This window comes from Mycobacterium sp. NGS11 (assembly GCF_059813315.1).
In genome coordinates this window covers 230,686-285,690 of the sequence record NZ_JCALEJ010000005.1, presented here as the reverse complement: position 1 = coordinate 285,690, position 55,005 = coordinate 230,686, and the positions used below count along the sequence as shown (strand labels likewise).

At 66.6% G+C, this 55,005-nt stretch carries 59 protein-coding genes and 3 pseudogenes (2 of these 62 cut by a window edge); 25 read left to right on the top strand and 37 right to left on the bottom strand.

Going from position 1 to position 55,005, the window contains the following annotated elements; all coding sequences use genetic code 11:
- A protein-coding gene (locus tag AC5Y4T_RS09835) for a MinD/ParA family ATP-binding protein (protein ID WP_499952843.1) crosses the window boundary here: on the top strand, positions 1–77 show its final stretch. 1,201 nt of this gene lie to the left of the window's left edge; only the last 77 of its 1,278 coding nucleotides appear in the window; its start codon lies beyond the left edge, outside the window; it ends in the stop codon at positions 75–77.
- Here the strand turns inward: AC5Y4T_RS09835 and sigI are convergent.
- Positions 74–931 (bottom strand): RNA polymerase sigma factor SigI, encoded by an 858-nt coding sequence (sigI, locus tag AC5Y4T_RS09830; protein ID WP_499952842.1) that lies wholly within the window; start codon positions 929–931, stop codon positions 74–76. The two genes, AC5Y4T_RS09835 and sigI, sit on opposite strands and share 4 nt — an antisense overlap.
- Before the next feature lie 112 nt (positions 932–1,043).
- Between sigI and AC5Y4T_RS09825 the strand changes: the two genes are divergently transcribed.
- Entirely contained in the window at positions 1,044–1,895 is an 852-nt protein-coding gene (locus AC5Y4T_RS09825; RefSeq protein ID WP_499952841.1) for an NAD(P)H-binding protein, read from the top strand.
- Between the two features lie 2 nt (positions 1,896–1,897).
- Entirely contained in the window at positions 1,898–2,338 is a 441-nt protein-coding gene (locus AC5Y4T_RS09820) for a nitroreductase family deazaflavin-dependent oxidoreductase (RefSeq protein ID WP_499952840.1), read from the top strand.
- 3 nt (positions 2,339–2,341) lie between these two features.
- Here AC5Y4T_RS09820 and eccA read toward each other — a convergent pair whose 3' ends face one another.
- The 11 genes from eccA to AC5Y4T_RS09765 all read right to left on the bottom strand — a co-directional run bounded on the left by eccA (position 2,342) and on the right by AC5Y4T_RS09765 (position 15,268).
- Positions 2,342–4,180: a type VII secretion AAA-ATPase EccA gene (gene eccA, locus AC5Y4T_RS09815; RefSeq protein WP_499952894.1), complete on the bottom strand. Its 1,839-nt coding sequence runs from the start codon at positions 4,178–4,180 to the stop codon at positions 2,342–2,344.
- Positions 4,181–4,313: 133 nt separating this feature from the next.
- Complete coding sequence (eccE, locus tag AC5Y4T_RS09810; protein ID WP_499952839.1) at positions 4,314–5,924, bottom strand: type VII secretion protein EccE; 1,611 nt, start codon at positions 5,922–5,924, stop codon at positions 4,314–4,316.
- A complete protein-coding gene (mycP, locus tag AC5Y4T_RS09805) occupies positions 5,921–7,528 on the bottom strand; it encodes a type VII secretion-associated serine protease mycosin (RefSeq protein WP_499952893.1) in 1,608 nt (535 codons plus the stop codon). The genes eccE and mycP overlap by 4 nt, the downstream gene beginning before the upstream one ends.
- A 41-nt stretch (positions 7,529–7,569) precedes the next feature.
- Complete coding sequence (gene eccD / locus AC5Y4T_RS09800; RefSeq protein ID WP_499952838.1) at positions 7,570–9,099, bottom strand: type VII secretion integral membrane protein EccD; 1,530 nt, start codon at positions 9,097–9,099, stop codon at positions 7,570–7,572.
- Positions 9,096–10,121 (bottom strand): MinD/ParA family ATP-binding protein, encoded by a 1,026-nt coding sequence (locus tag AC5Y4T_RS09795; protein ID WP_156624000.1) that lies wholly within the window; start codon positions 10,119–10,121, stop codon positions 9,096–9,098. The genes eccD and AC5Y4T_RS09795 overlap by 4 nt, the downstream gene beginning before the upstream one ends.
- 162 nt (positions 10,122–10,283) lie before the next feature.
- Complete coding sequence (locus tag AC5Y4T_RS09790) at positions 10,284–11,114, bottom strand: ESX secretion-associated protein EspG (protein ID WP_499952837.1); 831 nt, start codon at positions 11,112–11,114, stop codon at positions 10,284–10,286.
- Positions 11,115–11,220: 106 nt separating this feature from the next.
- Positions 11,221–11,508: a WXG100 family type VII secretion target gene (locus AC5Y4T_RS09785; RefSeq protein WP_007771836.1), complete on the bottom strand. Its 288-nt coding sequence runs from the start codon at positions 11,506–11,508 to the stop codon at positions 11,221–11,223.
- Positions 11,509–11,558: 50 nt separating this feature from the next.
- Positions 11,559–11,873 carry a WXG100 family type VII secretion target gene (locus AC5Y4T_RS09780; protein ID WP_040630553.1) on the bottom strand — a complete coding sequence of 105 codons (315 nt, stop codon included), beginning with the start codon at positions 11,871–11,873 and terminating at the stop codon, positions 11,559–11,561.
- A 96-nt stretch (positions 11,874–11,969) separates the two neighbouring features.
- Positions 11,970–13,151: a PPE domain-containing protein gene (locus AC5Y4T_RS09775; protein ID WP_499952836.1), complete on the bottom strand. Its 1,182-nt coding sequence runs from the start codon at positions 13,149–13,151 to the stop codon at positions 11,970–11,972.
- A 40-nt stretch (positions 13,152–13,191) separates the two neighbouring features.
- A complete protein-coding gene (locus AC5Y4T_RS09770; RefSeq protein WP_499917318.1) occupies positions 13,192–13,503 on the bottom strand; it encodes a PE domain-containing protein in 312 nt (103 codons plus the stop codon).
- A gap of 436 nt (positions 13,504–13,939) precedes the next feature.
- On the bottom strand, positions 13,940–15,268 hold the full coding sequence (locus AC5Y4T_RS09765; protein WP_499952892.1) for an ATP-binding protein: 1,329 nt from the start codon (positions 15,266–15,268) through the stop codon (positions 13,940–13,942).
- A gap of 225 nt (positions 15,269–15,493) precedes the next feature.
- On the opposite strand from AC5Y4T_RS09765, the gene AC5Y4T_RS09760 reads away from it, so the two are divergent.
- Genes AC5Y4T_RS09760 through AC5Y4T_RS09750 form a run of 3 tightly spaced genes read left to right on the top strand, consistent with a single transcriptional unit; the run spans position 15,494 to position 18,604 of the window.
- Positions 15,494–16,096 (top strand): TetR/AcrR family transcriptional regulator, encoded by a 603-nt coding sequence (locus AC5Y4T_RS09760; protein WP_499952891.1) that lies wholly within the window; start codon positions 15,494–15,496, stop codon positions 16,094–16,096.
- A gap of 27 nt (positions 16,097–16,123) precedes the next feature.
- On the top strand, positions 16,124–17,335 hold the full coding sequence (locus AC5Y4T_RS09755) for an acyl-CoA dehydrogenase family protein (protein ID WP_499952835.1): 1,212 nt from the start codon (positions 16,124–16,126) through the stop codon (positions 17,333–17,335).
- Between the two features lie 51 nt (positions 17,336–17,386).
- The gene (locus AC5Y4T_RS09750) at positions 17,387–18,604 is read left to right on the top strand and encodes a GNAT family N-acetyltransferase (RefSeq protein WP_499952834.1); all 1,218 of its coding nucleotides are present in this window, start codon (positions 17,387–17,389) and stop codon (positions 18,602–18,604) included.
- A gap of 23 nt (positions 18,605–18,627) precedes the next feature.
- Here AC5Y4T_RS09750 and AC5Y4T_RS09745 read toward each other — a convergent pair whose 3' ends face one another.
- Positions 18,628–19,608: an alpha/beta fold hydrolase gene (locus AC5Y4T_RS09745; protein WP_499952833.1), complete on the bottom strand. Its 981-nt coding sequence runs from the start codon at positions 19,606–19,608 to the stop codon at positions 18,628–18,630.
- Between the two features lie 99 nt (positions 19,609–19,707).
- Between AC5Y4T_RS09745 and AC5Y4T_RS09740 the strand changes: the two are divergent.
- Positions 19,708–20,292 (top strand): annotated as a pseudogene (locus AC5Y4T_RS09740) (DUF998 domain-containing protein); the annotation flags it as partial.
- Between the two features lie 28 nt (positions 20,293–20,320).
- Here the strand turns inward: AC5Y4T_RS09740 and AC5Y4T_RS09735 are convergent.
- Together AC5Y4T_RS09735 and AC5Y4T_RS09730 are read right to left on the bottom strand one after the other, a co-directional pair.
- A pseudogene (locus tag AC5Y4T_RS09735) lies at positions 20,321–20,419 on the bottom strand (ABC transporter permease); the annotation flags it as partial.
- Positions 20,420–20,436: 17 nt separating this feature from the next.
- The gene (locus AC5Y4T_RS09730) at positions 20,437–20,718 is read right to left on the bottom strand and encodes a hypothetical protein (RefSeq protein WP_067357681.1); all 282 of its coding nucleotides are present in this window, start codon (positions 20,716–20,718) and stop codon (positions 20,437–20,439) included.
- A 234-nt stretch (positions 20,719–20,952) separates the two neighbouring features.
- Here AC5Y4T_RS09730 and AC5Y4T_RS09725 point away from each other — a divergent pair, with 234 nt between their 5' ends.
- The gene (locus AC5Y4T_RS09725; protein WP_499952832.1) at positions 20,953–22,179 is read left to right on the top strand and encodes an MFS transporter; all 1,227 of its coding nucleotides are present in this window, start codon (positions 20,953–20,955) and stop codon (positions 22,177–22,179) included.
- A 17-nt stretch (positions 22,180–22,196) separates the two neighbouring features.
- Here the strand turns inward: AC5Y4T_RS09725 and AC5Y4T_RS09720 are convergent, their stop codons facing one another.
- Both AC5Y4T_RS09720 and AC5Y4T_RS09715 read right to left on the bottom strand, forming a co-directional pair.
- On the bottom strand, positions 22,197–23,234 hold the full coding sequence (locus tag AC5Y4T_RS09720; RefSeq protein WP_499952831.1) for an LLM class F420-dependent oxidoreductase: 1,038 nt from the start codon (positions 23,232–23,234) through the stop codon (positions 22,197–22,199).
- A gap of 11 nt (positions 23,235–23,245) precedes the next feature.
- Positions 23,246–23,668, bottom strand: a complete 423-nt coding sequence (locus tag AC5Y4T_RS09715; protein WP_499952830.1) for a nuclear transport factor 2 family protein — start codon at positions 23,666–23,668, stop codon at positions 23,246–23,248.
- Positions 23,669–23,787: 119 nt separating this feature from the next.
- Here AC5Y4T_RS09715 and AC5Y4T_RS09710 point away from each other — a divergent pair, with 119 nt between their 5' ends.
- Together AC5Y4T_RS09710 and AC5Y4T_RS09705 are read left to right on the top strand one after the other, a co-directional pair.
- A complete protein-coding gene (locus AC5Y4T_RS09710; protein ID WP_499917326.1) occupies positions 23,788–24,393 on the top strand; it encodes a PadR family transcriptional regulator in 606 nt (201 codons plus the stop codon).
- Between the two features lie 51 nt (positions 24,394–24,444).
- Complete coding sequence (locus tag AC5Y4T_RS09705; RefSeq protein ID WP_499952829.1) at positions 24,445–25,200, top strand: haloacid dehalogenase type II; 756 nt, start codon at positions 24,445–24,447, stop codon at positions 25,198–25,200.
- On the opposite strand, the gene AC5Y4T_RS09700 is transcribed toward AC5Y4T_RS09705, so the two are convergent.
- A complete protein-coding gene (locus AC5Y4T_RS09700) occupies positions 25,201–25,920 on the bottom strand; it encodes an NUDIX hydrolase (protein WP_499952828.1) in 720 nt (239 codons plus the stop codon).
- Positions 25,921–26,000: 80 nt separating this feature from the next.
- Here AC5Y4T_RS09700 and AC5Y4T_RS09695 point away from each other — a divergent pair, with 80 nt between their 5' ends.
- Together AC5Y4T_RS09695 and AC5Y4T_RS09690 are read left to right on the top strand one after the other, a co-directional pair.
- Positions 26,001–26,897, top strand: a complete 897-nt coding sequence (locus AC5Y4T_RS09695; RefSeq protein ID WP_499952827.1) for an SCO6745 family protein — start codon at positions 26,001–26,003, stop codon at positions 26,895–26,897.
- On the top strand, positions 26,894–27,160 hold the full coding sequence (locus AC5Y4T_RS09690; RefSeq protein WP_499917330.1) for a YdeI/OmpD-associated family protein: 267 nt from the start codon (positions 26,894–26,896) through the stop codon (positions 27,158–27,160). Before AC5Y4T_RS09695 ends, AC5Y4T_RS09690 begins: the two co-directional genes overlap by 4 nt.
- Positions 27,161–27,182: 22 nt before the next feature.
- On the opposite strand, the gene AC5Y4T_RS09685 is transcribed toward AC5Y4T_RS09690, so the two are convergent.
- Positions 27,183–27,698: a hypothetical protein gene (locus AC5Y4T_RS09685; protein WP_499952826.1), complete on the bottom strand. Its 516-nt coding sequence runs from the start codon at positions 27,696–27,698 to the stop codon at positions 27,183–27,185.
- A gap of 145 nt (positions 27,699–27,843) precedes the next feature.
- Positions 27,844–28,728 (bottom strand): cyclopropane mycolic acid synthase family methyltransferase, encoded by an 885-nt coding sequence (locus AC5Y4T_RS09680; protein ID WP_499952825.1) that lies wholly within the window; start codon positions 28,726–28,728, stop codon positions 27,844–27,846.
- A gap of 275 nt (positions 28,729–29,003) precedes the next feature.
- Between AC5Y4T_RS09680 and AC5Y4T_RS09675 the strand changes: the two genes are divergently transcribed.
- From AC5Y4T_RS09675 to phoU, 3 genes are all read left to right on the top strand, one after another.
- Complete coding sequence (locus AC5Y4T_RS09675) at positions 29,004–29,579, top strand: hemerythrin domain-containing protein (RefSeq protein WP_499917333.1); 576 nt, start codon at positions 29,004–29,006, stop codon at positions 29,577–29,579.
- Between the two features lie 299 nt (positions 29,580–29,878).
- On the top strand, positions 29,879–31,210 hold the full coding sequence (locus tag AC5Y4T_RS09670; RefSeq protein WP_499917666.1) for an MFS transporter: 1,332 nt from the start codon (positions 29,879–29,881) through the stop codon (positions 31,208–31,210).
- Between the two features lie 70 nt (positions 31,211–31,280).
- The gene (gene phoU, locus AC5Y4T_RS09665) at positions 31,281–31,916 is read left to right on the top strand and encodes a phosphate signaling complex protein PhoU (RefSeq protein WP_499952824.1); all 636 of its coding nucleotides are present in this window, start codon (positions 31,281–31,283) and stop codon (positions 31,914–31,916) included.
- Here phoU and AC5Y4T_RS09660 read toward each other — a convergent pair.
- The gene (locus AC5Y4T_RS09660) at positions 31,913–32,683 is read right to left on the bottom strand and encodes a class I SAM-dependent methyltransferase (RefSeq protein ID WP_499952823.1); all 771 of its coding nucleotides are present in this window, start codon (positions 32,681–32,683) and stop codon (positions 31,913–31,915) included. The two genes, phoU and AC5Y4T_RS09660, sit on opposite strands and share 4 nt — an antisense overlap.
- Before the next feature lie 46 nt (positions 32,684–32,729).
- Entirely contained in the window at positions 32,730–33,707 is a 978-nt protein-coding gene (locus AC5Y4T_RS09655) for a methylenetetrahydrofolate reductase (RefSeq protein WP_499952890.1), read from the bottom strand.
- A gap of 159 nt (positions 33,708–33,866) precedes the next feature.
- On the opposite strand from AC5Y4T_RS09655, the gene AC5Y4T_RS09650 reads away from it, so the two are divergent.
- Positions 33,867–35,225, top strand: coding sequence for a WS/DGAT/MGAT family O-acyltransferase (locus AC5Y4T_RS09650; RefSeq protein ID WP_499952822.1), 1,359 nt, complete (start codon positions 33,867–33,869; stop codon positions 35,223–35,225).
- A gap of 146 nt (positions 35,226–35,371) precedes the next feature.
- Positions 35,372–36,589: a cytochrome P450 gene (locus tag AC5Y4T_RS09645; protein WP_499952821.1), complete on the top strand. Its 1,218-nt coding sequence runs from the start codon at positions 35,372–35,374 to the stop codon at positions 36,587–36,589.
- Between the two features lie 19 nt (positions 36,590–36,608).
- On the opposite strand, the gene AC5Y4T_RS09640 is transcribed toward AC5Y4T_RS09645, so the two are convergent.
- Both AC5Y4T_RS09640 and AC5Y4T_RS09635 read right to left on the bottom strand, forming a co-directional pair.
- Positions 36,609–37,034, bottom strand: coding sequence for an ATP-binding protein (locus tag AC5Y4T_RS09640; protein WP_499917668.1), 426 nt, complete (start codon positions 37,032–37,034; stop codon positions 36,609–36,611).
- A gap of 142 nt (positions 37,035–37,176) precedes the next feature.
- The gene (locus AC5Y4T_RS09635; RefSeq protein ID WP_499952889.1) at positions 37,177–38,112 is read right to left on the bottom strand and encodes a 2-hydroxyacid dehydrogenase; all 936 of its coding nucleotides are present in this window, start codon (positions 38,110–38,112) and stop codon (positions 37,177–37,179) included.
- A 186-nt stretch (positions 38,113–38,298) separates the two neighbouring features.
- Between AC5Y4T_RS09635 and AC5Y4T_RS09630 the strand changes: the two genes are divergently transcribed.
- A complete protein-coding gene (locus tag AC5Y4T_RS09630; RefSeq protein WP_499952820.1) occupies positions 38,299–39,156 on the top strand; it encodes an LLM class F420-dependent oxidoreductase in 858 nt (285 codons plus the stop codon).
- Between the two features lie 23 nt (positions 39,157–39,179).
- Here AC5Y4T_RS09630 and AC5Y4T_RS09625 read toward each other — a convergent pair whose 3' ends face one another.
- Entirely contained in the window at positions 39,180–40,757 is a 1,578-nt protein-coding gene (locus AC5Y4T_RS09625; RefSeq protein ID WP_499952819.1) for a SulP family inorganic anion transporter, read from the bottom strand.
- A gap of 258 nt (positions 40,758–41,015) precedes the next feature.
- Complete coding sequence (locus AC5Y4T_RS09620; RefSeq protein WP_499952818.1) at positions 41,016–41,438, bottom strand: nitroreductase family deazaflavin-dependent oxidoreductase; 423 nt, start codon at positions 41,436–41,438, stop codon at positions 41,016–41,018.
- Positions 41,439–41,594: 156 nt separating this feature from the next.
- Here AC5Y4T_RS09620 and AC5Y4T_RS09615 point away from each other — a divergent pair, with 156 nt between their 5' ends.
- The 3 genes from AC5Y4T_RS09615 to AC5Y4T_RS09605 all read left to right on the top strand — a co-directional run bounded on the left by AC5Y4T_RS09615 (position 41,595) and on the right by AC5Y4T_RS09605 (position 43,554).
- The gene (locus AC5Y4T_RS09615; RefSeq protein WP_499952817.1) at positions 41,595–42,494 is read left to right on the top strand and encodes a class I SAM-dependent methyltransferase; all 900 of its coding nucleotides are present in this window, start codon (positions 41,595–41,597) and stop codon (positions 42,492–42,494) included.
- A 51-nt stretch (positions 42,495–42,545) separates the two neighbouring features.
- Positions 42,546–43,235, top strand: coding sequence for a class I SAM-dependent methyltransferase (locus AC5Y4T_RS09610; protein ID WP_499917342.1), 690 nt, complete (start codon positions 42,546–42,548; stop codon positions 43,233–43,235).
- A 151-nt stretch (positions 43,236–43,386) separates the two neighbouring features.
- The gene (locus AC5Y4T_RS09605) at positions 43,387–43,554 is read left to right on the top strand and encodes a hypothetical protein (RefSeq protein ID WP_499952816.1); all 168 of its coding nucleotides are present in this window, start codon (positions 43,387–43,389) and stop codon (positions 43,552–43,554) included.
- 37 nt (positions 43,555–43,591) lie between these two features.
- Here AC5Y4T_RS09605 and AC5Y4T_RS09600 read toward each other — a convergent pair whose 3' ends face one another.
- From AC5Y4T_RS09600 to AC5Y4T_RS09590, 3 genes are all read right to left on the bottom strand, one after another.
- Positions 43,592–43,966, bottom strand: a complete 375-nt coding sequence (locus tag AC5Y4T_RS09600; RefSeq protein ID WP_499947554.1) for a hypothetical protein — start codon at positions 43,964–43,966, stop codon at positions 43,592–43,594.
- An 11-nt stretch (positions 43,967–43,977) separates the two neighbouring features.
- On the bottom strand, positions 43,978–44,202 hold the full coding sequence (locus AC5Y4T_RS09595; RefSeq protein ID WP_499917344.1) for a hypothetical protein: 225 nt from the start codon (positions 44,200–44,202) through the stop codon (positions 43,978–43,980).
- 284 nt (positions 44,203–44,486) lie between these two features.
- The gene (locus AC5Y4T_RS09590) at positions 44,487–45,746 is read right to left on the bottom strand and encodes a TetR/AcrR family transcriptional regulator (RefSeq protein ID WP_499952815.1); all 1,260 of its coding nucleotides are present in this window, start codon (positions 45,744–45,746) and stop codon (positions 44,487–44,489) included.
- A gap of 136 nt (positions 45,747–45,882) precedes the next feature.
- On the opposite strand from AC5Y4T_RS09590, the gene AC5Y4T_RS09585 reads away from it, so the two are divergent.
- The gene (locus tag AC5Y4T_RS09585; protein ID WP_499952814.1) at positions 45,883–46,491 is read left to right on the top strand and encodes a hypothetical protein; all 609 of its coding nucleotides are present in this window, start codon (positions 45,883–45,885) and stop codon (positions 46,489–46,491) included.
- A 103-nt stretch (positions 46,492–46,594) separates the two neighbouring features.
- Here the strand turns inward: AC5Y4T_RS09585 and AC5Y4T_RS09580 are convergent, their stop codons facing one another.
- From AC5Y4T_RS09580 to AC5Y4T_RS09560, 5 genes and pseudogenes are all read right to left on the bottom strand, one after another.
- Positions 46,595–47,551 (bottom strand): dipeptidase, encoded by a 957-nt coding sequence (locus AC5Y4T_RS09580; protein ID WP_499952813.1) that lies wholly within the window; start codon positions 47,549–47,551, stop codon positions 46,595–46,597.
- Between the two features lie 17 nt (positions 47,552–47,568).
- Positions 47,569–48,132: an arsinothricin resistance N-acetyltransferase ArsN1 family B gene (locus AC5Y4T_RS09575; protein ID WP_499917348.1), complete on the bottom strand. Its 564-nt coding sequence runs from the start codon at positions 48,130–48,132 to the stop codon at positions 47,569–47,571.
- A gap of 42 nt (positions 48,133–48,174) precedes the next feature.
- A pseudogene (locus AC5Y4T_RS09570) lies at positions 48,175–48,460 on the bottom strand (SgcJ/EcaC family oxidoreductase).
- 35 nt (positions 48,461–48,495) lie between these two features.
- Complete coding sequence (locus AC5Y4T_RS09565) at positions 48,496–49,170, bottom strand: esterase (RefSeq protein WP_499952812.1); 675 nt, start codon at positions 49,168–49,170, stop codon at positions 48,496–48,498.
- A 162-nt stretch (positions 49,171–49,332) separates the two neighbouring features.
- The gene (locus AC5Y4T_RS09560; protein WP_499952888.1) at positions 49,333–50,253 is read right to left on the bottom strand and encodes a DMT family transporter; all 921 of its coding nucleotides are present in this window, start codon (positions 50,251–50,253) and stop codon (positions 49,333–49,335) included.
- Between the two features lie 168 nt (positions 50,254–50,421).
- On the opposite strand from AC5Y4T_RS09560, the gene AC5Y4T_RS09555 reads away from it, so the two are divergent.
- The 3 genes from AC5Y4T_RS09555 (at position 50,422) to AC5Y4T_RS09545 (ending at position 52,818) form a co-directional block, all read left to right on the top strand.
- A complete protein-coding gene (locus AC5Y4T_RS09555) occupies positions 50,422–51,273 on the top strand; it encodes a LysR family transcriptional regulator (protein ID WP_499917352.1) in 852 nt (283 codons plus the stop codon).
- A 210-nt stretch (positions 51,274–51,483) separates the two neighbouring features.
- Complete coding sequence (locus AC5Y4T_RS09550) at positions 51,484–51,822, top strand: nitroreductase/quinone reductase family protein (RefSeq protein ID WP_499947548.1); 339 nt, start codon at positions 51,484–51,486, stop codon at positions 51,820–51,822.
- A gap of 120 nt (positions 51,823–51,942) precedes the next feature.
- Positions 51,943–52,818: an alpha/beta fold hydrolase gene (locus AC5Y4T_RS09545; protein WP_499952887.1), complete on the top strand. Its 876-nt coding sequence runs from the start codon at positions 51,943–51,945 to the stop codon at positions 52,816–52,818.
- Positions 52,819–52,838: 20 nt separating this feature from the next.
- Here the strand turns inward: AC5Y4T_RS09545 and AC5Y4T_RS09540 are convergent, their stop codons facing one another.
- From AC5Y4T_RS09540 to AC5Y4T_RS09530, 3 genes are all read right to left on the bottom strand, one after another.
- Positions 52,839–53,516: a Crp/Fnr family transcriptional regulator gene (locus tag AC5Y4T_RS09540; RefSeq protein ID WP_499952811.1), complete on the bottom strand. Its 678-nt coding sequence runs from the start codon at positions 53,514–53,516 to the stop codon at positions 52,839–52,841.
- A gap of 163 nt (positions 53,517–53,679) precedes the next feature.
- The gene (locus AC5Y4T_RS09535; protein WP_499952896.1) at positions 53,680–53,850 is read right to left on the bottom strand and encodes a hypothetical protein; all 171 of its coding nucleotides are present in this window, start codon (positions 53,848–53,850) and stop codon (positions 53,680–53,682) included.
- Positions 53,851–53,961: 111 nt separating this feature from the next.
- Positions 53,962–55,005: the 3' portion of an FAD-dependent oxidoreductase gene (locus AC5Y4T_RS09530; protein WP_499952810.1), read on the bottom strand. It continues 390 nt past the right edge of the window; only the last 1,044 of its 1,434 coding nucleotides appear in the window; its start codon lies off the right edge, out of view — the gene reads right to left on this strand; it ends in the stop codon at positions 53,962–53,964.

Sequence of the window (55,005 nt, the reverse complement as noted above, 5' to 3'; positions counted from 1 at the left end):
CCGCGACCATCGCCGGCTACTTCGCGGCCCGTCCCGACGGCGCGAAAGACCCGGGCCCGACGAACAAGCGGGACTAGGCCCGCGCCGAAGGGTCGGCGATCGCCTCGATCTTGCGCACCCGGGATCCGTCGATCGTCAGCACGATGACGGCGAACAGGCGGCGCTCGCTGAAGGCCAGCAACACCGGTCCCCCGGCGGGACCGCTGACCAGGGTCACGTCCGGCCACAGGTAGCGCAACAGGTTGGTGGCCACGGCATCCGGTCCGTGGTTGATCTGTGGTGGCGGTGCCGGGTCCGCGAGGATCGTGCCCACGCCCCATACCGTCGGGTCCAGGACCGCGGCCAACCCATCCAGGTCACCGTTGGCGCATGCGGTGATGAACTTTTCGGTGACCAGCTGGTGCTCTGCCGGCACGACCTCGGTCAACTTCGGTTGTGCCGCATGGAATTTGGACCGTGCGCGCCGTGCCAGCTGGCGGCAGGTGCCGACCGGGCGGCCCACGGTCTCCGATATCGAGTCGAAGGGCACACCGAACACGTCGTGCAGCACGAAGGCGACCCGTTCAGCGGGACTGAGCCTGCGCAGCACTTCGAGCAGCGCGGTGCGGATCTCGTCATCGAGGGTGACCCGGTCGGCCGGGTCGAAGCGGCGCGGTGCCGGTTGTTCCTCGACGTCGCCGGGACGCTCGTAGCGGGCACGAGCCGAGCGCACCTGGTCGAGACAGAGTCGGCTCGCCACCACGGTCAGCCAGCCGCGGGCGTCCTCGATCTCGTCGGCGTCGGCGCGCGAGAACCGCAGAAAGGCCTCTTGCGCAATGTCTTCCGCCTCACCGATATCGCCCAGCATCTGATAGGCGAGGTTGACCAGGTACGGGCGGTGGCGGCGCCAGGCCTCGCTGACCTGGGCGCTGGCGGACGGCGACTGGTTCATGACTCTTCGACGATCTGCAGGGGCAAAAAGTTACCGGGTTCGCGATGTAACTTTCCCACCTTTTCCCCCGTCGTTTCTCCCAGTGCAAGAAGTTCACGGAAGGGACCCACTCATGACCATCGTCGTCACCGGGGCAACCGGCAACGTCGGACGCCCGCTCGTCAACGAACTGATCGCCGCCGGCGCAGGCGTTCGCGCGGTCACCCGGCAACCGGCGCCGGCCGGTTTTCCACGGGGCGTCAAGCTGTTCGGTTCGGCCACCGACGCGCTGTCGGGTGCCTCCGCGGTGTTCCTGAACTCGCGGGCGCTGGGCGGGCAGTTGGCAGACGTCGTGGCCCAATGCCGGCTAGAAGGAGTCACCAAGCTGGTCGCGCTGTCGGCGATCAACGCCGACGACGACGCCACCCGGCAGCCGTCCCGGTTTCGCGGCGACCGCAACAGGGAGGTCGAACGCCTGGCGATCGACTCCGGCCTCGCCTGGGTGAGCCTGCGGCCCACGGTGTTCGCGACGAATTTCGCGGGCATGTGGTCGGCGCAGATCCGTGCCGGCGACGTGGTTGCCGGGCCATACGCCGCCGCGTCGACCGCGCCGATCGTCGAGTCGGACATCGCGGGCGTCGCGGCGCACGCGTTGCTCACCGATGAGCTTGTCGGACAGCGGATCCCGCTGACCGGTCCACAGGCGTTCACCAACGCAGAGCTGGTCGAGGTCATCGGCGGTGTCCTGGGCCGGGCGCTGCAGTATCGCGAGATCCCCGCCGAGGCCGTGCGGCAACGATTCATCGGGCTGGGGTTCGGCGCCGGATTCGCCGACGCCTACATCGCCATGCTCGCCGAGACCCTCGACAAGCCCGCCCTGGTCACAGGCGATGTGGCGAAAATCCTCGGCCGCCCGCCAGTTCCGTTCGCGCACTGGGTTTCCGAGCACCGCGGCGTGTTCGACAACGAGAAAGTAGGAATCTGAAGATGACCGATCCGCGTCCCCCGCGCTACCTCAAGCCGATGAACAAGTTCATGATGGCGGTGCAACGGCTCGGGATTCCGACCGGGCCCGCGATGGTGCTCACCGTGCCGGGCCGCAAGTCGGGTCACCCGCGCAGCACCCCGATGACGCCCTTCCACTTCGAAGGCGGCCTCTACGTGGTGGCCGGCTATCCCGGCGCCGACTGGGCGGCCAACGCCCGGGCCGCGGGCGCGGGCACGCTCACCCGTGGCCGACGGTCGCGTCCCGTCCGGATCGTCGAGCTGTCCGCCAACGAGGCCCGGCCGGTGCTGCGGGCGTTCCCCACCGAAGTTCCGGTCGGCGTGGCGTTTGCGAAACGGTCGGGGATGGTGCGCGACGGCACGGCCGACGAATTCGAAGCGCTGGCGGGCCGGCTGGCCGTGTTCCGCTTCGAGCCCGCGTAACCGTCACCAGACGATGGCCGCCATGTCGCGGTTGTCCGAACATACGCTGCGCACCGCGGCCTGCAGGTCGGCCGCGGTGATGATCTGCAGATCCTCCACCGTCACCGGCTGACCCGCCCGCTTTTGCGCGACCACTCGGGTGTCGCGAAAGCCCTCGGCACGTTCGACAACGTTGCGGGCGAACCTGCCGTTCTGCATGGCGTCGATGCCGTGCTGGCCGCCGGGAGTGGTGTAGTTGCGGATGGTCGTCGCCGCGTCCAGGAAGGATTCGCGCGCGCCGTCATCGAGCAGGCTCGCGCGCGGGGTGGCGTAGCGGTGCGCGATCTCGACGATCTCGGCCGGCGAGTAGGACTCGAAGCGGAGCTTGCGGTTGAACCGGCCGGCCAGACCCGGGTTCACGGTAAGGAACGCATCCACCTGGTCTTCGTAACCCGCGCCGATGAAACAGAAGTCGAATCGGTGCACTTCCAAGGCGACCAGCAGCTGGTTGACGGCCTCCATGCCGATCATGTCGGGTGTGCCATCCTGATGGCGCTCGATCAGCGAATAGAACTCGTCCATGAAAATGATTCGCCCGAGCGACTTTTCGATCAGTTCGTTGGTCTTGGGGCCCGACTCGCCGATGAAGTGGCCGCAGAAATCCGAACGCCGCACCTCCCGGATCTCAGGGTGCCGCACGATTCCCATGCCGGCATAGATCTTGCCCAGGGCCTCGGCGGTGGTCGTCTTACCGGTACCGGGCGGCCCGACCAGCAGCATGTGGTTGGTCTGCCCCTCCACCGGCAGGCCATGCTCGAGCCGCATTGTCCGGACTTCGAGTTGGTCTTCCAGCGCGGCGACCGCTTCCTTGACCGCGGCCAGTCCGACCTGTTTGGCCAACAGCTTTCGCCCCTCGGCCAACAGCTCGGCGCGCCGGTCGTTGGCGGCGTCGTCCTCGAGTTCGTCGCGGCTCTTGGCCGAGGAGGCGTCCCAGCGGTCGGTCCTGCGGTTGATGGTCTGTTCGTCGGTCACGACCAGTTGCAGGTTCGGGTCGGCCAGCGCTTCTTTGGCCGCCTCGGTCAGGACCCCGTTGATGGTGGCCTTGGACAGCCAGACCTGGGCTCTGTCCTCCTCGCGCAGCTGCCGGTGCACCATCCCCCGCACGTAGGCCAGATCGGCGACGAGCAGCGGGATGTCGGCCGGGCCGATCGAGGCCGTCAGCACATCCGAGTCGAAGCGCGACGACGACTGGGTGTGCCCGATCACGTCGACGCGGTCCAGCCAGTCCAGGGCGACCCGGCCCTGCCCGAGGTGGGCGGCGGCGTGAGCGGCCAGCGCGCAAATCGACGCTGTCACAGCCGACATCACGATGGCATGCGCGGGCAGCTCCTCGGCGGCGGCCAGCAGCACGTCCGGCCAGCGTTGCGTGCGGTACATCAAAAACGTCCGGGCCAACTGGTGCCACTGGTAGTTGGTCCACGAGTCGAGCAGGTCAGGGTTGGCCAGCAGCTTGTCCGCCTCGGCGTACTCACCGGCGATCGTCAACGCGGACGACAACGCCAGCCCGACCTGTGATGCGTCGGTGACAGTGATGCCGATGTAGGGACCGAGCTGGATCTCCGCGGCCAGTGTCTGCCCGATGCGCGTGGTTTCGCGGTGCAGCCACTCGCTGCTGGCGTAGAGCTGCCGCAACGAGGCCAGGTCGTGGTCGCCGCACGCGATGCGCCCCAGCCACGCGTCGGCCATCGACTTGTCGGCGTCGGTGGCAGCAACGAACTCGGGTAACGCCGCCGCGCGACCCTGCCGGCTCTTGATCGCCATGGCACGGTCGAAATGCCTTCGGGCTGTTTGTAAATCACCCATCGCGTCCCCCGTCTCGAGCGCCGTGGCCACGAGCGCCGAGGTTGCGGGCAGCCACCTTGCGCGGCTTCGCGCTGTCGCCGCCACCGGTACGTGCGCTCATCACACTGTGCCTCAAACTCGCCTTGCCGACCCGCTATATGCCGACCGACATGCCTACCGGCTCGAGACTGACGTAGCGGTTCTCGGCGCGGAACATGTCCATCTCGACAAGCCAATCCTGTCCTGCTGCACTGACGTTCACCACCGCCGGGCTGATCTGCTCGATGATCACCTCGAAGCCGTGCCGTTGCCCCTCGGAAAGCCTGGCCCCCGCGGGTGCCACGGTGATCACGGTCGCAGGCCGCGGAGTGGGTGAGATCGCAGCCTCGATGCCTCCGGCTTCGGCCGCGCCAAAGGCGTTGCCCCGTCGCGCAGCGTACTCGACGACGCTCACGGTGGTCCGCGGTGCGGGACGCGAGCTGCTCACGACGCTGATCTCCGGCATGCGCACGCTGACCCAGCGCGACATGTCGCGGGTGTGCACGCAGACCCGCTCGCCGGCGCCGGCGGTGCGGATCACGAGCCGCTTGGCGATCGGGTCGTCCGCCGCCACGAACACGCGCGACAACTCGCCGGCGTCGGTAACCGGCATCAGCAGCCGATCGCCGTTGCTCAGTTTGCCGATCAGGACGCCCGACGGTCCGATCTCGGTGACGAGTTGCGGGGGAAGCGGGCTGCGCCGAATGCCCCGCAGGTGCGGAAGGGGACCGCACATGTTCGCGGCCGCGGCTGCCGCCTGCTCGCCGTTGAGCCGGCGCAAAATCACGCTGGGTGGCGTCGGTGCGGGCGTCGGGGTGCGCACGGTGATCGTCGCGGTGCATTCGGAGTTCGGGAACACCGTGACGTTCTGGATGACCTCGTCGGCGCGCAGCGTCCACGCCTGCGAGAGATTGCGCGACGTGATCGCATCGGCCGGGTATGCGTAAGTGGTCATCCAGCCCGCTTCTCCGCGGATGGCCTTCCATCGCTGCACATTTCCCGACACCGCGTCGCGCCCGAGCCGGCGATCGAGCTCGACGAGGTCGGTGGCGGTGGCCACCTTCGCCCGCAATCCTTGGCAGCGCAACAACCCGGCGATGCGCTGTGCGACCGAAATAGCCGCCGCGCCAACGGTCGTGCGCCAGAAAAGGGCTTGGGCATTGTCGATCACCGCCAGCCGCATGATCAGCCACGTCTCGCGCCGGCCCGCGTAGGGCGGCGTTCCGATCTCCGAGTCGTACACCCGCGGAAAGTCTCCGGTGGTGCCGTGCCGGGAACCGATGGTGACAACGCTGATCGAGTCGAGTTGCAGGCCCAGGGCCTGGTGCAGCATCGGCACCAATTCGACGATGTCGAGCACGTTTTCGGTCTCGACCGTCACCGAGCCGGTCACCATGGTCGCGCGGTGCGCCCTGCCGAGTAGCTGCACCGCCACCACGGCGACGCCGTCTTGCACGCGCACGCCCCCACCGGATCGGTTGTTCGCCACGGTGATCGGGGCGGTCCAGTCGATCGGACGCCGGCCGCGCCGCCACAGGACGGCCCACGACCACGCCGGCTGCCCCCACCACCGCACGAAGACGAGCGCGATACCCACCACCACCGCGAGGGCCGCGCCGATGTAACCACCCACCAGCCACGCCGCGAGCGCGAGAACGAACACCGTCCACACGCCGACCACCCGCCGATTACTGCCGCGGCTGAACCCGGTCAGGTCGGGCCTCATCGCGCCCTCCGCAACCGCGCCGAGATCGCGAACACGAGCACACCGGCGGCCACGATTCCCAGGAATCCGATGGCGATGTTGCGCGCCCGGTGGTCGGGCGGCGGGGGCGGCGCTGCCGGGGTGATGACCCGGCTTTGAGCGCCCGGTGGCATCCGCTCGCCCGGCGGGATGTTGAAGGTCAACGCGGCGACCGGGTCCACCAACCCGTACCCGACCTTATTGTCAACGCCCGCAGGCGGATTGTGTGCCGACTGCACGATCCGGTTGATCACCTGATGCGCGCTGAGGTCGGGGAATTTCGCCCGCACCAACGCCGCGACGCCACTGACGTAGGCCGCCGAGAAACTGGTTCCCCAGAACGGCATGTTCTTCTCGCCCGGCCGCGACGGCGGATACGCGTTGACCGGGCCGCCCCCTTGCGGCGAGAGGCCCATGATGTGCGTTCCCGGCGCGGCCACACCAACCCAGGGACCCGACATGCTCTTGTCGAGCGGGGCGCCGCTGGCATCTACCGCGCCCACCGACAGGACGTAGTCGGAGAACCACGACGGCGCCGAGACGATCTTGACCTGATGCCAGTCCCGGGGATCCGACGGATCCAGCGGGTCATAGGTCGGATTGTTGTTACAGCCGGCTTCCCCGTCGTTGCCCGCGGCCGCGACGATCACCGCGTCCTTCGCGGTGGCCGCGTACCAGAGCGCCGCCCCCAGCGCTCGCTGATCGGCCGTGGAGGCGGCGGGCAGGCACGAGGTCACCGAAACGTTGATCACCTTGGCGCCCATGTTCGCGGCGTGAACCACCGCGCGCGCAACCGAATTCAGCGTTCCCGCCTTGACCTTCTCGTCCGAGTAGGGATCTCCGGGCGGCGGGTTGACCGGTTCGAAGGCGCGTGACGATTGCCGGATCGAGATGATGATGGCGTGCGGGGCCACCCCGACCACTCCGTCGGGCGCTCCGGGGGGAAGCGGCGGCACCGCGGGTTCGTCCTCGGTTTGCGGATCGGCGGGACCGTTCGATGCGGCGGTGGCGCCGCCTCCCTCCGGCGGCGGGGGCGGCGGAGGTGGTGGCGGAGGCGGAAGGACCTGGGTGATGGTCACCGGCGGCGGCGGGGGCGGGGGTGCCACCGGGGGTGGTACCTCGACCGGTGGGGGTGGTGCGCCGGCGGCCGGCGGTGGACCGGCCGGCGGAGGGAACGCCGGAGTAGCGGGCATCGGCCGGGGCATCGGCAAAATCCCTTGCGGCGCAGCTCCGATGATCGAGCTGACGATCGTGCCGTGGGCGTCGCAATCCGACAGGCCGTCCTCGCCCATGATGTAGTCGCCACCCGGCACCACCGGTAACCGCGGATTCGGCGAGACCCCGGTGTCGATGACCGCCACGGGCACGCCGTTGCCGGTGCTGTATTGCCATGCCTTCGTGATGTTCAGCAAGTTGAAGCCCGGGGCCATCTGCGCCACATCGGGATTCCTCACGGTGATCGGAGTCGAGCAGCTGTTGGCGCGGCGCATCGGCTGGTCGGGTCTCGGCGGCCCGTCCGGTGGAACCATCCCCGGGTCCACCGAGGGTGGTGTAATGGCAAGTGCGGCAGGGATATCGGCTGACATCGCGACCAGGGTGACGGCGGCGGCGACCGCCGCGACCCTTTTCAGTGGCGAATCCACGTGAAGAGCCCTCCCAAGGCCGCCGCGGCTGGAAGCAATACGATGAATGCGAGCACTTCCACCCATTCCACCGTCAACCGGATGAACGGCCGAAACCTCATGGTCGGCACCAAAAGCGCTGCGGCCAAACCCAACGCGGCGAAGATCGTCACGGTCACCACCGGCCACATCAAGCCGGTCATCGCATCTTTCGGTGCGGCGACGGCGTACTTGACCACACCCGCGCACACCGCGGCCGATGCCCCACACACGAGCGCGATGGCCTGATATTTGGCGGCGAATCCGCGCCCCTGCGTGAGGAAGATGCCCACCACCAGCCCCGCGACCACCAGCGCCAACCACGCCCATTGGCGTCCGGGCGTCAACACGCCCCATACCGCGGCGGGCAACACTATCGACACGCCCGCGCACAGGCCGACCTGGACCGCATTGACCAACCGCGCCGAGGCGGCGATCGCGGCGCCGCGCGCGGTGATGTCGGTCAGTTCGTTGTCCTCGTCCTCGGATTCGTCCTCGCTGACCGGAGCAACCGTGTCGACGGGCATCCCCTCGCGCCGAGCGAACAAGTCCCGACCGGTGATCGATCCGAAGTGCGGCGGCCGTACCCGCGCCACCCACAGCGCGATCAGTGGGGCCATCCGGACCAGGACAAGCAATCCGACCAACACGCAGACCGCCAGCACCTGAGCCGAAGCCGGCCGGAACATGCGGACCGCGGCGACGGCGGCCAGGATCCCGCAGACCGTCACCACCGCGGTGACCACCGCTGTCTGCCAACGGTTTCGCGCCGTCACCGCGATGGCGATGGCGCCCAGGATCACCACGACGGCGCCGATCAGCCCATGGGCGGCGCCGAGCACGCCGGGTGGCGCGCACGCACCGGCGGTCGCCAGCGACAACACCGCCAGCCACGCGAACCCACCGAACAGGTCGCGCCGTCCCCGCCACCCGCTTCGCACCACCAGCGTGGCAACCCCGAGCAAGACGCCGACGGCGCCGGACACCGCTGCCGGGATGGGGCCGTCGGTGAATGTCCGCGCCCGCAGCGTCAATGCCACGGCAACCGCGACTGCCATCGCGATCACCGCGACCGCGGTGTGCGCCGCCGCCAGCGGCGTCACCGGCGCGAACATCCGATCGCCACCGTCGCGGCCCAGCCATTTGCCCATCGCCGCCAACCCTGTTGACAGCGATTCGTATTGCGGTTCGAACGACTCACCGTCGACCCGCGGCACCAGCACCAGGGTGTCGCCGTCCTGGACGCCGAGCTCGTCGAGGCTCTTGTTGATGTCGAGCCGAACCCCGTTGATCTTGTGGAGTTCGTAGCTGCCCGCGGGCAATGCGATGCCCTCGAAACCTTTGCGCTTGAGGTCGGCGTCGAAAAGCTCCACCATTCCCTCGAAGAATCCCTCCATCGGGATTGCGGCCGGGAACACCTGGGAACACAGATGCTTCTCGTATGAAATGTTGACCGCACAACGCGCCGGGAAAGCGACCTTATGCGGCGCTGTCACGGCACCGACCGCTCGGCGTCAGGAATGTATTTGTCCGCCAGCCCGGCGGTGATTTCGAAGAGGCGCAGTCGCGACTTCTTTTTCAGCTCGTGAACCGTGTCGATGATGCCGCCTTTGGCGAGGTGGGGATCGAACGGCAGCACTTCGACCGTCGCCCCGACCTTGGTGAAGCGCTCGGTCAAGTAAGCCAGCGCGTCCTTATCGGTGATCTGGTCGGTGTGGTTCACAATCACGGTGCTGCGCGAGACCAACTCGTGATAACCCTGCGAACGCAGGTAATCCACCGCGCGCAGCACCGGGCGCGACCGGTCCGCGGTGATTCCGGAGACGAACACGAGAGTGTCGGTGTTTTCCAGTACCGGCTTCATCACCTCGTGTTCGAGGTCCGGGGAGGTGTCGACGATCATCACCGTGTGGGTGCGTCGCAGGCGGGAAAGCACCCCGGAGAACATCGCGGGCACCAACGGCCTGGGCTGGTCGGAAGTCCGGTTTCCAGCCAGGACGTCAAGGCCGATGACGTTCTGGCCTAAGTGTTCTCGAATATCCGCGTATCCCTGGACATCGGTGTCGTTGATGATGGCGGTGTAGTCCCCGGGCGGGGACTCGTCGATGCGGTCGGCCAACGTGCCGAAACCCGGGACGGCGTCGATCGCAATCACGTTCTGCGGGCGGCATTCCCGGAACACACCCCCGAGGCACGCGACGAGCGTCGTCACGCCCACGCCGCCCTTGCCGGAGACGACCGTGATGACGTACTGCCGTCGAATATGCCGCCGGATACGATTCTGCAAATCGCGATAGTGCCGTTCCCGCGGCGACTCGCCCGGATTTATTTTGTGAAAAGATATGGAGTAAATGAATTTCCGCCAGCCCGATCCGGGTGGAATTTTCCGCGGCGCGGCCAGATCGGTAATACGCATTGTGTCGGATACCGAATCCGGGAAGTTGCTGGCCCCGGACGGATCCCCCCGTCTGAGCGCACCTTCGTCCGACATATTCGGGTCATTCCAAGGGCTCGTCACGACGCGATGCTAACACGGTTGCCGAAACCGCGTTTACCCCGTTCAAAAACCTTGCAAGTACGACAGATGTTGCTATTCCAAGACTTTGGCTACTAACTGACTTTCGTCAGTTCGCTTCCGTCGCGCCCCTTACGTTTTGCTTCCCCATGGCAAAGCGCAGCGTCACACGACTCGCCGATACGAGTGCCACTCGTCGCCGGCGGGCAATCGGCGGATCAGCCGTTGAATCGCGCCGCCGATGTCCGTGCGCGAGCCGGGCGAGAGGATCTGGTATTGACGCTGCCCCGAGGTGACGCTTTCGATGCAGATCCGCCCCGCCGGGGTGTCGACGATGGACACCGTCGAGTCGCCGACGGCTATCCGCGCCAATTCGTCCGGCCCCACGCCGGCCTGCAACCCGACGATGTTCGCGTGCGCGGACCGCGCCGGATCGGCGGCCGTCAGGACCATCTGCAGCTGGTCAGCGTCGAGGCGCTGCTCGAGCAGGAATGCTCGCAGGCTGGCGGTGTCGCGCACCGAGCTCAGCAACTGCTCGGTGTCCAGCGTGACCGGCTTCAGCGGCGCCGCCTCGGCCACGCCGCACAGCCGCTCGATCTGACCCACCAGCAGGTCGCTGGCCGACGCTTCATTGCCGGCCGTTCCCGCGGGATACAACCGCACCATGTCCCCGTGGCGTTCCAAGACCACCCACCACGTCGCGAAGCGGCAAATGGATGCGCGCGTCGGCTCCCGACCCGGTACCCCGATCATCACCAGCAGTCCGAGGTCTCGTCGCAACAGGACCGTCAGCCATTCCCGAATCATCGGGTCGACGTTGCCGGCCTCATCGAGCGCACCGGCGGCCACCAGCTCGGCGGCCGCGGGATGGTTCCTGGCGCGCTCGGGGGTGTCCAGGCGCGGCAGCATCGGCCGCAGCCCCAATTCAGGGCAGGTTTGCTCGACCCCGGTGACCGCCTGCAACACCCATAAGCCGTCCACCGTCGTTGTCAGCATCTCGCCTCATCGTCACTGGATGAATCGGCCGACCCGTGAACAGGAGACCAAAGGTGGGGCACACGCGCCCGGGGCAGCCGCCCCACCTTCGCTTGGTCGGATGGACTCAGAACAGACCGGCGATGTGCTGGTCGGTGCTGAGCGCGTTGTCCAGCACGTGGGACGTCGTCACGCCGTGCTGGCGGATGGTGTCGATGAGGCCTTGCAGCCCGGACAGCATCTGCGCCTGCGCCTCGAAGAAGCCCGATGCGCCGTGGCCGGCGAAAAATTCCTGGAGGGCGTGCGTGCGGTTGGAGGTGTCGTCGAAAATCGACTGCAACTGGCCCGCGCGGGAGGCGACGTCGGTGGCGAAGTCCGCGACGGCTCCCGGGTTATAGGTGATCGGGTCGGACATTGTGAGTTCCTTTCAAAAGACCATTGATGGAATTGCGACTGAGTGGATGCTTAGGAGCCGTGGCCGCCGAATAGCGCGCTGAAGGCGTGCGAAGAATCGGCCTCGTGGCCTTCCATCAGGGCCGCCGCCTTCGTAAGACCTTCGGCCAGACGCGTGCCGCCGGTCAAAACCTTGTTCAAGTCGTTCTGAACTTCGATGGCCGTCGCGTGTGACGCCGTCACCGCCGAGCCAGACCAGGTGGACGGATTCATCACGTTCTCCTGATTCGCGACGTATCCCTGGCCAATCCCGATCGCGTGCTCCATGTTCGCCTGAATGGCGTTGGAAGCATCGCGAAGCATTTGCGGTGTTACTTTGATTGTCACGGAATTCTCCTTCTCCGGTGGGCCGCCCCCCGTGTGGGCATGAAGCGAAGTGTATGGCGGCTAATTGGACCTGTCGATTCACCTTTCACCAGTGGTTCACACTCGGGCGTCGACGACTCGCACGGTCGTGGGCTGGTCGGCTTTGTCACGCGAGCCGCGGTCGCTTCCCGCCCCGTGACCCACGGGCATACCGCCCATCGGGGCACCGCCCATCGACGTCGTCTGCGGTCGCATGGCCTCGGCGCCCAATGCCCCGGCCGGCCGCAGCCCTACCGGCCGGCCGCCGGTCGCGGGGGCGGAGGCGCGGGCCGGGCGGGGGTAACTGGTTGGGGGCCTGCCGGCGCCCCCCAGGGGCGCGCCGCCGCCGGCCCCCGCCTCCGCCGCGGACAGTCCGGTGGTCGCCGAGACCGCCGAGACGGCAGGCGCCGCTCCGCCCATGCCCATGGCGCCGGGATTGGCGAACATGCCCATCAGCGGCTGAATCATCTGCATCGGCGCCTGCATCATCTGCATCGGGGCCTGCATCACCTGCGGGACCGCTCCCATCAGTTGCTGCGCCGGCTGCATCAGCGTGCTGGCCTGGCTCATGAAGTCCTGCCCACCCGAGGCGGCCTGACCGGCCCCCTGCGTCCCGGTCTGGGCGCCCTGGAAGGCGGCGCGCATGCCGTCGCCGGCCCCCTGCTCCGCCGCCGACTCGCCGACCGCCGCCGCCGCTTGCGCGGGCGCGGCCGGCGATGCGCCCATGGATGCGATCGGCGGAGGGATGGTGAGGCTTTGCGACAGGGCCGTCAGGATCGTTCCGTAGCTGGCGCCGACCGCGGAGTTGTTCGGCCACATCGACCCGAAGTATTCGAGCTCCAGCGACGTGATGCGTGGGGTCAACGCGCCGAGGACCAGCGGGTTGATGCCGTAGTCGGCGGCGGTCTCGGTGCGGTTGCCGATGCATTCGGGAGCGGGGCGCATCGAGCCGTACGCCATCTGGTACGCCGAGACCGCAGTCGACACCACCGCCGGCTTGACGTCGACCCAGCCGGCCAGCCCGTGCAGCGACGCGTTCAGCGCGGTCGCGTTCGCAGCCGAGGCCAACGAACCCGAGCCCGTCCAGCTCGCCGACGTCGCGACGGTGTTGATCGTTGACGCGATGCTGGAGCCGTGATGGGTGGCCGCCAAGGCAGTCCAGGCGGCCTGGTTCGCCAGGTGGGTGATGACGCCGGCCCCCGCCTTGAGCAGCATGTCGTTTTCCTCAGGCGTACGCGCAGCCCATCCCGGATCGGCCATGCGTACTTCCCCCCTTAATGCCTCGCTGGGAACCTGGTGACTAAGCCCCGATTGCCATCGTCAAGCTGCGCATGAGCTCGGTGACGACGTACGTGCTCGAGGCGATGCTCTGCGTGCCGGCGAACAGGCCGCGCTGGGCGGCGTGCTCAGACACTACGCCCAGGTAGCTGCCGCCGCAGGCGTTAAGCGCCGCCGCGAACATGGCCGAGTCCGGATCGCCGCCCATCGGCAGCACACCGAGCAGAACGGGCGCGGCAGCCGATGCCGCTGCCTCGGTCTCCGCGCTGATCGCCGTCTCGGCGCCGGCCGACGCCAGCACCGCCTCTGACTGCACCGACGTGACAGGACCCATGACTTCCCTCCGAACGCTCAACCCAAATCGGGGTGCTTGGGGCCATAGTGTAATGGGATTTCGGTGATCGTGTTATTCACTCCGGTCGGGACCGGCTTAGGCCGCAGGATTTTGTTTAGCGGCGCCGGCCCCAAGCGTGAAAGTACTGGATTACCAAAAGGAGTCGGTGATAACCTCAGCCGCCTCTCAGGACTCGGCTGTCACAAAGGCACCTCCGTTACCTGGTGCGCCCGGGTCACGGCCTTTGCGAGCGTCGCGGAAGGCGACGGCATAACGCTGCGAGTTTGATGCCGAATGTCCCTACGAAAAGGCCGCTGGTAATTGCGGGGCTATTGCCGAAGATCGGCGTAGCCAATGCCCGGGGCGCGCCTGTTTTTCGGCGTCCCGATCGGAACCTTTTCGGGCTGAAATAATGGCGGCGCCCAGCTATCCGCCGCTATGCCGGACCGCGCCCATCGCCGGCCAGCCGCAACAACAACCGGGTGCCTCCGAGCGGACTGGTGTGCAATGCCGCTGTGCCGCCGTGCAATTCGGCCTGTTGGGCGACCAGCGCCAAGCCCAGCCCCGAGCCCGACCGGGACGCCGTCGAGCCTCGGGTGAACCGTTCGAAGACGGTGGCGCGTTCGCATTCCGGGACGCCGGTGCCGTCGTCGTCGATGGTGATCTCGACGCCCTCGCCGGAACTGCCAACGGCCAGCAGGATTTTGCGGGCATTCCCATGCTTGACGGCGTTGGCGAGCGCGTTGTCGATGACTAGCCGCAGCCCGGTGGGCAATCCGATCATCAGCACTGTCGGCGAGGGCACCAGCGACACGTCCACGTCGGGGTAGATGCGGAGTGCGTCGTGCGCGGCACGGTCCAACAGCTCGGTGATGTCGAACGGGACGAAATCGTCGACGGTCGTCAGCTCACCCTGGGCCAGCCGCTCGAGCGCGGTCAGTGTCGCCTCGATGCGGCTCTGGGTGCGAATGACGTCGCCGATGACCTCGTGACGCTGCTCGAGCGGCAGATCCAGGGTGGACAGCACCTCCAGGTTGGTGCGCATGGCGGTCAACGGGGTGCGCAGCTCGTGGGAGGCGACCGCGGCGAAGTCGCGGGCCGATTCGAGCGCGGCCTTGGTGCGCTGCTGCTCCTTGCCGATGCGGGCCAGCATTCCCTCGACCGCTTCGGCGATCTCCACGGCCTCGCGCACGCCGCGAACCTGAACCTCGTCGGGGCTCGACTGGGCGTTGATCGCGCGGGCCTGTTGGGCCAGCAGCAGGAATGGATTGACCATGATCAACGAGATCACCCAGCCCACGACGACGGTGCCGCCGATCACGCTGGCACAGATCAGCAGCACCCGTAGGTGCAGTTCGTTGATCCGGTGCTGAGCTTCGGCCAGCGGAGCGGCCAGCGCGATGGAGGCGGGGCCCGCCGTGAAGGTGCGGACGCGGTACTGCACCCCGTTGATGGTGGTGTTGGCGTAGCCGTCGGGAAGCCGGGGCAACACGATGCTGTTGGGCACCGACACGGTCACGCCGCCGATGCGGGCGGTGCGCACCAGATTGCCATCCGGCGCGGGGCGGTCCGGGCTGGTGTGCTCCGCGTTGTTGAGCAGGCTGCTGATGTCACCCAGGCTGCTGACCGAATCGAGCCGCCGATCGAGCTGGCTGTATTGATCGTTGGTCACCCCCACCCACACCCAGGTGCCCAGCAGCACAACGAGGGTCATCACCGATATGGCGGCGACGATGACGATCGTGCGCAGCGACAGCACCCGCATGGGCAGCTGCACGCGCGGTAGGACGCGGATGTCAGGCTCCTTCGGTGGGTGCTGATCGTTGGTCAACCAACCTGAGTACAACCCTCACAGCAGTACCGGTCCGGCGCGATCAAGCGCGGTGGCGTTTCGCAAGAATTTAACGCCAGCCGCCTCGCCACCTCCTCCGCCACGTGCTTGAACCCGCCCGATTTTGCCGTGACCAGGGTGAGTGAGTACTCTCTCACCATGCTCGCCTCCGGCCGTGACCGATTGCTGTCGGCGGCGCTGCGGCTCTTTGCCGCCAAGGGCTACGCGGCGACGTCGGTGGCCGACATCCAGCGGGAATCGGGCCTGGCGCCCGGCTCGGGCGCGCTCTACAAGCACTTCGGCTCCAAGCGCGAGCTTCTCGAGGCGGCGGTGGCGCACCGCATCGACAGCATCGTGGCCGCGCGAGAGGAATACGACGCTGGACAACCGGGCAGCGTTGAGCGGGCGGTGCGCATCGCCGGCGAGCTGATCTGGAGCAACCTCAAACAGAGCGAAGATCTGCTCAAGGTCATGCTGCGTGAACCCGACGAGCTCGGCGATCTCGACGAAAAAACGTGGCAGGTCATCACCGACAACGCCTACCAACGCTTCGCCGACGAACTGTCGGCATTAAACCGGTCCGGCCGCACCAGCATTCCCGATCCCGAGGCGGCCGCGGCGGTCGCGATCGGGTCGCTGTCGTACGCCGCGACTCTGCAGGCCCTCACCGGCCGCCTGCCCGGAAACACCGGTGAAGAGCGATATTTCGAGGCGTGGGTCAACCAAACGGTCAGCGTTCTCAACCAATACCGAAACCGTTAATACGCAACCTATTTCAGGAGCACAGCTGTGACATTTTCACTGCAACTGTCCGACGACGTGATCGAGGTGCGCGACTGGGTGCACAAGTTCGCGGCCGACATCATCCGGCCGGCCGCGGCCGAGTGGGACGAACGGGAGGAAACGCCGTGGCCGGTGATCCAGGAAGCCGCAAAGGTCGGCCTGTATTCCCCCGACTTCTTCGCGCAGCAGGCGGCCGAGCCCACCGGCCTGGGCATGCTGACCGCGTTCGAGGAGATGTTCTGGGGTGACGCGGGCATCGCGCTGTCCATCATGGGCACCGGCCTGGCCGCAGCGGCGTTGGCGGGCAACGGAACTCCCGAACAGCTGGGGCGCTGGCTGCCCGAAATGTTCGGTACGGCCGACGAGCCCAAGCTCGGCGCCTTCTGCTCGTCGGAGCCCGACGCGGGTTCTGATGTCGGCGGCATCCGCACCCGCGCTCGCTTCGACGAGGCGACCAACGAGTGGGTGCTCAACGGCACCAAGACCTGGGCCACCAACGGCGGCATCGCCAACGTGCACATCGTGGTGGCCTCCGTCTATCCCGAACTCGGCACCCGCGGGCAGGCGAGCTTCGTCATCGGGCCGGACACCAAAGGTCTTGCGCAGGGCCAGAAATTCAAGAAGCACGGCATTCGGGCGTCGCACACCGCCGAGGTGGTGCTCGACAACGTCCGCCTGCCCGAGGACGCCATCCTCGGCGGCCGGGAGAAGTTCGAGGCGCGGATCGCCCGGGTCAAGTCCGGTGCCTCCACGGGTGGCCAGGCGGCCATGAAGACCTTCGAGCGCACCCGGCCCACCGTCGGGGCGATGGCCGTCGGCGTGGCGCGGGCCGCTTACGAGTACGCACTCGACTATGCCTGCCAGCGTGAGCAATTCGGCCGCAAGATCGGCGAATTCCAAGCGGTGGCGTTCAAGCTGGCGGACATGAAGAGCCGCATCGACGCGGCCCGCCTGCTGGTGTGGCGGGCCGGCTGGATGGCGCGCAACAACCAGAACTTCGACTCGGCGGAGGGCTCGATGGCCAAGCTGGTCGCGAGCGAGGCCGCGGTCTACGTCACCGACGAGGCCATCCAGATCCTTGGTGGCAACGGCTACACCCGCGACTACCCCGTGGAGCGCATGCACCGCGACGCCAAGATCTTCACGATCTTCGAGGGCACCAGCGAGATCCAGCGGTTGGTGATTTCGCGGGCGGTGACCGGGCTGCCGATCCGTTAGCAGGCGCGCAATTCGGGTGACCCCACGCGCAGGGCGCGTCATGATGGCCGAATGACCACCGAGGTCCGGGTCCTGGACACCGACGACGACCTCGTCGCCGCGGCTCAACTGTTCCGCACCGCGATGGTGGGCCTGCCGCCCGTGCAGAACCTGCCGCCCCGCCAGATCACCAAGCTGTTCGAGCCCGGGCGCACCGTCGGCGCGTTCGTCGACGGACTACTCGTCGGCACCGCGGATGCTGTGACGAGCAGCCTGACACTTCCCGGCGGAGCCGCCGTGGGCCACGCCGCGATAACCCACATCGGCGTCTTGCCGTCGTTCACCCGGCGGGGGGTCGCCACCGAATTGATCCGTCACCAGCTCCGCGACGTCGCGGCGCGTGGCGAGGTCGTCGCGTCGCTGCGGGCGTCGGAGGCCACCATCTATGAGCGGTATGGCTACGGGGTGGCGAGTCGCTTCCAGAGCGTGGAGGTTACGACCGCGCGGGCGGCGTTTCGCCCCGGGGTCGGCCCGGGTGGCCCGGTGCGGTTGCTCGGCACGGCCGAAGTCTGGGACATTTTGCCCCGCGTCTACGACGCCAACCGCCCGTCGCGTCCCGGAACCATCGACCGCCCTGGGGTGTGGTGGGAGAGCGCGCGGCGCCGAGCCGAATCCTCCTCGGGGGCTTGGTATGTCGCCGCACATGGCGAACCGGGCGCCGAGACCGGTTTCGCCCGCTACCGGCCGATCGGCACCGAAAATTGGTTCGTCAGCGACCAACGCACCGTCGTGGTCGAGGATTTCTTCGCGCCGACCGCCGACGCCTATCTCGGGTTGCTGCGTTTTCTGCTCGGCCTGGATCTAGTTGACCGAGTGCAGTTTTGGATGCTGCCCATCGACGACGTGTTGCCGTGGCTGTTCGTCGATCGTCGGGCGGCGAAGGTCACCGCTGTGCACGACGAAACGTGGCTGCGAGTCATCGATGTCCCGCGTGCGCTGACGGCACGATCCTATGTCGGCGGCGGGACGGTGACTATCGCGGTGAATGACCCATTGCTGTCGACGAATTCGGTGAGCTTTTCGATTAGCGGCGCCGGCGCCGAACCGACAAGCCGGCGCGCCGACATCCGCGTCGGGATCGCGGGGCTTGGGGCCGCGCTGCTCGGCGGCACGAGCTGGCGCAGCCTTACCGCGGCCGGGCTGGCCCGCGCCGACGATCCGGTGGCGCTGAATGTGGCCGATGAACTTTTCGCGGTGCCCGAAGCGCCGCATGCCGGGACGTTCTTCTGACCGGAGCCGGCGCACGGCTGCGGTCACCGGGTAGTTTCCGACCTCTGCATCACCAGACGTACACCGGCCGCGACCAGATCGGGCTGGTGGATCTGGATGAAATGGTCGCTGCCGGTCGCGATCAGGTGCGGTGTCTGCGGGCGCAGCGCAATCAGATCCGCCGATGCCTCTCGCCACGCCTGCTCCAATTTCAGGCTCTGCTCCGGCGAGACGGTGCCGGGAACCGCAAACGGTTCAGTCCTGGTCAGCACGACGGCGGGGACCGCCGGAAAGGCGGGGGCCGCGCCGACCTGGGCGACGCTCTTGTCGATGTCGATCTCCTCAAACGACGGCGCATTCGCGAACTGGGGCAACGGCTGGTCCAACGCCTGGCGGTAGGTCGGCCAGTCCGATCCCATCAGGTCCGGTATCTCGACCGGAAAGGCGTCGACGAACGCCAGCGCCCGCACCTGGTCGGGATAAGTTTGGGCGTACAGCCGAATGAACAGCCCGCCCAGCGAGTGCCCGACCAGGACGTACGGGCCGGGAAGACGGGCGGCGGCGAGTAGCGCATGCAGATCCTGGACAACGTCTTGGGCGCTGCGTGGCATCGCCACCGGCGAACTGCGGTCGGTGATGCTGGGTGGATCGGGATAGCGCAGGGTGCCGGGCCGGTCGTAGGCGCAGACGCGGTGGTCCGCGGCCAGCGACGGCAGCACGGCCGGACCCGTTGCCGGCGCAGCGGTGTCGGACTGACTCCACGGATCCGAAGAGTTGTGATATCCCGACTCCAAAATGACTGTGGGTCCGCCCTTTCCGAGGCACTTGAGATACAGGTGCCGGCCGTTGCCGATGTCGATAGGGCCCGCGAACTCGCCGCCTGCGGCCGGCGAGTTGGGGTTGTGCGCCGGTGCGGCGCATCCCACCAGCCCGATCAGCGCGATAGTCGACAGACATCGGCGAACGCCCGCGGCGGCACGCTTCGGATAGGCCGCGCTTCTCAAGTTCTCCCGCTCTGCACGCATCGCGTTATTGTGCGGGTAAGCCGGTCCCACGTGAAAACATTGGCGCCAATATGAAAGCGGCCGGCCCTTACCGGTCCCGCCGGGAAGGAGTCGCCCAACGTGGCCAGCGCGCGCGGAGCAGCCCTGTGGGTCGTGGCGGGCATCGGTTACCTGGTCCTCGAGGCGGTCGCCGCGGCGGGCTTCGAGCCCGCCTACAGCTATGCCCGCGACTACATCAGCGATCTCGGCCTCCCCAGCGGCAGGCTGGTTCGCGGACGGACGGTCTACTCGCCACGGGGGTATTTGATACACGCGGCGTTCTACCTGCAGGGCATTTTGTTCCTGCTTGGGGCGTCACTGGTCGTGGGGGTGCCCGACAACCGAAGGGCCAGGGTGTTTTTGGGTGCTGTCGCCGGGAATGCGGTCGGCAACGTCGTGATCGGTACGGTGCACAGCGGCACGGTGCACGTCGACGGCGCCGCGCTGGCGATTCTTGGGGGCAACGCCGCCATCTTGACCGGACCCGATGCGATCACGGCACTCGCCGAGTGCCGTCGGTATCGCTTGGCTTCCAAAGTGCTTGCGGCCCTGGGTTTTTCTTCCATCGCTATGCTGATGGTCGATTCCGCGACGGCGAAGACGGTGCTGCTGCCCGGCGGCTCATGGGAGCGCGGCAGCGTGTACTCGATCATCGCCTGGCAGTTGCTCACCGCAGCTTCTCTGCTGACGCGAGCTACCCCCGCCGCCGCACGATCCGGGTCTCCACGGCCCCCGAGACCCCATCGGTGAGCTTGCCCAAGCCGGCCAGCAGCGCGATGGCCAACGGCATCACGGTCGGTGCGGCCGCCGTCAGCCGTGCGGTGCCTCGGAGATCTTGGTGTCGGGCTTGCCGAGTGTCTGGCAGTACGTCATCGCCGAAAGCCGCGTTGCGGAGATCTCCACATTGCTCGGGTCGGCGCCGTTCTTGTCCTTGAGCATCTTGCTGACTTCGTCGTTCTGCTTCTTCTCGTCCTGGGTGGTGAAATCTTTGCACTTCGTGTCGCCACCGGTGTTGATGACCTGTGAGGCCGAACACGCGCTGGACAGCAAGACGGAGATCGCGATCGTGGCTGCCGCAATGTACTTCATCATTTGCCTTCCTGGGTGCGAGTATTGGTATCAGTAGACCAAATCGCCTGATTTCAAACCCCGAAGCAAGCCCCGCACCGGTGATCGCCGTGTTTGCAGGCGGGCGCCGGGCCGGCGGTGTCGCGCCGACGCAGCGATGCGATCACCCCCAGCGTAAATAACAGCCCCGGTGGCGTCGCGTTCTATCATCGTCGGTCGGCCACGCACACACCTCGAGTTTGGGAAGGGAGAACCTTCGTGACCTCGTCGAATGTGCGCACCGGCAACGATGGCATCAAGCGGTCGGGGGGCGAGCCCGCGGGCGACCGGACGCTGTTTGCCAGCGTGTTGGCACTGCTGCTGGCCACCGGGTGGGTCGCCAATCACTTCGTCGGGTTGATGCCGGTGATCAGTGACAGCGAGCACCTCAGCACGGCCACGCTCGACGGGATCTTCGGCATCTACGCCGTCGGACTGTTACCGGGGTTGCTCGTCGGTGGCCGCGTGTCGGACTCGCTCGGGCGCCGGTCGGTCGCGGTGACGGGTTCGGCCGCCGCGCTGGTGGGCACGGCGGTGATGCTGCTGTCCCAGCACACGGGCGCCCTGCTGCTGGGTCGGCTGGTCGTCGGGATCGGTGTGGGCCTCGCCATCAGCTCGTGCACCGCGTGGGCATCGGATCTGCGCGGCCCCGCCGGTGCCGCGACCGCCGGGGCGGTGCTGACGGCCGGTTTCGCCCTCGGACCGTTCGCCGGCGGGTTCATTGTGTGGGCCGGACGATCCGGCATCGGAGTCTCCTTCGGTGTGGCCGCAGCCATTGTCATGTTGGCGACGTTCGCGGTCGTCGGCGCGGCCCGACGCGCCGAAGCGGCGGCGCCGGCCACGAACGACGACTCAGGCCGGACCGCCCCGGCCACACCCGGGGGGCGAGCATTCAGCCGGGCGCTGAGCTGGGCCATGCCGCTTGCGCCGTGGGTATATGCCTCGGCGACACTGGGATTCGTCACGATCCCCACCCGGCTACACACCGCGCTCGCGGCTCCGATGGCGGCGGGCACGGCCACCCTGCTCGTCAACGGTGTCAGCGGTGTCATTCAGGTACTGGCCCGCGCGCTGCGGTGGGGGCCCCAGGCCGGTACTGCGGGTGCGGTGCTGGCCGCGTTCGGCTACGCGGTGGCCGCGACGGCGCCGCCCACTCTGAGCCCGGCATTGGGGTTCCCCCTCCTGCTTGTCCTCGGCTGCGCCTCGGGTCTCTGCCTGCGCGAAGGATTGATCGACCTGGAGGCCGCGGCCCCACCGCACCTGCGCGGCGCCCTGACCGGAGTGTTCTATGTCGTCACGTATGTCGGCTTCGCGCTTCCGCTGATCTTGGCCACCGTCGGCTCCGCGGCCTCGGTGGTGATCCTTTCCGCGATGGCACTGTTTGCCACGGCGGCAGCGGTAACCAGAGCGGTGCGGCTACGCCGGGATAGCCACCGGCAACACTGAATTGGCGCCACCGGCGATCAAACGAGTTCGCGCAGCGTCTCGATCAGCTTGACCCGTTCGCCCGTGGTGGATGCGATGGGTGCCACGTTGAGGGTGGTCACCCCCGCCTCACGGAACACCGCAAGACGTTCCTTGACGAACTCACGGCTACCGATCAGGTTGACGTCTCGCACCAGATCATCGGGCACGACCTTGGCGGCGCCGTCTTTGTCACCGGCCAGATACAGCTCCTGAATCCGGTCGGCTTGGGGACCGTAGCCGTATTTGGTGGCCAGGGCGTGGTAGAAGTTCTTACCCTTGGCGCCCATTCCGCCGATGTAGAGCGCCAGGTGTGGCTTGACGAATTCCCTTAGCGGCTCGACATTTTCGCCGATCGCCAGCACGGGTCCGGCATAGATGTCGAGGTCGCCGAGGTCGGGATCGCGCTTGGCCCGGCCGGCGGCCAGGGCATCCCCCCACACCTGGTGCGCCCGCTCCGGCAGATAGAAGATGGGTTGCCAGCCCTCGGCGATCTCGGCCGCCAGTTCGACGTTCTTGGGCCCCAGCGCGGCCACCAGTATCGGAATGCGCTCGCGGACAGGCTGATTGATCAGCTTGAGCGGCTTGCCCAGCCCGGTTCCCCGGTCGGCGGGCAGCGGGATCGTGTAGTGCTTGCCCCGGTGTTGCACGGTCTCGCGCCGCCACACCTGGCGGCAGATGTCGATGACCTCGCGGGTCCGCCCGATCGGCGCGTCGTAGGGAACACCGTGGAAGCCCTCGATGACCTGTGGGCCGGAGGCGCCCAGGCCCAGGGTGAACCGGCCGTCGGAGACGTAGTCCAGGCCGGCTGCGGTCATCGCGGTCAGGGTGGGCGTGCGGGTGTAGAGCTGCAGAATGCCCGAGGCGAGCCCTACCCGTTCGGTGCTCGCGGCCAGATAGCCCAGCGCGCTCACCGCGTCGAACGAATACGCCTCGGGGACAAAGACTATGTCCAATCCGGCCTTTTCCAGATCGGCCACTTCGGCGGCCACGTCCTTGAAACCGCCGGCATAATTGACGCTCAGTCCAATCCGCATGGTCATTACTTCTACGCGGTACCGGATTGATTGGCCAATTCGAGCGCCTCCTGCTGGATGCGCCCGAACTGCGCGCCCATCGCTTCGGACAGTGCCGTCGCGCCCGACAACGGCCGCACCATCACCATGAAGTCGTCGATGAGACCGTCGTCGTCGAAGTGCAGGAAGTCACAGCCGGTGATCTTCACCCCCGGCGCCCCGGCGATACCGGTCTCGAACACGAAGGCGTGATCGCGACCGCCTGGGTCGTGGATCTCGCGGATGTAGCGGAAGTCTTCGAAGATTCGCAGCACACCTCGCAGGATCGCGGCGGTGATCGGCTTGCCGACGTAGGGCTTGTACGCCACCGGGCTGGTGAAGACCACGCCGTCGGCCAACATCGCCTGGATGCCCTTCTCATCGCGCTCTTCGACGGCTTTGCGGAACGGGTGCATCGCGACCTCACATAGTCAACTAGTTGAGTAGGTGGATTAGACGCTAGGTCGCGCGGCGTTCGATGTCCAGAGTGCGATTGGTCACTTTGTTGAATAATCGCGCGTTATAGTATCGACCGATGTCGCTGCGTGACGCGGTGTTGGCCGCGCTCCTCGAGGGCGAATCGTCCGGATACGACCTGGCCAAAGAATTCGACGCCTCGGTCGCCAACTTCTGGCCGGCCACCCCGCAACAGCTGTATCGCGAACTCGACCGGCTGGCCGGGCAAGGCCTCATCCAGGCCCGCGTCGTGCGGCAGGAACGCCGGCCCAACAAGCGCATGTTCTCGCTGACCGAGGCCGGGCGTGACGCGATCCGGCAGTTCACGGCCAAGGCGCCGAAGCCGTCCGTCATCCGCGACGAATTGCTGGTCAAGGTCCAAGCCAGCGACGCCGGAGACCTCGACGCGGTCCGCGGATTCGTTCGCGAACGGCTGGACTGGGCAGTGGCCAAAGTGCAGCGCTACGAACGGCTGCGGGAGCGCGTGCTCGACGGGCGCACCGAGGACGAGTACCTCACCGAGTCCGAGCGAGTCGGCCCTTACCTGACGCTGATGCGCGGAATCTCGTTCGAGGAGGAGAACATTCGATGGGCCGAACGCGCGCTGGACATCGTCGAACGTCGTCTGACGGCCGGCGGTGCGCGCGCCGGGCGTTCACGGCGCCGGGCTGCTCCCCGCCGGTGAGTTCGCGAAGGGATTCAGCGGTCGCCGCCGAACGCGACGCTAGCCTGAGGAATGACCGAATACCGATCGCCCTCGACCGGCCGGGCAATACGCGCCGTTTTGTTCGATACCTTTGGAACGGTCGTCGACTGGCGTTCCGGAATCGCCGCCTCAGTGCGCGACTTCGCGCGGCGCCACCGTCTCAGCATCGACCCCGGGGAGTTCGCGCTGGAATGGCGGAGCAGGTACCTGCCCTCGATGTCCGAGATCCTTTCGGGCCGTCGCGAATTCGTGTCGCTGGACGTACTGCACAAAGAAAACCTGCTCGCGTCGTTCGAGAAGTTCTCCATCGCCGCCGAAGCGCTGCCGGGTGCCGAGGTGGAGGCGCTGGCCCGGTCGTGGCGCTGGCTGCCGCCGTGGCCGGATAGCGTCGACGGGATTGCGGCCATGAAGCGGCACGTCATCGTAGGGCCGCTGTCCAACGGGAACACCGGGCTGCTGGTCGATATGGCTAAATACGCCGGTCTGCCATGGGATGTGGTGCTCGGTTCCGATGTCGGCAAAACCTACAAGCCCGATCCGCGCGCCTACCAAACCCCCGCACGTCTGCTCGGTCTGGAACCGGGTGAAGTGATGCTGGTGGCCGCGCATCCCACTGACCTCGAGGCGGCCCAGAACAGCGGCCTGGCCACAGGTTTCGTCTCCCGGCCGCAGGAGTACGGGCTCAGCGGCGATCCATACGCCGAACCCACGGGCGCCTTCGACGTCTCGGGCGCATCGCTAATCGAATTGGCCACCTTGCTGTTCGGTGCGCGGGGCCAACGCTAGCTACTTCCACGCAAACACCGGCTGTTCCAACTCGTCGACCGGATCGGTTCGCCCTTCCAGACACAGCCAACGCAGCTGCAGCAGTACGGCGCCGGTCGGCGCGTGAATGAGGTCGTTTCCCAGCGGGATCTGCACCACCGGTCGCGGGCTCTCCGGAATCGTGATGAACCGTGGCGAGTCGTCACGCTGCAGTTGGTGCAGCCCGACCCGATAAACGGCCACCACCTCGTCGGGCGCGGGGCAAAGCTCCAGCCGCCCTCCTCCCCACAGCACGACGGGGGTGATCACGTACCCGGATCGGGTGGGATAGTCGTCGAGCAACCCGAGCACGGTCGAATCGGACAGCTCGACGCCGACCTCCTCAAGCAGTTCCCGCCGCGCCGCGTCGACCGCCGTCTCGCCCAGATCGAGGCGCCCGCCCGGTAGCGCCCACTGCGCCGCGTGCGAACTGAGACGAGATGCCCTGCGGCACAGTAAAAACGCGGCGCCACCGGATACGTCGACCATGCGCCCGTCCAGATGGGCGGCGGGCACCGGACGTCCGGCATTCCACTCGTCGACCGGCACCGGATCGACCCGGTCCTCCCCGACTTCCGAATCGACCAGTACCACCGCGACGGCGGCGTGCCGCTTCGTCGGATCGGTGACAACGCGGCGGTGGTGGCCGGCCAGATTGTTCCGGATCCGCTCACGCAAAGGCTGGTCATAAGGGATGGTCACCAGTCGAGCCTAAGCTGAGGCGCTGCCGATGCCGCACGTCCGTGCTTGGTCGCGGCCGGCCCCAGTGGTTAACTGCCAGCATGCGACGACAACCCGTGCTGGCCCGACGTTTTTTCGATCGCTACGAACCGGTGCACGCGGTGACGTACTTCGCACCGGAAGCGCGGGCCGCATTGGACGCACTGGGTTACCGGGGCTTCTGGATGGGCTATTTCGCCGCGCGGTCGGCGCCGTTGGGCGTGGTGCCCAGGGAGGTGGTCGCCGCGGTCTTCTACAACTTCGCGCCCCAACGGGTGGCCAAGGCGCTGCCGGCGGCATGGGAGATCGCGGGTCCGCAGGCCGCGTTGGAGGCTCGGCAAGAGTCCGCGGTGGCGGCGCTACGCCGTTATGGCCTGGGCTCAGACGACGAAAACGTCCGCGTTGCAGCCGAACTCGCGGGCCGGGCGGCCCGCAGCGCGCCCCTCGATGCGCGGCCGCTGTTCGCCGCGAATGTGGCGCTACCCTGGCCGGACGATCCGCTGTCCGCCCTCTGGCACGCCACCACGCTGCTGCGCGAACAGCGTGGCGACGCGCACGTGGCGGTGCTGGCCGCGGCCGGCGTCTCCGGCCGAGAATCCAACGTCTTACATGCCGCGGCGGGCAACGTCGCTCGCGACTACATCGCCCGCACCCGTGATTACGACGAGACGTCCTGGCGCGAACACGAACACGCGCTCGCCGAGCGGGGGCTGCTCAACGACGACGGAACGCTGACCGCGGCGGGACGGCAATTGAAGGACCACATCGAGTTGACGACCGACACGCTGGCCCTGTCCGCACTCGATGCCCTCAGCGACGACGAGGTGGAGACACTGTTCGGGGCGCTCACCCCCATCACCCGCGCCGTGGTGGCGGGCGGCGACGTTCCGGCTCTCACCCCAATGACGTTGCGCCGCGATGAACTACACGATGGCGCCGCGCATCTGGTGGACCGATGAGCGGCCAGCGCGTGCCCGGCGGTGTCGTGCACAAATTGCCTGCGGATCTGCGCGAGTCGCTGATCGGCAACGCCGCCGCGCTCGCCGCCTGGAAGGACATCACGCCGCTGGCCCGAAACGAGTTCATCTGTTGGGTCGAGGATGCCAAGCAGCAGGCGACCCGGGAGCGCCGCATCCGCCGGACCCAGGAGGAGTTGGAGGAGGGCAAGCGCCGACCCTGCTGCTGGCCGGGCTGCAAACACCGCGAGCGCACCGGAAAGTGAATGCGCACCGGCGAGTTTCGGCTCACGCCGCGCCGATTGGAACCGCCTGGCCGTCAGGGAAATCCATCGGCGGCGCCTCGCCATGCCCCGAACCCCGGTAGGCCACCGCCGTAGCCAGCGCCGTTCCATCCTCGATGGTGCCCACCACAACGACCTTGTCATTGACCGCGAAATGTGGTGCGGCGGTGATGGGTTGACGCGCGCCGCGGGTGACAACCGTGGTGTCCGGGGTGAAGCGATAGGTCTGGATATGCCCGTCGGCGCCGCGCATGGTCACCGAGTCCGCCGACACGGCCATCACGGTGCCTTCCTGACTTATCGGCTGCGAGGCGGCCGGCGGTTCGAGATCGGCAGCGACGGCGCGCTTCTCGGACTGCGGTCCGTTGAGTACCAGCGCCATCACGCAGGCGGCACCCAGCAGCGACGCGGAGACGATTTCGCATACCGAGGCTGCGCCGGACAGCCCGCGCCGGCGACCACGATGGGTCGGCGTCGGCGTATGCTCCGGCGAATCCGGCATGCGGTGTTTGGCGCTCACGGTCAGTCCTCCCAGCGGCGTTACACCGAGGAACACCGGCGCGCACCGAATCAGGTTGTTGCCGTGGAATTACCCGCAGAATTGGACCGGTAAACCGCACCCCGGCCAACCGGGAAGCCCGATCGGCCGGCCGGGGCAGTTGCCGTCAGCCCTTGGTCAGGGTGAACTGTGCGACGTCGGTATAGCCCTCACGGAACAGGTCGGCGCAACCCGTCAGGTATTTCATGTACCGGTCGTAGACCTCTTCGGACTGGATCGCGATGGCCTCGTCCCGGTGCGCCTCGAGCGCGGCCGACCAGGTGTCCAGGGTGCGGGCGTAGTGCAGGCGCAGCGGCTGGATCAGCTTCACACCGAAGCCCGCGCGCTCCGCGTGCTCCACCACGCCCTTGGCCTGTGGCAGGTCTCCGCCCGGGAAGATCTCGTCCATGATGAACTTCATGAAGCGCAGCTTGGTCATCGTGATGGGCAGCCCGCGCTCGGCGAACTCCTCGTCGCTGGGCTTGATGATGGTGTGCAGCATCATGACGCCGTCGGCCGGCAGCGCCTCATAGGCCATTTTGAAGAAGTCGGGGTAGCGGTCGCGTCCGAAGTGCTCGAAGGCGCCGATCGACACGATCCGGTCGACCTTTTCGTCGAACTGCTCCCAGCCCTGCAGCAGCACCCGCTTGGACCGCTGCGAGGGATGGCTGTCAAGACGGCGCTGCACGTGCGCCTGTTGATTGCGGCTGAGCGTGAGGCCGACGACGTTGACGTCGTAGTTCTCGAGGCCACGGACGATCGTGGTGCCCCACCCGCATCCGATGTCGAGCAAGGTCATGCCCGGTTGCAGCCCAAGCTTGCCCAGGGAGAGATCGACCTTGGCGTACTGCGCCTCTTCCAGCGTCATATCGTCGCGCTCGAAATAGGCGCAGCTATAAGTGCGCGTCGGGTCTAGGAACAGCGCGAAGAAGTCGTCGGACAGGTCGTAGTGCGCTTGTACGTCCTCGAAATGCGGTTCCAAGCTGACGGCATCGCCGGGTTTTTCGGACAAGGCACAACCTCTGACTGATTCTTCTTGATTCGGGTGCGATCGAAGCTGATCGCCTGACTGACGCACCAGTGTATCCGCCCGGACATCAGCGCCCTCCCGGCGAGTTCCTGTTCAGGGCCACAGCGCCGATGGAAGGGGCGCCGGTGCCGGCGCACTCGAGCGAGTGGTCACGCAGAGGGCGCACGCGGTTGACGGATCCCGCGCCCAGTTGTTACCTCAGCTGGTGAACCGGGTAAGCCTGGCTGACCGGCGTTCCGAGAGGCGGGATTCTGAAGATGGCAGACATCACCATGCTGATCCTTGCCGACCACGAGTGGTTTCGGGAACAGTTCGCGCGACTGGACGATCTGCAGGCCCGCCGCCCCGACGACCCGGCCGCCCTCAACCGGGTGTGGCGCCCGCTCGCCGACAAGCTGGACGTGCACGCCTACATCGAAGAAAAGATCTTCTACCCGCAGCTGCTCAAACGCGGGGGTGACGACGCCGAAGGCGAGACCCTCGACGCGATCGGCGATCACAACGACATCCGCGACGGCGTGCGCGACGCCAACGCCGCCGCACTCGGCAGCCAGGAGTGGTGGGCAGCCGTCGGGCGGACCCGGGTGGCCAACGACGATCACATGGGCGAGGAGGAGCGAGAGGGGCTGTCGGATTTTCGGCGCAACGCGCCCATCGGGCTTCGCGAAGCCCTCGGACGTCAATACAGCGAGTTCATGGCCGAGCACCCCACCACCGAGGGCCTGTTGATCACCGATCGTGACCCGCAGCGCTACGTCGAACAGTTCGAGGAGCCGACGCCGGCCAAACCCACCGATTTCTCGCTGCGCATCGGGAGCCTCAAAGGGCAATGATCTCGCCCGGCTCGAGCTGACGTGACGCGAATAACCAACCTCGGCTCGGGCGCGAGGCGATGCCGTCGACGACGGCGCCGCCGAGGCGCACCTAGCTGGCTTTTCCTGACGCAATCACATCCGCCTACGGCCTCGCCGCAACATCGCGGCGACCTGCGGGTGGCCCCTCAGCACGCCCGATCACCCGACCCCGCTGGTTCCTCCCGGGAACGTTTCGGGTAAGCCATCATCCGATGGGTACTCCACGCCGCCGCCGGAGGAAATGGGCACGTAAAGACATCAGGGTCGCCGATCCGGCTATGCGCCAAACCATCATGGGCACCGCGATCGGCAACTTCATGGAGTGGTACGACTTCGGCGTCTACGGCTATATCGCCACCACGATCGCCCAGGTGTTTTATCCCGGCAAGAGCGTCAGCGGCGTTCACCTCATCGCGACCTTCGGCACGCTGGCGGCGGCGTTCGTCGTGCGCCCGCTCGGCGGATTCATTTTCGGGCCGCTGGGCGACCGGATCGGACGGCACCGAGTGCTGGTCGTCACCATCCTCATGATGACGGTGAGCACCACCATGACCGGCCTGCTGCCCACCTACGGCACCATCGGCATCTGGGCGCCGATCCTGCTCGTCGTCGCACGAATCTTCCAGGGCCTGTCGACCGGCGGCGAATATGTCGGCGCGATGACCTATCTCGTCGAGCAGGCCCCGGACCACAAACGCGGCAAGATGGTCGGCTTCTTGCCAATGGGCAACCTGGTCGGATTCGTCCTTGCCGGGTTGCTGGTGACCGGTTTGCAGACCTGGCTGCCGGACGACGCCATGCTGACGTACGGCTGGCGGATTCCTTTGCTGCTGGGCTTTCCCTTCGGCCTGGTCGCCCTGTACTTGCGCCTTCGGCTCAAGGAGTCCTCCGCCTACCAGAGCGCGAACGACGCCGCGCCCCCCTCCGGCGGCCAAGGCGGGCAGCAGATTCTGCGCACGGTGGCGGCCCAGTGGCGCCCGATGCTGATCTGCGCGGCGCTGGTGCTGACCTCCCAGGTCGCCGACTTCATGCTCACCGGGTACCTGCCGACCTACCTCCGGCTCTTCGTCCGGGTCGGGCACACCGCGGGACTGGTCATGATCGTGTCGACGCTGGCGATCCTGATGGTCACCGTGGTGCTCGTCGCCGGCTTGTCCGACCGCATCGGCGTCAAACCCATCATGTGGACCGGCTGCGGGCTGCTGATCGGGGCCTCCGTCCCGGCGTTCCTGCTCATCCGCTTCGGCGGCTGGTACCCGGTGATCTTCATCGGCGTGCTGTTGATCGGCCTGATGGAACTGTGCTTCGACAGCACCGGACCGGCCATGCTGCCGGCGTTGTTTCCCACCAACGTGCGCTACGGGGCGCTGGCGATTTCGTACAACATCTCGATCTCGCTGGTCGGCGGTATCACCCCGCTGATCGCCCAGGCGCTGGTATCCGCCACCGGCAACGTGATGGTGCCGGCTTACATGCTGATCTTCGCTGGCGTGGTGGGAGCCATCACGCTGCTGTTCACCCCGGAAGTCGCCCGCAAGCCGTTGCCGGGCTCCGGGCCTGCCGTCGAAACCGAGCGGGAGGCTCGCGCGCTCGCCGAGGGCGTCGGCTAGCGGGCCATCCGGCGGAACTTCCGCTGTTCGACGCTGGATTCATCTGGCGGAAGCGGGCTATCCCTGGAAGGTGAGGACCGGTTTCCACCAGCAGCTGGACACGCTGACCGACCAGCTCGCCGAAATGTGCTCGATTGCCGCCGAGGCGATCAAGCGGGCGAGCGAGGCGCTGCTGAAAACCGATTTGACGAAGGCCGAAAGCGTCATCGCCGGCCACCGGGACATCGTCGCTCTCGACGCTCATGTGGAGGACACCGCGTTCGTGTTGTTGGCGTTGCAGGCGCCGGTCGCCACCGACCTGCGCGCGGTCGTCAGCGCCATTCGGATCGCCGCGGACGCGCGACGGATGGTCGAGCTGGCCGTCCACATCGCCGAGATCGCCCGCCGCCGCCATCCCCATCCGGCCGTTTCCGTCGAGGTGCGGCCATACATCGCCGCCATGGGCGAGGCGGCCGAGGCATTGGCCCTCGGGGCGCGGCAGGTGCTGATGTCGCAAGATCCGCGCGGGGCCGCCCAGATTCGTCACGACGACGACGCGATGGACGAGCTGCACCAGCAACTGCTGGCGGTGCTGATGGATCCGGCCTGGGCGCAAGGAGTCGCCGCCGCCGTGGACGCCACGCTGTTGGGCCGCTTCTACGAACGCTTCGCCGACCACGCGGTCGAGATCGCGCGGCGGGTGATCTTCCAGGCGACGGGGCGCTAGCCGGGGCCCTGCGCCGCGTGGCTCAGCACCAACAACTCACCCGTGAGGGTTCCCTCCTCGAGCAGCCGCCCGATCCTGGAACTCTGACGTTCGGCCAGCTGCCAGGCTTCCGTGTGTCCGTGCCGGTCCCCGAGGACGCCCTCCACGGTGTCCACGCGCTCGTTCCACGTGTCGTCGATCGGCGGCAGGGCCGACGTGCCGAGCCACTGCTCGACCTGGAGTGAGGCCGCGGAAAGTAGCTCACGCATCCGGTTTGGCGTCGGAAAATGATTGCCTTCCAACGTGTTTGACGGCAACTCCCGGTGCGCGACGAAAACCAGCAAGCCGATGCGCCCACCCGGCCGTACGACGCGGCGCAACTCCGTGAGCAACGCGAATTGATCAGGCGTCGTGCACAACACGCCCAGCGACCAGGCGGCGTCGACACTCGCGTCCCTGATCGGCAGGGCCGATCCCAATGCGCACACCACCGGGAAGCCGAACAGTTCCCGCGCCGCACGGCAAGCGCCCGATTCGGGTTCGACGAGCACGGGCCGCACCGCGCCGGATCGGGCGGCGTACGCTGCAGGGCCCCCGACACCCGCGCCGGAATCCAGCAGCGTGGCGCCGGGCGTCAACTCCATCCGCTCGATGAGCCAGTCGAGCGCGGCCGGACTTCCGCTTCCCCGGCAGCCGGCCGGGAGGTGGTAGTCCGGCCCCAGCTCCGCCGCGACCTGCGCGGTCCATTCGGCGACGGTGTCGAACTCGGCCTTCATCGCGTCGGTCATCGGCGCCCCTCTTCCCTCGTTGCGGCCCCCTGCATCGTCGGTGCGGTCATGGCGCCTCCGCCCGGATCCGACGCCCGACCTCTGCCTTGATCTCCGCGCCGACGCGGGGGCCCGACGCCGACGCCAGCCCCGAGACGTTGACACCCTCGATGCCCTCGATCGACAACAGCGCCCGCGCCTCGCTCACCGCCGCCGCGATCCCGGCGGCCACCGGATCCCGCGCAGTCAAAACCCGTTGCGTCACAGCGGGATCCAGCTCGAGGCCGGGCAAACCCTCCAGCACCGCCGCCGAGATGCTGTCGGTGAACACCGCGACCGCCGCGATCACCGGGATGGTCAGGCCGGCCGATCGCGCGGTCGTCATGAAGTCGGCGACCATGTCGGGAAACGGCACATGGTTCAGCACCGCCAGGCTCGCTCCGGCTCGCTGCTTCTCGACCAGGCGGGCCGGTCGGCGGTGCACGGGTGGAGCGGTGGGCGTCTCGGGTACCGCTGCGGCCATGCCGACCGAGGCGGCCAGCGACACCAGGCGCGGCCCGTCGAGGTCGAAGGTCTGCGTGACGTCTGGGCGCACGTCGTATCCGCGCCCGTCACCCGTCACGCACAGCACCGTGTCGACATCGATGCTGCGTAATCCCCTCAACTCCTGCTCGAGGACCACGCGGTTGCGGTCGCGGCACGACAACGTGATCCAGGGCGTCACGCCGGCGTCGAGCAGCAACGACGCCATGAGCGTCGGTGGAAAATCGGGCTTGTTCTGATGCTCGCCGACCAGGACGGCGTCGCACCCGGGCGCGAGGATGGCTGCGGTCGCGGCGATGTCGTCGGGATCGAAGGGGGTGGCACTGAAGTCGGTGAGCACCCGCGGAGCACTGGCGAGACGAGGGTTGGGGCGATGACCCGACCACGGCACCACGTCGTCGAACGCACACGGGCCAGCGCGCATCTCGCACTGTCCGTCCGGGCGCACGCCGCCGCACGGCCCGAACTCCATCCGCTTGGGACACTCCGACTCCGCCGGCATCGTCACCCCCTTGAGCGTCAATACCCACACCAATGCGCACGCAAGCGCTCTGACCCGTCGCGGTCCGAACGCCGATGGTGGATTAGCAAGTGGTTCCCGCGGCTAATACGAAAGGGGCGCGCGCTGGCGCGCGGCACAGCGGAGGGAATGGGAACGGCTATGGAACCGATATCACCGATGGACGCGTTGTTCCTCATCGGCGAGTCACGCGAACATCCGATGCACGTCGGCTCGTTGCAGCTCTTCGAACCCCCGGAGGACGCCGGCCCCCATTTCGTGCGCGAGGCGTACCAGGCGATGCTCGAGTGCACCGAAGTCCAGCCGTCCTTCCGCAAACATCCCGCCTTCTTCGGCGGCATCACGAATGTCGCGTGGTCCTTGGACAAGGACGTCGAGCTCGACTACCACCTGCGCCGGTCCGCTCTGCCCGAACCCGGACGGGTCCGCGACTTGCTCGAGCTGGCCTCCCGGCTGCACGGCAGCCTGCTCGACCGGCACCGTCCGATGTGGGAGGCACATCTCGTCGAAGGGCTGCAGGACGGGCGCTATGCCGTCTACACGAAGTACCACCACTCCCTCATGGATGGCGTCTCGGCGCTACGCCTGATGCAGCGCGCCTTCACGTCGGACCCCCACGACGACGAGGTGCGCGTGCCGTGGAGCCTCGGTCCGCGCAAACGCAGCGGGCACCGGCACCAGTCGTCGCTGTTTGAGCGGGTCGGCCGCACCGCGGGGTCGGCGCTCGCTATGGCGCCCTCCACGCTCAAGCTCGCGCGCGCGGCGCTGCTCGAACAACAATTGACCCTGCCGTTTCGGGCGCCGCGCTCGATGTTCAACGTGCGGATCGGCGGCGCCCGGCGGGTTGCTGCCCAGTCCTACTCGCTGGAGCGCATCAAGGCGGTCAAGTCGGCTACCGGTGCGACGATCAACGACGTGGTGCTCGCGATGTCCGCCGGGGCCCTGCGCGCCTACCTCATCGATCAGAACGCCCTGCCGGACGCGCCCCTGACCGCCATGGTCCCCGTCAATCTGCGCAAGGACGACGACGATCGCGGCGGCAACAACGTCGGAACCTTCCTGTGCAATCTCGCGACCGACCTCGACGACCCGGCCAAGCGGCTCGAGACGATCAGCGCGTCCATCCGCGAGACCAAAGAGGTGTTCTGGCAGCTACCTCCGGTCCAGCAGCTGGCGCTGTCCGCCTTCAACATCGGGGGGCTGTTCTTCGGGCTGATCCCCGGCTACCTGTCGGCGGGATCGCCGCCGTTCAACATCGTCATCTCGAACGTATCGACCGGTAACCGCGACCAATTGTATTGGCGCGGAGCGCGATTGGACGGAAACTATCCTCTGTCGATCCCACTCGACGGCCAAGCGGTCAACATCACCGTCACCAACAACGCGGACAACCTCGACTTCGGTCTGGTCGGTTGCCGGCGCAGCGTCCCGCACCTGCAGCGGATGCTCGGCCACCTCGAGGCGGCGCTGAAGGACTTGGAACTCAGCGCGGGCATCTGAGATGCGTTGCATCGCTTGCCGTCCCAGCAGTCCGTGAAACCCGCCGGCGCCCCGTTGCTGCATCGGGCTGAAACCTGTTGTGGGGAATACCACCGTTCCTACTGTAAGGTCCACGGTAACCGACCGCATGCGGGAAGGGTGGACCCGTGCCAAGCACTACCGATACGCGCAACCAGTCACGGCCCGACATTGATCTGACCGACGGCGCCTTCTATGCGGGCGACTCCCGGCCCGTCTATCGGTGGATGCGCGAAAATGAACCGGTCTTTCGGGACCGCAACGGGCTGGCGGCCGCGGCGACCTACCAGGCGGTGATCGACGCGGAGCGTGCGCCCGAGATGTTCTCCAACGCCGGCGGTATCCGGCCGGACCAGGACGCGCCGCCGATGATGATCGCGATGGACGACCCGGCGCATCTGCTGCGGCGCAAGCTGGTCAACGCGGGCTTTACCCGCAAACGCGTCAAGGACAGGGAGCACTCGATCGCCGAGCTGTGCGATGCGCTGATCGACAACGTCTGCGAGCGGGGCGAGTGCGACTTTGTGTGGGACCTCGCCGCTCCGCTTCCCATGGCGGTGATCGGCGACATGCTCGGGGTACTTCCGGAGGAACGCCAGATGTTTCTTCACTGGTCCGACGACATGGTCACCCTGCTCAGCAGCACGACCGCGCAAGAGGATTTTCAGGTCTCGGTGGACGCATTCGCCGCTTACACCGAGTACATGACGGGCATGATCGCGGCGCGCAAGGCGGAGCCGACCGATGACTTGGTCAGTGTGCTGGTACACGCGCAGGTGGATGGCGAGAAGCTGGCCGACCACGAGATCGTCACCGAGGTGCTGTTGCTGTTGATCGGCGGCGACGAGACCACCAGGCACACGCTTTCCGGCGGTACCGCGCAGATTCTGCGGCACCCGCAACAGCACCAGCGGCTGGTCGACGACGTGGCGCTGCTACCCAACGCGATCGAGGAGATGCTGCGGTGGACCGCCCCGGTCAAAAACATGGCCCGCACCATGACCACCGACCTGGACTTTCACGGCGCGCAGCTCAAGCGGGGCGAGAAGATCATTCTGCTCTTCGAATCGGCGAACTTCGACGAGGCGGTGTTCGGCGATCCGCAGGACTTCCGCATCGACCGCTATCCCAACAACCACTTGGCGTTCGGGTTCGGCACCCACTTCTGTCTGGGCAATCAGCTGGCGCGCCTGGAGCTGTCGATCATGCTCGAGCGGCTGTTGAAGCGTCTTCCCGATATGCGGCTGGCTTCCGATGAGCCGCTGCCGCTGCGCCCGGCGAACTTCGTCAGCGGGCTGGAGAAGATGCCGGTCAAGTTCACGCCGACGGCAGCCTCACGCGCCTGATCTCGGCTGGACCGAGGATTCAACGGGTTTGGTGAGCGGCAAGGTCCGCATCGGTCGCGTAATCCAAATAGACGCTGGTCCCGTTGGGGCGCGCATGGATGGTGCAGTGATCGGCGAGGTTGTGCATCAACATGATGCCGCGCGATGCGCGGGGGTCGTTGGGGTGCCTGGACGAGGGTTTGCGCCAGCTGCCACGGTCACTGACGCAGACCCGAATCGACTCGGCGTCGGCGTCGTAGCTGGCCTGCAGTTTCATTGCGCCCACCTGATGATGCGAGCGATACGCGTGCTCAACACAATTCGCCAGCGCCTCGTTCACGCCCAGAACGATGTCCTCGCGGATCTTTTCCGGCGCGTGCACCTCTTGCTGCAGCCACCGTTGCAGCGCACGACGCCACTCCGCCGCCGTATCGGGGCGGGCTGGGCCGGCGAGCGTCAGCCGCACCGGCGTGGCAGTCTCCGGCTCTAGTGGACTCATGAAAAGTCACATACCCAGAAGCGGTTGGACCAATAACCTTCTGCGAGTATCGCTTCGGCCACAGCTGAATAGCCATCCAGAATCACCAGGTCATCGCGACGAACCGCGTTTATCGCGGGTTCGAGCGGCGCCGCGATAGGACAGGTGTGACCAATTCGCCAGTTTGGAGGTAGCTGTCGAGGTTTCGGATCGCTAGCAGCGCCATGGCCCGCCGGGTCCGCGCGGTGGCGCTGCCGATATGCGGCAGCAGGACCACGTTGTCCAGGTCGAACAACTCCGCCGGCACCCGCGGCTCCTCGGCGAAGACGTCCAGCCCCGCACCCCCCAGTTGCCCCGCGGTCAGCAGTTCCACCAGCGCGTCCTCATCGACGACGCTGCCCCGCGCGATGCTGATCAGGTAACCGTCGGGGCCCAACGCGTGCAGCACGGCCCGGTCGACGAGCCTGTGCGTGTCGCGGTCACCCGTCGTGGCGACGACCAGCACGTCGACCGATTCGGCCAGTTCCACGGGCGACTCGGCGTATCGAAATGGCGATCCCTCGATGCGGTGGCGGTTGTGATAGGCAATGGCGCAGTCGAATCCGAGGAGCCTGGCCGCGATCGCCGAACCGATCCGGCCCAGGCCCAAGATGCCGACCTGCAGGCCGCTGACATCTCTGGCATAGGGAAATGGGCCTTCCCGGACCCATCGGCCGGCGCGCACGTAGCGATCGGCAGCACTGAAACGGCGCAGCGTCATCAAGATGAGGCCCACCGCCGTGTCGGCGACTGTGTCCGACAACACGTCCGGAGTGTTACTCACGCCGATGCCGCGGCGCTTCGCCGCACCCAGATCGATCAGATCCACCCCGGCGCCATTGTTGACGATCACCTCCAGGTTGGGCAGCGCCGCGATGGTGGCGGCATCGACGCCAGGCGATCCCGATGTCACCAGCACGCGCACATCGGCGCCATGTTCGACCAAGAACTCGGTTCGCGCGGTTCCGTCGGGAAGCGTCGCAATCTCGTAGCGCGCGGCCAACTCGCGTTCGAACGTCGGCTCCATTTCACCGACCCGTAGCACCCCGCTGACCTGTTCTGCCGTCACGTTTACATCATGCTTGACGCCGCATCCAGCCTCTGTCGCGCAGGGCAATATCCCGCCGGCCATCGGCACCGCTCGAATTCTTGCTGGTGCACTGCGTCTTTCGGGCGCGGGAAGTGCACCCGAGGCGACGTGGTTGGATAGCGAATGCGCATCGGAGTCGTCTTCCCACAAACCGAGCTCGGCTCGGACCCCGCCGTCCTTCGCGCGTACGGCCAGCGCGTCGAGGAGCTCGGGTTTACCCACATCCTCGCCTATGACCACGTCGTCGGCGCCGACCCGACGGTCCATCACGGCTTCAAGGGCCCCTACGACATCGACTCGACGTTTCATGAGCCGTTCGTCATGTTCGGCTACCTGGCCGCGGTCACGTCACTGGAACTGGTCACCGGGGTCATCATCTTGCCGCAGCGCCAATCGGTGTTGGTGGCCAAGCAGGCCGCCGAGGTCGATGTGCTCTCCGGGGGCCGTTTTCGGCTCGGAATCGGATTGGGCTGGAACGCCGTCGAATACGAGGCGCTCGGCGAGTCGTTCACCAACCGCGGGAGACGCTCCGAGGAACAGGTCGAGGTCATGCGCAGGCTCTGGACCGAACGGTCGGTCACCTTCACCGGCAGGTACCACACCGTGACCGCGGCCGGCCTGGCCCCGCTGCCCACCCAGCGGCCGATACCCGTGTGGTTCGGTGCGGCCTCCGATCGCGCGTACGAACGTGCCGGCCGGCTCGGCGACGGCTGGTTTCCCATGGTGGAGCCCGGTCCCAAACTCGATCAGGCGCTCGAACAGGTGAACCGCGCGGCCAAGTCAGCGGCCCGTGACCCGAAGAGCCTGGGAATGGAAGGCCGGGTCAGCTGGACCGAGGACCGCGACAAGCTCGCCGCCACCATCGGCGCATGGAAAGCCGCCGGCGCCAGCCACCTGTCGGTGAACACCATGAAGGCCGGCTTCGCGAGCGTCGACGCGCACCTCGCCGCCTTGGAGCAGGTCGCCGCCGACCTGAAGTAGCGGCGCCGACGCGGTCGTCGGCTTTACTTGCTCCCTGACGCCGACAACTCCTCGACCAGGCTCAGGTGCACGTTGCGGCGGTTCGCCTTCGACCTGCCTGCGGTCTCACGGTCACTCGCGTCGACCGTGTCACGAACGTGGACCTGCCCGCCGGTAGCGCAGTGCCGTCGTTGCCAGTCGCTGATCGCCTGGTGCGCCGCGTGATCGAGATAGTTCGTGAGCAGGTGGATGGTGACCGACGTGCGTTCGGGAACGGACGCCAGCACGCCGGTCAGGCGTGGCAATGCCAGAAAGGTGCACGCACCTTCCACGACGACGTGCCATCCGTCACCAACGGGCTTGGCCTCGATCCTGGCCCGCACCACCCGCCATCCGGTCACGGCGACGGCCAGGGCGAGTCCGATCATGACGCCCTGCAGCAGGTTGAGGAAGACGACAGCGAGCACGGTTACCAGATAGACGACGAGATCTCCGTTGCGCAAAGCGGTTTCGATATGCGCGGGCTTCAGCAGTTCGATGCCGATCACGATGAGCAGGCCGGCAAGTGCCGCCGTGGGGATCTCTTCGACGAGTCCCGCGAACGGCACCGCGAAGAGCAGTATCCAAATTCCGTGCAATATGGTCGAGGCGCGTGTTTTCGCGCCGGCATTCACGTTGGCCGCGCTGCGCACGATGACACCCGCGATGGGAAGCCCACCGATCGCACCCGACGCGATGTTCGCCGCGCCCTGCCCAATCAGTTCGCGGTTCAAGTCCGTTCGGGCGCCGGTGTGCATCCGGTCGATCGACACCGCGGTCAGCAGGCTCTGCACGCTCGTAATCAGGGTGACAGTGATCACCGCGACGGTAACGGCTGCCCAGTTCCCGTGCGGCAACGACGGCAGGCGCAACGCCTCGATCACCGAGCCATCCAGGACTATCCGGGATACGTTGAACGGAAAGACCACCGAAATAGCGGTGACCACGACGATCGCGACGAGTGGCCCGGGAATCTTGGCCACCCGGGCCGGAACCCAGCGCCAGGCGATCAGAATGGCGATCACCAAGAGACCCAACACAAGGCCTGGCCGGTGAGCACCGACGACTTGTGCGGGCAGGCCGATGACATTGCTCCAGGCCGAACTCTTCGAAGCGCCACCCAGCAACACGTGCACTTGCTGCAGGGCGATCGTGATTCCGATGCCGGCCAGCATGGCGTGCACCACTACCGGCGAGATTGCCAGGGCCGCCCGCGCAATCCGGCTGAACCCCAGCAGGACTTGGAGAATCCCCGCCACCACGGTGATGAAACATGTTATCGCCCAGCCGAACTGAGAGATCACGTCGGCAACGACGACGGTCAATCCCGCGGCCGGGCCGCTCACCTGCAGCGGTGAGCCGCCGATCCATCCGGCAACCACTCCCCCGACGATCGCCGCGATCAGACCGGCGAGAACCGGTGCGTCCGAAGCAATCGCGATGCCGAGCGACAACGGGAGTGCCACCAGAAAGACGACCAATGAGGCCGGCAGGTCGTAGGGGAGCGTCTCGCGTAACCGGTCGATTCGGGATTGGCCTGCGTCCTGCGCGCCCCGACGAACTGGCTGTTCTACCTGTTGCACCGGCCCTCCCCTGAATTGGTCGCTAGCGGTGGGCGTTTCGATATCCACCCGGGTCACGGCAGGTAGGAAACGCGTAAAGCCGTGCAGCGCAGGCGGTTAGAACTACCGCGAACGTCATTGTTCGGCGGATGTGCCTGGACTATGCGTTCGAAGGTAGGTGGGGCGAGCACGAAGGGTCAACCGGACAAGCCGAGCGCATATCGAATGCAAATCTTTCGGCGCCGATCGCAGGCACCAAGACCATAAGACGGAAAGCGGTTACTCCAGAACGAGAACCGGGATCTGACGTGCCGTCTTTTCCTGGTATTCGGCATAGGGCGGAAAAGCCTCCACGGCCCGCTGCCACCACTCCTCGCGCTCGGCACCGTCGAGCTCGCGAGCCGTCAACGTGACAACCTTGTCGCCATCCTGCAACGTCACCGCCGGATTCGCCTTCAAATTGAAGTACCAAACCGGATGTTCCGGAGCGCCGCCGTGGGACGCGACAATGACGTAACGCCCATCCTTCTCGACCCGCATCAACGGTACGTAGCGCTGCTTGCCCGACTTCGCTCCGGTGACGGTCAACAGAACGATCGGTCGGTCGAATACCTCGACTCCATCGGTCGTGCCTCGACTCAAGATCTGTTCGGTCTGGTCGCGCACCCAGCCCCTCGGGCTCTTTTCGATTTCGTCAGCCATACCTACAGCGAACACCCGGCCAGCGCCACTGCATTCCCCGGGTGTCGCCTGCACCGCGCGTCGCCGCGCGCCCCGGTGACCCTGCGCGCAGGAGTACAGTGGAGTCGTTTAGACAGGCTAGCTAATTTGGCCGCAGGCTGTAGAGAGGAGACGGGCGTGCCCCGCACCGAGAACGACACCTGGGATTTGGCGTCCAGCGTCGGAGCCACCGCGACGGCGGTTGCCGCACAGCGGGCGATCGCGTCCCAGGGCCCAGACGCGTTGTTGAACGACCCCTGGGCGGATCCGCTCGTCCGAGCGGTGGGCGCAGACGCCTTCATCAAGCTTCTCGGCAACCAGCTCGACCGTAACGATGACCCGCTGCTGAACCGCCGGGCCGTGCGGGAGCAGATCACGGTGCGCACCCGATTCTTCGACGACTTTTTCGTGCAAGCGACCGAATCGGGTATCCAGCAAGCGGTCATTCTGGCGTCCGGCTTGGATACCAGGGCTTACCGCCTGCCCTGGCCGGCGGGGACGGTCGTATACGAGATCGACCAGCCCGAGGTGATCGAATTCAAGACGCGAACTCTGGCCGAGCTGGGCGCCACACCGAATGCGGAGCGCCGCACCGTGGCGGTCGACCTGCGCGACGACTGGCCCTCGGCGCTCGTGGCAGCGGGGTTTGATGCTCAAAAGCCGACTGCGTGGAGCGCCGAGGGGCTACTCGTTTACCTGCCGCCCGAGGGGCAAGACCGTTTGTTCGACAACATCGCCGCGGCTTCGGCGCCGGGCAGCCGGATTGCCACCGAACACATGGATCTGCGCGACATCCCCTCGGACTGGGCGAAGAAGTTGACCGAGCGGTCTCAGCGCATCGGTTCCAACATCAATCTGGCGGAGTTGTTCTACACCGGTGAGCGCAACAGCGCGGCCGAATACCTGGCCGCGCGTGGTTGGCGGATCGATATACGGACAACCCAGCAGGCGTTTGCCGCACACGGCTTCGCAGTGCCGAACGACGAACTGGCTTCCTTCGGCGACGCATCGGGGTACCTGACGGCCACGCTCCAGTAGCGCATATCAGCCTCATTGACACATATCAGCCAACTTGATATAAAGGGGACTATGACGCAACCGACCCAAGAGATGTTCGAATCCGCCTATCGGGGTGAGGCTCCCGAGATGGGCGAGGGAAACCGGCCACCGTGGAGCATCGGTGAGCCGCAGCCCGAGATCGCCGCCCTGATCGAGGACGGCAAGTTCCACGGCGACGTGCTCGACGCCGGTTGTGGCGAGGCGGCGGTGTCGCTGTACCTCGCCGAGCGCGGCTTCACCACGGTAGGCCTGGACCAGTCGCCCACCGCCATCGCGTTGGCAACCGAGAAAGCCGCCCGGCGGGGCCTGACCAGCGCCACCTTCGATGTCGCCGACATCAGCGCCTTCACCGGCTACGACGGCCGCTTCGGAACCATCGTCGACAGCACGCTTTTCCACTCGATGCCCGTCGAACTGCGCGAGGGCTACCAGCAGTCCATCGTGCGGGCCGCCGCACCGGGAGCCTCGTACTTCGTGCTCGTCTTCGACCGCGCCGCGATGCCGGCCGAAGGCCCCGTCAACGCTGTCACCGAAACCGAGCTGCGCGATGTCGTCTCGAAGTACTGGGTGATCGATGAGATCCGGCCGGCGCGCATCCACGCCAACGTGCCTGAGAGCTTCCTGGCCGGCTTTGAGGCCTTCGCCGGCGCCGACATTCGTGACGAGGACAACGGTCGCAAGTCCGTGGGCGCCTGGCTGCTCTCCGCGCACCTCGGCTGACGAACGTGGCGAACGGCGCCGCGGTGGTCAGCCAGAAGCGATTGCCGCAGCGCCGTGAGCAGCGCAATCAGCATCGACCGATCGGGCCGGGTTTCGACACCCGTCATTCGGGAGATTCTGATGGCACTGCAGCCGTTCAGAGGAGATCTCGGTGGATCAGCAAGTGAACTTCAACCCGCCCGCTGCGCCCGAGGACGCCCGCAAGGCGACCGAGGAACAGCGCAAGTTACAAGAGCAACTCGAGCACCAGGATGAGGATCCCGACGGGCCGGCATTGCACCAGTCTCGGCACGACCTGCCCGACGAGAGCACACGATAGCTCCGCCCAGCGGCTCTCGGCCAGCGAATGTCGCCTGTTAGCAGCGCATTTCGTCTTGCCGTGACGCCGCGTTGCCCGGTGATTGCGGCCGACGCGCAGATGCAGCCGGCCGCCGGTGGTCGCGGGCGACTGCCGCCGCAGCCTCCCATGTCAGCATCATCCCGCCCAGGGCCGCCGTCGGGATTGCCCATAGCCGCCGGACCATCAGCGCGCTCTCGCATCGATCGACATAGTTGTGCGCCGTGCCGGCCGCGTTCGAGGCCTGGGTCAATTCGGTTGTAAAACCGTTACCGCACTTGACTTGCCAGCCGAACTGATCAAAGGCGTCGATGAACACCGGGAAGTACAGTGCGAAGGTTCCGCCGGCCAATAACAGCACGGCGCCGAAGACGATCAGCGGCACTCGGTTAATCACGCGGTCCCCTAGGTCATGCACACGTTGGCGAAAAGCAGCACGGGCCACGACACGATCGAGCCGAGGAAGGACACCACCAAATCGGCGCCGTGCATGTCGTGCAGGTGCTGGGTATGGGTGCTCGACCAGATCACGCCAACGATCAGGTACGGCGTCCCCAGCAGTATCGCCAGTCCCAGCAGTTCAGCGATGGTCAATTGATACTCCAGAAGTGTGCGAATCCTGTTGAGCATGGGCATGCCTTTCGCGCGGGCGCCTGCCGAGCTTGACGGCGGCCCACCGAAGCAATGCGGACTCCGGCACACCCGGCACGCGGACTAGATCCGACTATGTTAATGCCGATTCGGGCGATTCGATAGTCCGGTGCGCCCGTCGCCGTCGGTCAGGCGCGGCCAATGAGAGCGGGAGATACGCTGCCGGAAGCGGGCGTTCAGCTCGCCCGGACGCACGGCCGCGATGGACGTCCCCACAGCAAGTGGGGATGGGTTCCGCGGCAAAGGGCATCCGCGACGACCGGTCAGCGACGTTGTCGGCTGCCGGGTGGCGCAGGGGGAGAGGAGGCGGGTCGCCCCAACACCGTCACCTCCATCAGGCGACGCACCGTGAGGCTGGCGGCAGCACTGGTGTCGGAGAAGACCAGGCGCCCGACGTCCACCGCAAGCGCGAACGCGGCGTGGACGGCATATCGGGCCCGGCCCAGGGTGAGTTCCGGGCTGGCCGCGACGGCGAGGCTGGCCCAGGATTCGACGGTGGAGCGCTGAATGTTGTAGAGCAGCACCGCGTCGGTGTCGGGCAGGTTGTGGCGCTCGGTGTAGTACACGCACGCCAGTTCCGCGTTGGCGAACGACCGGTTGACGTAAGCCTCGATGAGTTGCGTGAGCGCCTGTTCCGGGTCGGCGTCGGTGGCCAAGATGCTGGAGAGGTCACCCGAGAGTTGGTCGGCGGCGCGCCGGTAGTAAACCGCCAAAATGGCGGCCTTCCCCGGAAAGTATTGATAGATAGTGGCAACCGGTATGCCGACCGCTGCGGCGATGTCCTCCATCCCGGTTTCGCGATAGCCTCGCTCGCTGAACAGGCGCATCGATTCGTGCAACAGGAGCTCATAACATCCGGCGGCGCTGGTCAGTGTCAGGGGGCGCGGCTGGTCGGATCCGCGACCACGCTGGCTCGGCAGCTCGGTCCGCAACACGGCGGTCGCGATATCGGTCAGCGCCGCGCGAATTTCGGCATTGCCCAACCGAGAACGATGGTCGGTGATGCTGCCAATGACACTCAGTGTGGCCGCCGACAGTATCCAGCGCTGCCGCGACGTCAATTTCGGCCGCAACCTGATCAGCGGACGTTGCAGGCGCCGGTTGATCAATTTGATCTGTTCGGCCAGAGCACGCTGATCGTCGCCGCGCAGGTAGCGGCCCTCCCACCGATACAGCCCACCCGCGGTGCGGTTGACGATCGTTGTGTCGATCAGCGCACCGGTGAGTGCGCTGAGTTGCTCCTCGGGATTTCCGTCGGCGGGTAAAGCATCCGCGAATGCCGTGGCGTCGACCAGTTCCTGTCCCAGCGCCAGGAAGACCTCGCGAAACAGGTCATATTTGCCCTGCGAGTGGCGGTACAGCGCGGCAGCCGAGATTCCCACCCGCGCCGCGATGTTCTCCATGCTGACCGCGTGATAGCCCAACTCGCTGAATGCATCGGTAGCGGCGCGCGCGATCTGGATCTTGCGGTCCTTCGGGCGCCGCTTTACCTGATCCGCGGAGGAGCGGCTGGCCGACGGCATACAGATCACCGTAGCGGCCAGGGAGGCCGTTCGGGCGATCGTTAGACGACGGAATCGCGGAGCCGGCAGCTGCGCATCCATGCCATATGCCACCGGAGAACGCCCCGTCCGATACCGTGTTCCATTGGGAATGCGGATGGAGCTGACGAGGTTACGACGGGCTGCGACTGGCCTGGCGTGCGCCGGGCCGGTATTCGCCGCTGCGCTGATGCTCGCCGGCGGGGCCACCGCCGATCCGGGGCAGCCTCCGCCGCCGTTGCCGGTGTTCACGCCGGCGCCAAGCGATTGGTCACCGAACGTCTCCATCTGGCCGTACAACACATTCGCCGCACGGGTGACACCAGAGATGATCGGGGGAATGTCGGACTCCTGCCAATGGTTCAAGTCGCAATTCGACCCGCTGATGGGCCAGGTCAACGACTTCAACCGGTACCTCGGTGATCAGCATGACGACTACTCGGCCGGCAGCGTGCAGGGGAACGCTCACACCGTGGTCGCCAATATCGATCAATCGACGGCCTTTCTGGCTCCTCGAGTAAAGCCTTTGATCATCACCAACGAGCCCGACAACCTCGGGCCGTATTCGCCGGTATACGGCGGCGAACCGATGACCCACTTGGCATTTCAACTATCGCGGATCAGCGACAGCATCAAGAGGAAGGACCCGTCAGGAGTCACGCACGCGAACATCGTCGCGGCCACCGGCTGGGGCAGCTCGCTTCGCGACTCGGGCGCATGCGACTGACGAACCATCGCCGAAACGCTTCCGCACAGTCGCCAACCCGGGACGGGTTGGCGACTCGCTTCCCGAGGTGCCTTCAGCACCGCCGCAGCTTGAGCGGCGATGATCAAGAGCGCCAGGCGATTCGGGCCACCCGATAAAAGTTCCCGCCCAATACCGCGCTGATATCGCCGGCCCTCCACCCCCTGCGCCGGAGGTGTTCACCGAGCGTCAGGAAGATCTCTGGCGGCATCCACTGGATCGGGCCCCAACGGGTGTAGCTGTCGTCGAACAGATGTGGATTGCGCTGCAGCTCATCGATGAAGTCGGCTGTGTCGAAGGAGAAGTCGGTGCTGACACCGACGTGCTCGATGCCGATCAGGTCGACGGCGTATTCCAGATGCCGAGTCATCGCGTCCAGTGTGGGCGTGTTGGGTCCCAAGAAGATGCCGACCCCGGTGATACCGACGACGCCGCCGGTTTGCGCGCACGCTCGTGCCTGATCATCGGTGATGTTGCGCGGGTGGTCCCAGACTGCGCGCATGCACGAATGGCTGTAAATGACTGGACCACAAGATACCTCGCACATATCCAGACCGGTGCGAGCGCTGCAATGCGAGCCGTCCGGGACGACGCCGACGGCGTTGAGCTCGGCAACGACCGCCCGGCCCCATGCGGTCAGGCCCCCATCGGTGTGGTCGAGGCAACCGCTGCCGGCGCGGTTCGCGTTGTTATAGGTCGGCAACAGGGTGCGAACACCGAGGTCGGCCAACCTTCGCACATTCGCGAGGTCGTCATTCAACGGCCGTGAGTCCTCCAGGTCGAACACCACCGCTATGCGTCCCCCTCGCGCCGCCGCATCCACCTCGTCGATGGTGTCAGCCACGGCGAAGTCCGCGCGGGCGTCGATCGCGGCGCGGTAGTGCCGCAGGAGCGCCACGGCATCGTCGAAACTGTGCGGTGAGTACCCCGCGTTGACGGAAAGCACTGCGCCGGTGGCGCCTTGATACCGAGTCAGCGGATCGATGTCGGCGTCGGTCTTGAGCGGTAGACAGGTGTGCTGGTCCCAGAGCAGCGTGGTCATCGATGCGATCTCTCCCGCTATCGGCTGTATGCGGCGAGGGCGGTGGCGAGGGCCTGATCGGGCAGCCGGGACCAGGGCAGCGGCTCGGGCGGATCCGGAGGCGGATCGACCAGCCGGCGATGCCACCAGCCGACGTCCCACCATGTTTCATGCTTGAAGCCCACGCCGGAAAAGACGCCCACCGGCGTGAAGCCCAGCGCTTCGTGTAGTCCTACGCTGGCGGGATTGGGTAGTGCGATACCCGCATAGGCGTTGATATAGCCCTGTGCGACAAGCACATTCAACAGCACAGCGTAGAGCCGGCGGCCGTGTCCTTGGCGGTGAATCGATTCGTCCAGGTACAGCGACACATCGACAGACCAGCGGTAGGCCGCACGTGCGCGATGCGGGCTCGCGTAGGCAAAACCCTTGACGTCGTCACCATCGGCGACGACCAGCCAGGGCAGAAGCGCAAGCGTTGCGGTGATCCTCGACCGCATCTCTTCGGCATCAGGGGGCGCCGTCTCGAAGGAAATCGCCGTGTCGCGCACATAGGGCAGATAGAGTGCCGCCACCGCATCGGCATCCTGCGGCGTCGCCATTCGAGCCCTCATGACCACACAACGCTAGTCGGGCGCCGATGATCAGGAAAACAATTTAGACATAAGCACTTCAGCGAGCCGCCGGTGGGTGGTGTTCTGCGAGGCGGCGAGCTGCCAGCGGCCGTCCCTGCGCACAGCCACGCTGGTGTTGACACGAGCCCGGCGCCGGTTACGCCGTCGCGCCCCTTTGACCACCGACGCGTTCGCGTGCACCAGCGCGACATCAGCTGGCGTAAGCCCCTGGATCGCCTGCGGCCCAACCTGTTACCTGCTGATCGAGGAGCGCACGAATGGCTTGTTCGTCGGCTCGCTGGTCGCCACTTGTCACGATGCCTCCCGCAGTTGCACCACTATAACGGCCGGTTAGGCGATGTCGGCGCGGATCATCGAGGCGATCGCGCCGCGCGGCACCGATACCTGCGTAGCCTCCATCGCCGGCTGCAGCGCGTTCTGGTCGAAGAAGAACACGATCGCGTCGTTGGTGATCGCAAAGCTCTGGTAATTCGCCGGCTCTAGACCGGTGGCCGGCGGAATCGACACCTTCGCCCGATACCGGTCGGCCAAGGTCTTCTGCACAATCGGCAAGATGGCCTGCAGCGGTTGAGTTCCCGGTTGGAATAAGACGTCGAAGGTGATCGGCTGCCGATTGGCCAGGTTGTAGTTGAAGGATTTGTACCAGACCAGCGGATGCGCGGCGCCAAGGTTCTGGTACATCTCGGTGACTACCGACTGGGTGCCCGTGGCCTGGGGACCCGAGCTGTATCGGGTACCGGTAACCTTCAACGCAGTCGGCGATTTCAACGTATTCAGCGGTCCGCGGGCGTTGCGAAAATCGTCATGGATCTTAGTCAAATAGCCGATCATCGTCTGCTCATCGGGATAATCAGCCGGAAACACCATGCCGATATCCGACAGGGGCTCTGAGGCATCAAAATGGCACATGTGATTCGCGTCGACGCTCGACGGATTGCACAATTGCGGGTCCGCGCCGGCCACGGCAGTGCCGGTGAATGCTAGCACCGTCACAAGGAACGCCACCGCCCCCGCTGACCACGTTGATCCGCTGCGCCGCCCGATGTCCGACTTCACCCACGCCTCCGTTGATATTCCGCAGGGTGCATTGTCACAGATCGCTGCGGCGGATGGGCCATGGTGGGCAAGCCTATTGGCGACGCCTCCCCGCCGCGCTCGTTCGGGATCTCATCGCCGTGCGTCCTGCAGCTGGACCCGCGGCAGCATGGCGGGCATGCTCTGGCCCGCTGAGCCGCTCCCGGCGGATGCCCTCGAGTTGACCCAGCATGCCAGCCCGCCAAGCACCAGGCCGACCGCAATCCCCTCGTCAGGACGCTGGCCCAGGATGATCCACGACAACACGCCGGCCACCGCCGGAATGACAACGAACAGCATCGCCACCGCCGTCACACCGTGGGTGTTGATGGCGCGCACATAGAGGCTCACCGCCAGCGTGGCATTCAACAGCACCATGCCGCTCACCGCGATCACCGCCTTGACGCCGTCGTGCACCGTAAAGGGCGTGACGACCGCAAGGGCCGAGGCGGGTATCAGTCCGACGGCGTTCTGTATGGCGCTCGTCACGCGAAAATCGACACTGCGGCAGAACCTCTGTTGATACACCCCGCCGGCCGAAAGGCCAAGCAGCCCAACGACAAGCAACAGGATGACCGGATCGGCGCCGTGCGTGCTCATCAGCCTGCGCGAGCAGGCGGCCAACGCAGCGGCCACGCCAAGCGCCAGCGCAACCACCCGCAGCGCGCCGAGCGGTTCCCGCAGAAACATCGCCGCCAGGATGGCGGTAGCCACCGGGTTCATCGCAATCACCACCGCGCACAGCACCGCGGGCGCTCCGAGCTGAACGGCCTCATACAGGCAGCAGAACTGCACGCCCTGGATCAGCAGACCCGTCATCAGGACATGGCCCAACTGCGCTCCCCGGGGCCAGCCGGCCCTGGCCACCATCGACCACGTGGCCAGAATCGTTGCGGCCAAACTGAACCGGAGCACCAGGGCGGCCATCGGCGTCATCGCCGTAACCGCCAGCGTCCCGATCGGATATCCGAGCGCGTAGAAGAATGTCACCGCCGTGGCGGTGGTCGCTGGCATGCGCGGCAAAGGCATGCCACCATGTTGGCGTGATCGACCGACGCAGTCCAACGATTATTGGCGATCATGATCGATCGCATCACCTTATCGATATCCCTATCAGCGGCGATGATTCAGCCGACGACGCCGGCGATTGATTAGTCAAGCCGATCGGATTACAGTGCGGCTGTGGCCCAGGTGCTCGATATCGCTCCGCTGCGCAGCCTCGTCGCCGTCGCCGACTGCGGCGGCTTCCACCGTGCTGCCGCCGCTCTACATCTCAGTCAGTCCGCGGTCAGCCAGCATCTGCGCCGAATCGAAGCCGTGGTCGGCGAGCCGATAGTCCAACGCTCGGGACGCGGGGTCGTCTTCACCGACGTCGGCCAGAAGACACTGCGCCACGCCCGCACCATACTGGCCGCGCACGACGCCGCCCTCGACGACCTGGGCGCGACCGAACACAAGGCCCTGACCATCGGTGCCACCGAACACGGCGCCGACGTCATGCTGGGCGGGCTGTCCCGCGTGTTGCGCGAGCGACTCCCCGATCTGCGGGTGCGCTTCCGGCTCGACCGCAACGTGTCGCTGGCCGACTCGATCGACCGCGGTCTGATCGATCTGGCCATCATGCTCGACGGGGCGGGCCTGGATCGCGCTAACGCGTCGGGACTTGTCCAGTTGCAATGGGTTTCAGCTCGCTCGCTGGCGCTCTCACCACGAGACCCGCTGCCGCTGGTGATTTTCGCCGAGCCGTGCACATTGCGCGAGCCGGCCTTCGCAATTTTGGAGAGCCACCATATCGAGTACGAGATCGCCGCCGAGTGCGGCGATCTCTCCGGCCTTTACGCGGCGGTGCGGTCGGGCCTTGGCGTGGCACTGCTGCCGATGATCGGCAAGTTCCCCGACGGGCTGAGTCCGGCCGAGGGCCTGCCATCCGCCAACAGCGCCTCCATACTGGTGCGCGGCCGCACCGGAATCGACCACGGACTGCTGCGCACGGTCGACGATGCGGTACGCGATTTGCTGGCCGCCGCAACGTGATTCGAAAGAGACCTCACCGGGGCAAGCGCAGCGCGAAGCATTGGCCGGCGACGCACCGGCCAACAGCGGCACCGGGTAGGCAGGACACCGGCCGGCTAACGCCGACAGTCGTCTCGATCGCGCAGCAGCTGTGCGGCACCGCGGTCGACCGCTCTTGGAGTTTGCTGCGATACTTCTCCTGTGGGTCCGAACAAACTCGGCCGCCTCTTGATGCGAGCCGCACCCGTTTTCAATGCGCCGGTGGCCGCGCTGGCCAACTCCCGTCGCTTTGGCCGCCTGATCAATCGCAACATCGCGATGCTGACTTACACGGGCCGACGCTCCGGGCGCACGTACAGCATCCCGGTGGCCTACCGACGTTCCGGGGGCGACATCCTCATCAGCGTCGGCATGCCCGAGGCGAAGACGTGGTGGCGCAACTTCCTCGACACCGGCGGGCCGCTGACGCTGCGCCTGGACGAGGCCGAACATGCCGGACACGCCGTCGCCACGCAGGACGAAAAGGGAGCTGTCACCGTCACTGTGCGGCTCTCCGGGGCGAAATCTTGAGTTCCACGATCGACGCCCAGCCGAACCGCGACCGGCTGCTTCAACGCGAAATCCGGTTCAAAGCAACGTGGTTGAGCTTCGGATGTGGAGGGCGATAAACTGTTCGCCCGTTCGCGTCAGATGCCGATCACCCCGTCTTGGTTCAGCACGGCGCTCGACCAAAAGCCAGAGCACTGCGACGTCGATGTCGACGGCTGCCGCATACACCTGCGTGTCTGGGGTGCTGCTGACCATCCTCCGGTGGTGCTCGTGCATGGCGGCGGAGCACATTCGGGCTGGTGGGATCACATCGCGCCGTTCTTTGCCAGCACCCATCGGGTGATCGCGCCGGATCTGTCCGGGCATGGCGACAGCGAATCGCGTGACCATTACGACCTGCGCACCTGGGCAAGCGAAGTGATGGCGGCCGCGGCGGCCGCGGGTCCCGCCGGACGGCCCACGATCATCGGCCACAGTATGGGCGGTTGGGTCGTGTCCACGGCCGCGATGCACTACAGCCAGCAGATCAACAGCATGCTGGTCATCGATTCGCCGTTGTGGGAGCGTGCGCCGGAGGAAGGGCGACTGCGCAGGCGCAAACACAACCGTTACCAAACTAGTGACGAGATCCTGGCCCGCTTCACGGCCGTGCCTTCGCAGGAGTTGATCCTGCCCTATGTCCGAGAACACATCGCGGGCGAGTCGATACGCAAAACCGACGGGGGATGGGTCTGGAAGTTCGACCCGGCCATCTTCGCCGGTGAGTTTCTCGAGCCGACGCCCGCCGACGAGGAGTCCTTGGAGACCATGCTGGCCGCGATGCGTTGCCGCGTGGGGTATTTGCGCTGCGAAGCCGGTTTGGTGCCGCCCGATATGGCCGAACGGATCCGCTCCCTGCTTCAGCTGCGTGGCCCTTTCGTGGAGTTGGCCCTGGCCGGTCACCATCCCATGCTGGACCAACCGCTCCCCCTGGTCGCGACCCTGCGAACCCTCCTGGAATTCTGGTCGATCACCTAGGCAGGAACGGGCTGCGGGCCTCAAGCCCTCGCGCGGCGGGCCAGTTTCGCCGGTTGGTCGATGATGAGGGCCTTGCCCTGCTGACGGATCCATCCGCGTTGGGCGAAGTCGGATAGCGCCTTGTTGACCGTTTCACGCGAGGACCCCACGAGTTGGGCCAGTTCCTTCTGCGTCAGGTGGTGCTCGACCAGGACCGAGCCCCCGTTGCTGGTGCCGAATCGCATTGCCAGATCCAGGATTTGCTTGGCCACCCGGGCGGGGACATCGGTGAAGATCAGGTCGCTCAAAGCGTTGTTGGCATGCCGGAGTCGGCGCGCCAACACCCGCAGCAGCTGCTCTGCGATTTCGGGACGTTCGACGATCCATGTCCGCAGGGCATGGCGGTCCATCCTGACCGCCTTCACCTCCGTCAGGGTGATCACCGTGGAGGTTCGCGGGCCGGGATCGAACAGCGCCAGCTCACCGAACACATCCCCCGGCCCCAGCACCGCGAAGACGGTTTCGCGACCGTCCACCGTCTGATGGCGGATCTTCACCGTGCCCGACAAGATGACGTAGAGGTCGTCACCCAGCTCGCCTTCGACGAAGACGGTCCGCCTGCGTGGGAACGCTACGTGCTGCAGGTGGCGAGCCAACGCATCGACCGCCTCAGGGGCGATCCCCTGGAATATGCCGGCTCGCGCCAATACTTCGTTCACGCCGCCCCTTTCAACGCGTTTCGCACGGCGTTGCGCGCACTAGGCGCTGCTCCAATCTGGGGGCGTCTCGGCTCGCCACCCAGACCTTACACGAGGCCGGAGATTCGTAACGTAGCAGGTCACGACCACCGCTTCGGCGTGAAACGGTGGTCGAGCGGGCCGCTCAGGCGGCCGGCGTGGTGATGCTCGATGCGATGGTCACCTCGGAGTATTGGCTCCCGCATGCATCGCAATCCACCTGATATTCGAGCTTGGCGTCATCCCGCTCGAGAAACCGGTACTGCGCCCACGCCATGCACCGCGGGCACCGCGCACGACCGTGCTCGATTGCCATTCGCCAACCCCCTGAACTTGCCACAGACACACTGGAAGTACCCAGTGCCGAGCCCCGCTAATCATCGAGGTTGAGCCGCCCGCGGTGCCGGCGTCCGGTGGCGTTGCGCGGCTAAAAATTCAGCCCCGAATACATGACCCGCCCGGGATCGTACTTCTGCCGCACGGCACTCAGCTGCGAGAGGTTCGGGCCGAAGTAGCGCGAGGGCGGCTGGTTGGTCTCGAGGTAATTCACGTAGCCGCCGACCGAATACTGTTGCACCGCTTGATGTGCCGTGCTGAGCCAATTGGTCGCGGCCGCCGGATCGCCCGTCTCCACATACCACTGCACCAGCGCCGACTGCCGGCGCCATGGAAAGGCGGTGGCGCCTGGCGCCACCGTGGCGAGGGCGCCGTCCAGCGCGTGCATGATGGCCAGCATGCGGCCGGCTCCGCGGGGAAAGGCATTGACCGCCGCGGCGATCCCCTGTGCCACGCCCGCGTTGACGGTGGCGAACACGTCGGATCCGCCGACATACCCGAGCGGAGACGGGTTGAGGTTCCCGACGGCCAGATAATTCACCAGATCCATGTAGTTGAGGGTGTGGTTCTCGGTACCCGACGGCTGCAGTCCCACCGCTTGGGTGATCGCGGCCGCGGCGCTGTTTCCCGATCCGGCCGGGCAGGTCGCCAGGATCCGGCAATGCATCCCCGTCGCGTCGACGGTGGCGTCCGCCAGCGCCCAACTGCTGCGATCGGCGGTGCGTAACCAGTTCTGCCAACCGACGAGAACCTGCGCGAAGGACTGCGGCGGAAAGTTGAGGTTGACGACGTCGACGTCCTTGGTGGGAAACGTGGCGAACGTGAGCGAGGTCGTCACACCGAAGTTGCCGCCACCGCCACCGCGCAGCGCCCAGAATAGGTCGGGGTTGCTGGCGGCGGATGCTGTCACAGCTTGACCGCTGGGCAGCACCACCGACGCCGACGTCAACTGGTCGCACAGCAGGCCCGCATGCCGTGACTGGGCCCCCATGCCGCCGCCCAACGCGTGCCCCGCGGCACCGACCGAGGGACAGGTGCCCGTCGGCACGCCGCGGCCGGCCGCGGCCAGCGTCCGGTGCATCGTGTACAGACTCGTCGCGGGCGTCACCGTCACCTGCCCCGTTGCGGCGTCGTA

Excerpts from the sequence above, each read along its gene's own strand:
- sigI (WP_499952842.1), bottom strand. The coding sequence starts at position 931 with ATGAACCAGTCGCCGTCCGCCAGCGCCCAGGTCAGCGAGGCCTGGCGC.
- AC5Y4T_RS09825 (WP_499952841.1), top strand. The coding sequence starts at position 1,044 with ATGACCATCGTCGTCACCGGGGCAACCGGCAACGTCGGACGCCCGCTC.
- AC5Y4T_RS09820 (WP_499952840.1), top strand. The coding sequence starts at position 1,898 with ATGACCGATCCGCGTCCCCCGCGCTACCTCAAGCCGATGAACAAGTTC.
- eccA (WP_499952894.1), bottom strand. The coding sequence starts at position 4,180 with ATGGGTGATTTACAAACAGCCCGAAGGCATTTCGACCGTGCCATGGCG.
- eccE (WP_499952839.1), bottom strand. The coding sequence starts at position 5,924 with ATGAGGCCCGACCTGACCGGGTTCAGCCGCGGCAGTAATCGGCGGGTG.
- mycP (WP_499952893.1), bottom strand. The coding sequence starts at position 7,528 with ATGTCAGCCGATATCCCTGCCGCACTTGCCATTACACCACCCTCGGTG.
- AC5Y4T_RS09790 (WP_499952837.1), bottom strand. The coding sequence starts at position 11,114 with ATGCTGACAACGACGGTGGACGGCTTATGGGTGTTGCAGGCGGTCACC.
- AC5Y4T_RS09785 (WP_007771836.1), bottom strand. The coding sequence starts at position 11,508 with ATGTCCGACCCGATCACCTATAACCCGGGAGCCGTCGCGGACTTCGCC.
- AC5Y4T_RS09775 (WP_499952836.1), bottom strand. The coding sequence starts at position 13,151 with ATGGCCGATCCGGGATGGGCTGCGCGTACGCCTGAGGAAAACGACATG.
- AC5Y4T_RS09770 (WP_499917318.1), bottom strand. The coding sequence starts at position 13,503 with ATGGGTCCTGTCACGTCGGTGCAGTCAGAGGCGGTGCTGGCGTCGGCC.
- AC5Y4T_RS09765 (WP_499952892.1), bottom strand. The coding sequence starts at position 15,268 with ATGCGGGTGCTGTCGCTGCGCACGATCGTCATCGTCGCCGCCATATCG.
- AC5Y4T_RS09760 (WP_499952891.1), top strand. The coding sequence starts at position 15,494 with ATGCTCGCCTCCGGCCGTGACCGATTGCTGTCGGCGGCGCTGCGGCTC.
- AC5Y4T_RS09750 (WP_499952834.1), top strand. The coding sequence starts at position 17,387 with ATGACCACCGAGGTCCGGGTCCTGGACACCGACGACGACCTCGTCGCC.
- AC5Y4T_RS09745 (WP_499952833.1), bottom strand. The coding sequence starts at position 19,608 with ATGCGTGCAGAGCGGGAGAACTTGAGAAGCGCGGCCTATCCGAAGCGT.
- AC5Y4T_RS09730 (WP_067357681.1), bottom strand. The coding sequence starts at position 20,718 with ATGATGAAGTACATTGCGGCAGCCACGATCGCGATCTCCGTCTTGCTG.
- AC5Y4T_RS09720 (WP_499952831.1), bottom strand. The coding sequence starts at position 23,234 with ATGCGGATTGGACTGAGCGTCAATTATGCCGGCGGTTTCAAGGACGTG.
- AC5Y4T_RS09715 (WP_499952830.1), bottom strand. The coding sequence starts at position 23,668 with ATGCACCCGTTCCGCAAAGCCGTCGAAGAGCGCGATGAGAAGGGCATC.
- AC5Y4T_RS09710 (WP_499917326.1), top strand. The coding sequence starts at position 23,788 with ATGTCGCTGCGTGACGCGGTGTTGGCCGCGCTCCTCGAGGGCGAATCG.
- AC5Y4T_RS09705 (WP_499952829.1), top strand. The coding sequence starts at position 24,445 with ATGACCGAATACCGATCGCCCTCGACCGGCCGGGCAATACGCGCCGTT.
- AC5Y4T_RS09695 (WP_499952827.1), top strand. The coding sequence starts at position 26,001 with ATGCGACGACAACCCGTGCTGGCCCGACGTTTTTTCGATCGCTACGAA.
- AC5Y4T_RS09690 (WP_499917330.1), top strand. The coding sequence starts at position 26,894 with ATGAGCGGCCAGCGCGTGCCCGGCGGTGTCGTGCACAAATTGCCTGCG.
- AC5Y4T_RS09675 (WP_499917333.1), top strand. The coding sequence starts at position 29,004 with ATGGCAGACATCACCATGCTGATCCTTGCCGACCACGAGTGGTTTCGG.
- AC5Y4T_RS09670 (WP_499917666.1), top strand. The coding sequence starts at position 29,879 with ATGCGCCAAACCATCATGGGCACCGCGATCGGCAACTTCATGGAGTGG.
- AC5Y4T_RS09660 (WP_499952823.1), bottom strand. The coding sequence starts at position 32,683 with ATGACCGACGCGATGAAGGCCGAGTTCGACACCGTCGCCGAATGGACC.
- AC5Y4T_RS09655 (WP_499952890.1), bottom strand. The coding sequence starts at position 33,707 with ATGCCGGCGGAGTCGGAGTGTCCCAAGCGGATGGAGTTCGGGCCGTGC.
- AC5Y4T_RS09650 (WP_499952822.1), top strand. The coding sequence starts at position 33,867 with ATGGAACCGATATCACCGATGGACGCGTTGTTCCTCATCGGCGAGTCA.
- AC5Y4T_RS09635 (WP_499952889.1), bottom strand. The coding sequence starts at position 38,112 with ATGGAGCCGACGTTCGAACGCGAGTTGGCCGCGCGCTACGAGATTGCG.
- AC5Y4T_RS09630 (WP_499952820.1), top strand. The coding sequence starts at position 38,299 with ATGCGCATCGGAGTCGTCTTCCCACAAACCGAGCTCGGCTCGGACCCC.
- AC5Y4T_RS09620 (WP_499952818.1), bottom strand. The coding sequence starts at position 41,438 with ATGGCTGACGAAATCGAAAAGAGCCCGAGGGGCTGGGTGCGCGACCAG.
- AC5Y4T_RS09610 (WP_499917342.1), top strand. The coding sequence starts at position 42,546 with ATGACGCAACCGACCCAAGAGATGTTCGAATCCGCCTATCGGGGTGAG.
- AC5Y4T_RS09595 (WP_499917344.1), bottom strand. The coding sequence starts at position 44,202 with ATGCTCAACAGGATTCGCACACTTCTGGAGTATCAATTGACCATCGCT.
- AC5Y4T_RS09590 (WP_499952815.1), bottom strand. The coding sequence starts at position 45,746 with ATGCCGTCGGCCAGCCGCTCCTCCGCGGATCAGGTAAAGCGGCGCCCG.
- AC5Y4T_RS09585 (WP_499952814.1), top strand. The coding sequence starts at position 45,883 with ATGGAGCTGACGAGGTTACGACGGGCTGCGACTGGCCTGGCGTGCGCC.
- AC5Y4T_RS09580 (WP_499952813.1), bottom strand. The coding sequence starts at position 47,551 with ATGACCACGCTGCTCTGGGACCAGCACACCTGTCTACCGCTCAAGACC.
- AC5Y4T_RS09575 (WP_499917348.1), bottom strand. The coding sequence starts at position 48,132 with ATGGCGACGCCGCAGGATGCCGATGCGGTGGCGGCACTCTATCTGCCC.
- AC5Y4T_RS09560 (WP_499952888.1), bottom strand. The coding sequence starts at position 50,253 with ATGCCAGCGACCACCGCCACGGCGGTGACATTCTTCTACGCGCTCGGA.
- AC5Y4T_RS09550 (WP_499947548.1), top strand. The coding sequence starts at position 51,484 with ATGCGAGCCGCACCCGTTTTCAATGCGCCGGTGGCCGCGCTGGCCAAC.
- AC5Y4T_RS09545 (WP_499952887.1), top strand. The coding sequence starts at position 51,943 with ATGCCGATCACCCCGTCTTGGTTCAGCACGGCGCTCGACCAAAAGCCA.
- AC5Y4T_RS09535 (WP_499952896.1), bottom strand. The coding sequence starts at position 53,850 with ATGGCAATCGAGCACGGTCGTGCGCGGTGCCCGCGGTGCATGGCGTGG.